The 57,671-nt window shown below is 36.4% G+C and carries 47 protein-coding genes (2 of these 47 only partly in view); 11 read left to right on the top strand and 36 right to left on the bottom strand.

Annotated features, from left to right (window positions below; genetic code table 11):
• The 9 genes from SH601_RS01055 to xylA form a co-directional block, all read right to left on the bottom strand.
• Window positions 1–415: the 5' end (the start) of an aldehyde dehydrogenase family protein gene (locus SH601_RS01055; protein ID WP_319956365.1), read on the bottom strand. The gene continues 1,013 nt to the left of window position 1, outside the view; only the first 415 of its 1,428 coding nucleotides appear in the window; it begins with the start codon at window positions 413–415; the stop codon falls past the left edge of the window.
• 155 nt (window positions 416–570) lie between these two features.
• Entirely contained in the window at window positions 571–1,911 is a 1,341-nt protein-coding gene (locus SH601_RS01050) for a DUF4340 domain-containing protein (RefSeq protein WP_319956364.1), read from the bottom strand.
• Between the two features lie 13 nt (window positions 1,912–1,924).
• A complete protein-coding gene (locus SH601_RS01045) occupies window positions 1,925–2,590 on the bottom strand; it encodes a YesL family protein (protein WP_319956363.1) in 666 nt (221 codons plus the stop codon).
• Window positions 2,591–2,602: 12 nt separating this feature from the next.
• Window positions 2,603–4,087 (bottom strand): response regulator transcription factor, encoded by a 1,485-nt coding sequence (locus tag SH601_RS01040; RefSeq protein ID WP_319956362.1) that lies wholly within the window; start codon window positions 4,085–4,087, stop codon window positions 2,603–2,605.
• Window positions 4,088–5,890 (bottom strand): sensor histidine kinase, encoded by a 1,803-nt coding sequence (locus SH601_RS01035; RefSeq protein WP_319956361.1) that lies wholly within the window; start codon window positions 5,888–5,890, stop codon window positions 4,088–4,090.
• A gap of 424 nt (window positions 5,891–6,314) precedes the next feature.
• Window positions 6,315–7,820 carry a glycoside hydrolase family 1 protein gene (locus SH601_RS01030; RefSeq protein WP_319956360.1) on the bottom strand — a complete coding sequence of 502 codons (1,506 nt, stop codon included), beginning with the start codon at window positions 7,818–7,820 and terminating at the stop codon, window positions 6,315–6,317.
• Window positions 7,810–10,089 (bottom strand): glycosyl hydrolase family 95 catalytic domain-containing protein, encoded by a 2,280-nt coding sequence (locus SH601_RS01025; RefSeq protein WP_319956359.1) that lies wholly within the window; start codon window positions 10,087–10,089, stop codon window positions 7,810–7,812. Before SH601_RS01025 ends, SH601_RS01030 begins: the two co-directional genes overlap by 11 nt.
• A 59-nt stretch (window positions 10,090–10,148) precedes the next feature.
• On the bottom strand, window positions 10,149–11,645 hold the full coding sequence (gene xylB, locus SH601_RS01020; RefSeq protein WP_319956358.1) for a xylulokinase: 1,497 nt from the start codon (window positions 11,643–11,645) through the stop codon (window positions 10,149–10,151).
• A gap of 20 nt (window positions 11,646–11,665) precedes the next feature.
• Window positions 11,666–12,985, bottom strand: coding sequence for a xylose isomerase (gene xylA / locus SH601_RS01015; protein ID WP_319956357.1), 1,320 nt, complete (start codon window positions 12,983–12,985; stop codon window positions 11,666–11,668).
• A 296-nt stretch (window positions 12,986–13,281) separates the two neighbouring features.
• Here xylA and SH601_RS01010 point away from each other — a divergent pair, with 296 nt between their 5' ends.
• Window positions 13,282–14,451, top strand: coding sequence for an ROK family transcriptional regulator (locus tag SH601_RS01010; RefSeq protein WP_319956356.1), 1,170 nt, complete (start codon window positions 13,282–13,284; stop codon window positions 14,449–14,451).
• A gap of 187 nt (window positions 14,452–14,638) precedes the next feature.
• On the opposite strand, the gene SH601_RS01005 is transcribed toward SH601_RS01010, so the two are convergent.
• Window positions 14,639–16,249, bottom strand: a complete 1,611-nt coding sequence (locus SH601_RS01005) for a glycoside hydrolase family 43 protein (RefSeq protein ID WP_319956355.1) — start codon at window positions 16,247–16,249, stop codon at window positions 14,639–14,641.
• 253 nt (window positions 16,250–16,502) lie between these two features.
• Between SH601_RS01005 and SH601_RS01000 the strand changes: the two genes are divergently transcribed.
• Window positions 16,503–17,339: a superoxide dismutase gene (locus SH601_RS01000; RefSeq protein ID WP_319956354.1), complete on the top strand. Its 837-nt coding sequence runs from the start codon at window positions 16,503–16,505 to the stop codon at window positions 17,337–17,339.
• A gap of 67 nt (window positions 17,340–17,406) precedes the next feature.
• On the opposite strand, the gene SH601_RS00995 is transcribed toward SH601_RS01000, so the two are convergent.
• The 7 genes from SH601_RS00995 to SH601_RS00965 form a co-directional block, all read right to left on the bottom strand.
• Complete coding sequence (locus SH601_RS00995) at window positions 17,407–17,895, bottom strand: hypothetical protein (RefSeq protein ID WP_319956353.1); 489 nt, start codon at window positions 17,893–17,895, stop codon at window positions 17,407–17,409.
• Window positions 17,896–18,360: 465 nt separating this feature from the next.
• Window positions 18,361–18,882: a DoxX family protein gene (locus SH601_RS00990; protein WP_319956351.1), complete on the bottom strand. Its 522-nt coding sequence runs from the start codon at window positions 18,880–18,882 to the stop codon at window positions 18,361–18,363.
• A 512-nt stretch (window positions 18,883–19,394) separates the two neighbouring features.
• Window positions 19,395–19,868, bottom strand: coding sequence for a hypothetical protein (locus tag SH601_RS00985; protein WP_319956350.1), 474 nt, complete (start codon window positions 19,866–19,868; stop codon window positions 19,395–19,397).
• A gap of 223 nt (window positions 19,869–20,091) precedes the next feature.
• Entirely contained in the window at window positions 20,092–20,913 is an 822-nt protein-coding gene (locus SH601_RS00980) for a sugar phosphate isomerase/epimerase family protein (RefSeq protein ID WP_319956349.1), read from the bottom strand.
• The gene (locus SH601_RS00975) at window positions 20,910–22,088 is read right to left on the bottom strand and encodes a dihydrodipicolinate synthase family protein (protein ID WP_319956348.1); all 1,179 of its coding nucleotides are present in this window, start codon (window positions 22,086–22,088) and stop codon (window positions 20,910–20,912) included. The genes SH601_RS00980 and SH601_RS00975 overlap by 4 nt, the downstream gene beginning before the upstream one ends.
• Window positions 22,089–22,100: 12 nt before the next feature.
• Window positions 22,101–23,252, bottom strand: a complete 1,152-nt coding sequence (locus SH601_RS00970) for a Gfo/Idh/MocA family protein (RefSeq protein WP_319956347.1) — start codon at window positions 23,250–23,252, stop codon at window positions 22,101–22,103.
• A 117-nt stretch (window positions 23,253–23,369) separates the two neighbouring features.
• Window positions 23,370–24,200, bottom strand: a complete 831-nt coding sequence (locus SH601_RS00965) for an AraC family transcriptional regulator (protein WP_319956346.1) — start codon at window positions 24,198–24,200, stop codon at window positions 23,370–23,372.
• Between the two features lie 129 nt (window positions 24,201–24,329).
• Between SH601_RS00965 and SH601_RS00960 the strand changes: the two genes are divergently transcribed.
• Window positions 24,330–25,508, top strand: a complete 1,179-nt coding sequence (locus SH601_RS00960; protein WP_319956345.1) for a Gfo/Idh/MocA family protein — start codon at window positions 24,330–24,332, stop codon at window positions 25,506–25,508.
• Between the two features lie 232 nt (window positions 25,509–25,740).
• Here SH601_RS00960 and dhaM read toward each other — a convergent pair whose 3' ends face one another.
• The 11 genes from dhaM to SH601_RS00905 all read right to left on the bottom strand — a co-directional run bounded on the left by dhaM (window position 25,741) and on the right by SH601_RS00905 (window position 38,197).
• Window positions 25,741–26,130, bottom strand: coding sequence for a dihydroxyacetone kinase phosphoryl donor subunit DhaM (dhaM, locus tag SH601_RS00955; RefSeq protein ID WP_319956344.1), 390 nt, complete (start codon window positions 26,128–26,130; stop codon window positions 25,741–25,743).
• A gap of 2 nt (window positions 26,131–26,132) precedes the next feature.
• A complete protein-coding gene (gene dhaL, locus SH601_RS00950) occupies window positions 26,133–26,753 on the bottom strand; it encodes a dihydroxyacetone kinase subunit DhaL (RefSeq protein ID WP_319956343.1) in 621 nt (206 codons plus the stop codon).
• Between the two features lie 12 nt (window positions 26,754–26,765).
• Entirely contained in the window at window positions 26,766–27,758 is a 993-nt protein-coding gene (dhaK, locus tag SH601_RS00945; RefSeq protein WP_319956342.1) for a dihydroxyacetone kinase subunit DhaK, read from the bottom strand.
• Between the two features lie 127 nt (window positions 27,759–27,885).
• Window positions 27,886–29,535, bottom strand: a complete 1,650-nt coding sequence (locus SH601_RS00940; protein WP_319956341.1) for a glycerol-3-phosphate dehydrogenase/oxidase — start codon at window positions 29,533–29,535, stop codon at window positions 27,886–27,888.
• Between the two features lie 27 nt (window positions 29,536–29,562).
• Window positions 29,563–31,053, bottom strand: a complete 1,491-nt coding sequence (gene glpK, locus SH601_RS00935; RefSeq protein ID WP_319956340.1) for a glycerol kinase GlpK — start codon at window positions 31,051–31,053, stop codon at window positions 29,563–29,565.
• A 26-nt stretch (window positions 31,054–31,079) separates the two neighbouring features.
• Window positions 31,080–31,913: an MIP/aquaporin family protein gene (locus tag SH601_RS00930; protein ID WP_319956339.1), complete on the bottom strand. Its 834-nt coding sequence runs from the start codon at window positions 31,911–31,913 to the stop codon at window positions 31,080–31,082.
• Window positions 31,914–32,136: 223 nt separating this feature from the next.
• Complete coding sequence (locus SH601_RS00925) at window positions 32,137–34,530, bottom strand: glycoside hydrolase family 31 protein (protein WP_319956338.1); 2,394 nt, start codon at window positions 34,528–34,530, stop codon at window positions 32,137–32,139.
• A gap of 22 nt (window positions 34,531–34,552) precedes the next feature.
• Complete coding sequence (locus SH601_RS00920) at window positions 34,553–35,857, bottom strand: TRAP transporter large permease (protein ID WP_319956337.1); 1,305 nt, start codon at window positions 35,855–35,857, stop codon at window positions 34,553–34,555.
• A gap of 1 nt (window position 35,858) precedes the next feature.
• Window positions 35,859–36,347: a TRAP transporter small permease gene (locus SH601_RS00915; protein WP_319956336.1), complete on the bottom strand. Its 489-nt coding sequence runs from the start codon at window positions 36,345–36,347 to the stop codon at window positions 35,859–35,861.
• Window positions 36,348–36,385: 38 nt separating this feature from the next.
• Window positions 36,386–37,408, bottom strand: a complete 1,023-nt coding sequence (locus tag SH601_RS00910; protein WP_319956335.1) for a TRAP transporter substrate-binding protein — start codon at window positions 37,406–37,408, stop codon at window positions 36,386–36,388.
• 246 nt (window positions 37,409–37,654) lie between these two features.
• Window positions 37,655–38,197 carry a glycerol-3-phosphate responsive antiterminator gene (locus SH601_RS00905; protein ID WP_319956334.1) on the bottom strand — a complete coding sequence of 181 codons (543 nt, stop codon included), beginning with the start codon at window positions 38,195–38,197 and terminating at the stop codon, window positions 37,655–37,657.
• 390 nt (window positions 38,198–38,587) lie between these two features.
• Between SH601_RS00905 and ppc the strand changes: the two genes are divergently transcribed.
• From ppc to SH601_RS00880, 5 genes are all read left to right on the top strand, one after another.
• On the top strand, window positions 38,588–41,341 hold the full coding sequence (gene ppc, locus SH601_RS00900; RefSeq protein WP_319956333.1) for a phosphoenolpyruvate carboxylase: 2,754 nt from the start codon (window positions 38,588–38,590) through the stop codon (window positions 41,339–41,341).
• A gap of 424 nt (window positions 41,342–41,765) precedes the next feature.
• Window positions 41,766–42,038: a spore morphogenesis/germination protein YwcE gene (locus SH601_RS00895; protein WP_319956332.1), complete on the top strand. Its 273-nt coding sequence runs from the start codon at window positions 41,766–41,768 to the stop codon at window positions 42,036–42,038.
• A gap of 211 nt (window positions 42,039–42,249) precedes the next feature.
• Complete coding sequence (locus tag SH601_RS00890) at window positions 42,250–43,380, top strand: glycerate kinase (RefSeq protein WP_319956331.1); 1,131 nt, start codon at window positions 42,250–42,252, stop codon at window positions 43,378–43,380.
• A gap of 139 nt (window positions 43,381–43,519) precedes the next feature.
• Window positions 43,520–44,461 (top strand): ribose-phosphate diphosphokinase, encoded by a 942-nt coding sequence (locus tag SH601_RS00885; protein ID WP_319956831.1) that lies wholly within the window; start codon window positions 43,520–43,522, stop codon window positions 44,459–44,461.
• 164 nt (window positions 44,462–44,625) lie between these two features.
• Entirely contained in the window at window positions 44,626–45,153 is a 528-nt protein-coding gene (locus SH601_RS00880; protein ID WP_319956330.1) for a nitroreductase family protein, read from the top strand.
• A 305-nt stretch (window positions 45,154–45,458) separates the two neighbouring features.
• On the opposite strand, the gene SH601_RS00875 is transcribed toward SH601_RS00880, so the two are convergent.
• The 7 genes from SH601_RS00875 to SH601_RS00845 form a co-directional block, all read right to left on the bottom strand.
• Window positions 45,459–47,171: a heparinase II/III family protein gene (locus SH601_RS00875; RefSeq protein WP_319956329.1), complete on the bottom strand. Its 1,713-nt coding sequence runs from the start codon at window positions 47,169–47,171 to the stop codon at window positions 45,459–45,461.
• Window positions 47,168–48,772, bottom strand: coding sequence for a response regulator transcription factor (locus SH601_RS00870; RefSeq protein WP_319956328.1), 1,605 nt, complete (start codon window positions 48,770–48,772; stop codon window positions 47,168–47,170). The genes SH601_RS00875 and SH601_RS00870 overlap by 4 nt, the downstream gene beginning before the upstream one ends.
• On the bottom strand, window positions 48,750–50,570 hold the full coding sequence (locus SH601_RS00865) for a sensor histidine kinase (protein ID WP_319956327.1): 1,821 nt from the start codon (window positions 50,568–50,570) through the stop codon (window positions 48,750–48,752). Before SH601_RS00865 ends, SH601_RS00870 begins: the two co-directional genes overlap by 23 nt.
• A gap of 96 nt (window positions 50,571–50,666) precedes the next feature.
• A complete protein-coding gene (locus SH601_RS00860) occupies window positions 50,667–52,070 on the bottom strand; it encodes an ABC transporter substrate-binding protein (RefSeq protein ID WP_319956326.1) in 1,404 nt (467 codons plus the stop codon).
• Between the two features lie 107 nt (window positions 52,071–52,177).
• Complete coding sequence (locus SH601_RS00855) at window positions 52,178–53,017, bottom strand: carbohydrate ABC transporter permease (RefSeq protein WP_319956325.1); 840 nt, start codon at window positions 53,015–53,017, stop codon at window positions 52,178–52,180.
• A gap of 16 nt (window positions 53,018–53,033) precedes the next feature.
• Entirely contained in the window at window positions 53,034–53,975 is a 942-nt protein-coding gene (locus tag SH601_RS00850) for a carbohydrate ABC transporter permease (RefSeq protein ID WP_319956324.1), read from the bottom strand.
• Complete coding sequence (locus SH601_RS00845; protein WP_319956322.1) at window positions 53,965–54,633, bottom strand: YesL family protein; 669 nt, start codon at window positions 54,631–54,633, stop codon at window positions 53,965–53,967. The genes SH601_RS00850 and SH601_RS00845 overlap by 11 nt, the downstream gene beginning before the upstream one ends.
• Before the next feature lie 324 nt (window positions 54,634–54,957).
• Here SH601_RS00845 and SH601_RS00840 point away from each other — a divergent pair, with 324 nt between their 5' ends.
• Window positions 54,958–55,320 carry a PadR family transcriptional regulator gene (locus SH601_RS00840; protein ID WP_319956321.1) on the top strand — a complete coding sequence of 121 codons (363 nt, stop codon included), beginning with the start codon at window positions 54,958–54,960 and terminating at the stop codon, window positions 55,318–55,320.
• Window positions 55,307–56,302 carry an HAAS signaling domain-containing protein gene (locus SH601_RS00835; RefSeq protein WP_319956320.1) on the top strand — a complete coding sequence of 332 codons (996 nt, stop codon included), beginning with the start codon at window positions 55,307–55,309 and terminating at the stop codon, window positions 56,300–56,302. The genes SH601_RS00840 and SH601_RS00835 overlap by 14 nt, the downstream gene beginning before the upstream one ends.
• Window positions 56,303–56,355: 53 nt before the next feature.
• Here the strand turns inward: SH601_RS00835 and SH601_RS00830 are convergent, their stop codons facing one another.
• The gene (locus tag SH601_RS00830) at window positions 56,356–57,561 is read right to left on the bottom strand and encodes an MFS transporter (RefSeq protein ID WP_319956319.1); all 1,206 of its coding nucleotides are present in this window, start codon (window positions 57,559–57,561) and stop codon (window positions 56,356–56,358) included.
• A gap of 96 nt (window positions 57,562–57,657) precedes the next feature.
• Between SH601_RS00830 and SH601_RS00825 the strand changes: the two genes are divergently transcribed.
• On the top strand, window positions 57,658–57,671 hold the 5' end (the start) of the coding sequence (locus SH601_RS00825; RefSeq protein WP_319956318.1) for a MerR family transcriptional regulator. 817 nt of this gene lie beyond the right edge of the window; 14 of the gene's 831 nt are visible here — the first part of the coding sequence; its start codon is at window positions 57,658–57,660; the stop codon falls past the right edge of the window.

The following is a 57,671-nucleotide window of genomic DNA, read 5'->3' as shown; positions in this document are numbered from 1 at the left end:
CACCGATCGCATCTTTTTGAATATAAGAATTCTCTCTTTCTTCCGAAAATGCAAAATTACGAAGAACTTCTGCTGTTGCTTTAAAATGGTTTAATCCCATTTGATATTGAACCTTTTCCGAAAAAGAGACGGGAGAACCAAGCTCTTCTGTGATAATTTTAATAAAATCATCTTTTCTTTTTTCATATTCGTTAGCTATTCTTTCCAGCAATTTAATACGTTCTTCTTTTGATGTTTGAGAAAAAGTAGGAAAGGCTGCTTTTGCTGCTTTGACTGCCATATCTAAATCTTCTTTTGTTCCGGAACTGATTTCACCAATTTTCTCCTCTGTGGCTGGATTGATAACATCAATTGTTTCACTTCCCGTTGATTCAACCCATTCACCATTAATATAGTGTTTTGTATAGTTGTACATTGTTTTCCCATCCTTTCTTTTATTTTGGGCGTCACAAAAACAATTCCCTTTATTTGGGTATATAAACATTTGAGAGAAGCGGATCTGTTCATCCTAGCAGCTTTATGCATTTGTTTGGTCACTAACTTAGATGCCTCTTCTCTTAATATCGATTTTTATCTTCGTAGCGCCCACTCTATCACTTGATCAAGCTTTTCTTTTTTCATGATAAAGTCTATTCTTTCGTTATTGTCTTTCCTAATCGCTACTTCCTTATCTGATATATTTAGAAAATCGATTTTATTTTCAATGGATTGGCCATTCTCGTCTGTTAGTTGATAGACAATCGATACTTCTGGCTCCTCTTCTACGATTTCTCCATCATATGTTCTGTCGAAGCTTAGTCCTGCGATTTTTTTATATTCATTACGAAAATTCTCTGTATCTTGTTTTTCTCCATCAAGAAAAACAGATGTCACTATTTCTTCACCATCGTCGTCATGCTTGAATGTATAGGTCACCTGGGTTTCTTTCGTTACAATGGTAAGTTGATCAACCACATCAAGGGAAAGAATATGAACAAAGTGATCGATCATCTCATAAGCACGGTGACTAAATGGATTTAGTCGTTCAGCAAGTATTTTATATATCTCTTCGCTATTCTCCAATTGCACATAATACATATTATTTACAGCAGGATCACCAATATTTAGCCTTTCTTCCCTTTCCCCATCTGAAAAGGTAATCGAAAAATCAACATTTTCTAAACCATAATCACCAGGCTCTTTCACCTGTTCTACTTGTTCGAGTTGATCAATCCCTAGTAGAATATCCTGTGCATGAGAAAAATTTACACTATAAGCAGAGCGGAAGGGCTGGTATACATACCAGCCACTAACATGCGCTAATGATTCTACTTCCGAGAACGGACTATCTTTACGTAACTGGATGATTTCCGTCCCATTATCAATCTCTATTTCTGTGATAGCAGATGATGGCATAGATAAAATGCTATTATCTACTAATGCATGAGATTGAAGCGGTATACTTTCAATAAAAGCACGATCAACGGCATATATTATTTCATTATCCTTATGTTCGACATAATAGTTCTCACCTTGTTGATCCATTGCTCCAATTGCAAGGCGTTGTACACTCCCATCCATATCGCTAAAAGAAACTACTACCTTCGGAAAATTCAGTTGTACATTCTTTTTTTCAACGGATACCTGATCACCAGTCATATCCTTCATGGCAGACAAGAAATGATTGATTTTGGTTGCATCTTCTGATCGATCTACACCTTCTACATGCCAGCCATCCTCTTGCTTCATTAAAGATACCTTTTCCTTTGCATTCACTTTAACGGAAGTGACAGTTTCAAAGTGTTCGATCACTGTTTCTACTTGGTCATCTTTTGCAACGGAATGTTGATTCAACTGAACAATCACCATTAAAAACGCGGATAGAATAACTACACTGCTAACGATATATATAACGTTTTTTTTATTCTTCATATTTTTCATCCCTTTATTTTTGAGCTAATTCTTCTTGCATTAATTCAAACGGTTTCTTCATATTAAACATAAGAAAAAAAGCAGCAGTACTCATACAAAACCAAATCGTAATACTTGGGGCAGCATAATAAATAATCGCTAAAGAAATAAGTGTTGTGATATGCAATAAAGTCGTTTTAAAGTAGCGAAATATTGCGTAAATCGATACGATAAATAGATTTTTCAGCTTTACTTCAAAGCGGCTCATAATAGGGAAAGCGTATAACAAAATAAACAAAGAAAAAATGAATAACAACAGAAACACAGGTGAGAGTATTGGTAAGAATTGATTAGCATAATATATATCAACAATTAAAACGGTGAGAATCGTCCATTGTATAAACCAATATTTCGTTGATAGACGAAAATTTTTCTTATAATAAGACCAAAAATCTTTTGTCGGGTTCAGATCACGCTCTCGAATCACTTTCCCCATCGTTGCATACAATGCTGCTAGCGATGGACCTGCTGGTAATAATGTAAGATAAAATAACAAGATATTCTGAACTGTCATCTCAACGAACACAAAAGCCACTAAAAATAAACTATTTGCTAACATAAAATGAATATTCGTTAGTAAAAAATAATAAACATATTGAATTGCTGTAAATAATGGTTTCTCCATTACTGTCTGAGCCATAGTAATCTCTCCTTATACGTGTTCTATCCGATTCTGCTTTTGAAATTCTTTTGGACTTACACCCGCATATTTTTTAAACTTTTTATAGAAATAATCGTTATTGGCATAACCGACTTTTTCAGAAACTTCATATACTTTCATCTTCTTCTCTATTAAAAAATACTGTGCTTTTTCCATCCTAACTTTATCTAAATAATGATGAAAATAATCACCAGTTTGCTTTTTAAATTTCTTTCCTAAATAAGAGCGATTGTAATTAAATAGTTCCGCAATAACTTTTAAATTCAAATCTTTATAATAGAATTGCTCAACAAACTCTATGATTTTCTCAATTGTGTTCTCTGGGTTACACGCAAACCCATTTAGCTCAGAAGATGTTTGGCGTAGCTGTTGTTCCACAGAAACAAGTAACTCTTGCAAAGTATGTGAGTTCAACAACATATCTGTCATTTGCTCAACCGATGGAACAGATACCTCTTGATGATTTTTAGATAATGCTAGATAAATATCTTTTGTTAATTCCACTAACTCTGTCACAACTCTTTCTCGTTGATAGTGGTTTTTCTGATAATAATGCTCTAACTCTTCCAAGTACGTATGGAGTTTATCCTGCTCATCAAATTCGATTACACGACACACGTTTGTTATCCAATCATCGGGTAATATTTGTCTTTCTATTCTCTGTTGTTTATTGGTGATCATCGTTTCATTACCATAAACAAAGTAGAGCTTCTGTAATTGTTTCAATTCATTTATTTTTTCAGGTAGTTGTTCAAAAGGGATGTCTTCTTCCAATAGTTGAAATTGATGTTGCTTACTAGTAAGCAACCTTGAAATAGATTGCAATTGCCTTTTCATAGCCGCTATATCTGTACCTGTAAATAACAAATACAGCACTTGATTGCTCCAAACATATTTAAATAAATGTTCTGTCGCTACATTCGACTCTAACCAACGTTTTTCAATTGGTTCAACAAATGTCACACTTGCAATCTGAAACATCGTATTTGTATATTGGTCTAGGACATAATGTTTTTTTCTTCTTTCCTCTAAATATATTTTCCACGCTTCATTTTCTGTCATCGTTTCATATTGGTCGAGTTGAGAATAAAGCAAGTTCTCCTCCGTACATTTCTCATGAAGATCTTGAATGAGAGAAACTAATTCATCTTCATCCACAGGCTTCAATAAATACGATTCAACGCCTAATCGAATTGACTCTTGTGCATAGGTAAAATTAGAGTAGCCTGATAACACCACAAACTTACACGAATATCCTTTCTCTTTCACTTGCTTTACCATCTCGATCCCGCTTAAACCTGGCATTCTGATATCAACAAATACAACATCCGGCCGTAGTTCTTTTATTTTTTCTAAACCTACTCGACCGTTATTAGCTGTTCCTACAACTTGGTATCCATAATATTGCCAATCAATAATCGAACGAAGGCCTTCTCTAATCAGCGGTTCATCATCGATAAGCATCACCTTTAACATTTAACCTACCTCCTTCTGTTCTCCTTTTATCTTAGGAATTGTTACAATCATTGTTGTACCCAAGCCTTCCATACTTTCTAAATCAAGTCCGTACTTTTCTCCATAATATAGTCTTAAGCGTTGATGTACATTGTGTAGGCCAATACGTTGACCATCTGAATGGTATTCGTCATCGTCTAATCGATATCTAATTTCGCGAACTGATTCTTTCGTCATACCAACACCATTATCTTTCACTTCTACTTGAATATGTTCGTCTTGCTCTTTCAAGAGAATTTTTATAAATCCTTTATCCTCTTTTGGCTCTAAGCCATGAATAATGGCATTCTCTACAATAGGCTGAATCAATAGCGGAAAAATATAATATTGTGTCACCATATCTTCTATCTCTAATTGATACCTAAATTTATCTCCAAACCGTAATTTTTGAATTTCTAAATAATGATTGATTAAATCTATCTCAACTGTTATTGGAACAGGACGATCTGTCCTTTCCAATGCCGATCGCATCATTTTACTTAATATTTTTACGATTTTTGCAACTTCACGATCCTCATTCAAAATCGCCTTCATTCTAATCATTTCTAATGTATTGTAAAGGAAATGTGGATTAATTTGACTTGCTAACATTTTAAAGTCCATTTCCTTTTGTTTGCGCTTCCATTTTTCTTCTTTAATTTTATGGATATATACTTCATTAATTATTTTCTGTATACTTTGCGAGGTTGTCATTAAATCTCGATATACTTCACTTATTTCATCATGTCCATGTATATCTTTTTGGATTTGAAAATCACCTTTTGCTACTTGATACATCGTTGTTCTTAGTTGCTGAATCCTTTTGTGAAAACTTCTAATAAAGACACCAATTAACATAATTGATACGGTTAATACACCAATAATTACGAGTAACCCTTGCGTGTAAATTTCATTTGGCTCCTTCATTACAGCTTCAACTGGGATAACAGTAGCTATTTGAAACCGATTGTCAAGTGATTGATCTGGTTGAAAATCATGAACATTGATTTTTACGTGTTCTTCCTCATATTCTGTATCTAAAATATAACTTTCACTTGCTTGCGATTCTTGAGACAAAAATGTTGTCTTTTTCCCGATAGATTTACTGTCCGTACTATATACAATTACGTCATTGTCAAGCGTTATAAATGCTGGATATGGTTCACCTTCTACAATAGATTTTAACATGTCATTAGATACATAAAGAGCTAAGACTCCCAGTAATTCATTGTTTTGACCATAAACAGCTCTTGTTAGGGCTAAGTAATCTTTTCCCGTCCAATAGTCTTCCATATACACCCATGATATACGACCATTTTTGGCTATAGCTTCTTGATACCACTTTTCTTGTTTAACGATGGAATCCGCATAGATGAAATGTGAATCCGTTATCATATCTTTATTCATAAAAAATTGAATCGTTTCAATTTCATCGTAGTATTGTAGGAAATCATTAAATACGGGATATTGATTATAGGCATTGTACATATCGAGAGTTGAAGCATATTCATCTTCTAATAGCTGTTTCATATTTTGGTTGATATAGACCATGTCTGCAATACTGATCACACGGTTAAAAGTGGTTTGCAAGCGCATCTCAAGCTTATCTACATTTGATTCTGCTTCACTTAATGAATGATTTAGCACAATATCTCTCGTACTATAATTCAAGTATGCCCCGACTAAAAGAACTGGGATTGCTGTGACAATCAGATAAATACCCAATAATTTATGTTTTACTTTTACTTGTTCTATTAAGGAAAGCCATAATGTCTTCAAAAACAAAGTGAATCCCTCCTGTCACAGCTAATCCATTCTATTTTAATAAGTTGTTGCTTAACCTTCACAGCCTAAAAGCGCAAGTATCAGATTATCCATTCGGAGAAATACACTCACTCATACTTTTAGGGAAAAGTGAATAATCACCGCTACAGCAGAATACTCCGTTTTTCTAGGGTACGGCTTCTGCCTTCGCTAGATTAAAACTCTTTATTTTTTGAGAAAGGAATACTCGTATCTCCTGTCCCCCATGCATTCTAGATTTAGTCAGTACAGTGATTTATATACACTACTAACAAAAATTATCACATAGCTAAATAACAATAATGAGCGTAGGCAAAATACATAGTTCCCATGGAAAAACGTATTTTGCCGAAGCAGTGGAAAGCACATATCATGAAAAGAATGGTAGAAAATTGATATCCATCACCTACTTATCAACCTGTATAGTAGTTTCGGTGTTTGCTAGTTCTTCTCCGTTTGTTTGGATTACGTTTTTATACCAATAATAGCTCTTTTTCGGGATTCGTTCTAGTCTCTTTTCGTCTTGTTCGTCCCGATCAATATAGACGAAACCATAACGTTTTTGGTAACCGTTAAGCCAGCTTAGTAAATCGGTGAAGGACCATGCACAATAACCGATTACTTCCACACCGTCTGTGATAGCTTTTTGTATTTCTTTAATGTGAGCGCTTAAATAATTGATACGATAATCGTCCTCTACTTTTTCATCTACCCCTAATTCGTCATATGCACCGAGACCATTTTCCGTAATCATCATTGGTAGATCGTAACGGTTTTGCAACCTTCTTAATGCAATTCTAATACCGATCGGATCAATTTCCCATCCCCAATCAGTTGTTTCCAGATGGGGATTAGATACATTAGTAAACATTCTCGTCTCTGGGCTTTGCGCTTGCTCTTCTTTCGGTTTCATTAAATACGGATCTGTCGCTTGAAAGTCTTTCTCTAAGTCTTGCTCATCTATTTGTAATGGATGTTCAATTTCGTTGGCACGTACCGTACCACCATGATAATAATTCACGCCTAGAAAATCTGGTTTTGCTGATTGAAGTAATTCCATATCACCATCTTTAATTGTTGGTGCTATTCCAAGTCTATTTAATTGTTTCAATGTAACTTTCGGATATTTACCATGGACATAAACATCTAACCACCAATGGTTTTGAAACTCTTCCCCATTTAATTCAGCAAGTATATTATCCGGTGCACAATCAAAACTGTACATTGGACCATACCCGAAACTTGGCCCAATCACACCATTTGGCACTAATTCATGAAAGCTATTTATTGCTTTTGCATTTGCTAGATTAATAATATGATTCGACTCAAACATTCGCTTTACATCCGATATGTTTGGTGGATGTGCTTGCCATCTGTAACCTAATGCAGTGAATACATTTTGCTCATTAAAGCTTACCCAATACTTAACTTTATCTTTAAATCTATCAAAAAGAATACGCGCATAATGATCAAAATCATCAATTGCCTGCCGTGATTCCCAGCCATTATATTTATCTTGCAGGCTTTGCGGAATGTCCCAATGATACAATGTTAACACAGGTTCAATATTATGTTTGATTAATTCATCGATTAAATCCTCGTAAAATTGCAGTCCTTTTTGATTAACAGAACCTATCCCCTCAGGTAATATTCGACTCCAAGCTACAGAAAAACGATAGGATTTCAATCCCATTTCTGCCATTAATGCAATATCTTCTTTGTAACGATGGTAGTGATCTACCGCTACATCTCCATTTGTGCCTTTAAACGTTTTACCAGGAATCTTTGTAAAGTGATCCCAGATAGATGGCCCTTTTCCATCTGCGTTCCAACCACCTTCAATTTGATATGCTGCTGATGCCGCTCCCCATAAGAAATGCTTTGGAAAAGCATCTAATTGATCATGATACATGATGACTCACTCCTTTTTTCAACGGAATAATTAATGAAATTTGTTCATTTTGCTTCATGTTAATTGTTTGCTTATTTTGTTTACTGCCTGCAAAAAGTGGCAAGTATAATTGAATTGATTGCTCCACTCTACTAACTATTTGCAGCTCCAACCTTTCTGCTTCTATATCCCAACTTAATTGCTGAACAGTTAATTGATTGGGCAAATGTACTCCTTTTATTTCTCCACAAGAAATAGTGTCTGGAAGTGCACCTAACAATGTCAGTCTTTGATGACTGAAATCAACTAACATTTCGTGTACAACCTGCGGTAATGCGCCATTACCATCTACATTAAAAACATTTTGTTCATTATAATGAGACATCATTAACGATGAATAAAAGCAATTATTATCTACTAATAAACGAAAAACTTCTTCTACTAATTCCGGCATATGAAATTGTGTAGCACAAAGCGCTGCGTGCATTCTTCCATGTGTAGATGACGTGTCTCCATCTTCATTTAACAACCATGCTTCTAATCGTTTAGCAAATGCTGTTTTCGCCGCTTGCCACATATAAGGTTCTGTTTCATTATTAAATTCCCTACTTTGGAACACAGGGTAAAGATGGGAAAAATGTCGGTGATTATAGTTTTCTCCTTTATCAGGTGTCAACCATTCCTTTAATGCACCATCTTCATTCACTTGATAAGCAGGCATTTTATTGTACATCACTTGGCATTTATCAAGCTTTTCCTCTGGATAACCTAGAATTTGATATGCCTCATACAAGTTAGACAAGACTTCTTTTGCTACTGCTATATCTTGTGTTGCATTATCTGCTGCTCCATTTTCTGCTGAATAAGAAGGTGTAAAACGATAGGTTCCGTCTTGATCTTCGATGAGAAAATCCTCATAGAACAAAACGATTTCCTCTAAAAACGGGATTACTTCGTGTTGCAAAAATAATCGATCACCAGTAAAACGATAATATTGATAATACCAATGCGCCAACCAACCAGCACCACATGTCCATAAATGTAATGGCCATTCCGCGTTCCAATGGAGATGCTTGCCACTGTTACTAGAATGGATCGCTGCCATCACACCTCGAGCGCCATAATACTTCTGTGCGTTTTCGCGGAAATCTGGCATTAATTCTTTTATTAAGCGAAAATACCCTTCCAATCCTTCTAGTAGATTACTAGAAAGTGCAGCGGCAATCGATAACTCGACATTTGTATCAAAGGTAAAATCGCCACTCCATGCTGGCTCAAACGTTCCCGTCCAAATCCCCTGTAAATTCGGTGTAAGCTCTCCAGCACAGCATATATACATATAGCGCCCTGCATCGTACATTTTTTCTAATAAAACAGGTGTCATTTTTCCTTGGCTTTTTGCCTGTTCGACCAAGGTCCAAATCGATTGTCTGCGCTTGTCCTCTGTTGCTAACGTTAGCTCTACTCTGTTAAACATTTCTTGATGGATGTTTACATGCTGATTAAATAGGCTCTTGTAATCTACCGGAGGTTTCTCTGTTTTTCTAATAACGCTACGTTCAGCATCTTCTTTGTATGGCATTATTTCCATACGGATGAGCATAGCTTTTTCACTTTCTATTTGCCACCCAGCTACCTGTTGGAGAGGTTGAATCTGTTTCGCATCCACATCTATCATTACATCATATCCGCCATCACCATAGAGATAATCAAACTGAGTATGCATCACCTTCCCATCTACCATACTTGTTTGTTTCATTTTCGGATAGTTATAGTCTGTTAACTTAATTGTGTAGCTACCTGGACTTAGATAATGAATAATCTGGTTACAATCTCGTGATACGAAGGTTTTTCTTATATATACTTGTTGTTCCACTTTATAAGAGACAACCAGCTCTCCCGTCTCATAATTTATGCTTCGCTTATAATCTGTATAATGGTGGTGTTCTGTTTCAATAGATAAATGGAGTCCTGGGTGTGAGGGGTCACTCATTGTTAAGCCTTGATAACCAAGTTCTGTTGCTTTTTGATAATAAAAGGAGATCGCTTGTTCATATCCTTCCTTTCGAATAATCGACCTCATTTTCTCTAAATATGGAGACATATCTGGCAAATAATCGCTATTTCCTTGTGGTAAATAGAGCCGACAATGGTTACCAATTATCGTATCACGAATCGGATCTCCAAATACCATAACACCATGACAACCATTACCACTTACGAGCGCATCCTCCCACTTTTTAGCAGGTTGATCTGTCCAAACACCTCTTGTTGGTATGGAATGTTGCATATTATTCACTCCTCATATACAGAAGGCCAAGGATAACTCTCCTCGGCCACATCTGATCATTATCTAAATTCCAGCAATCGTTCATTTAAAACTTTCGTTTGTTGATATATATCTTGATATACCTTAAACAATTGCTTATATTTTTCAACATGGTCTGGATTAGGTAGATAGGTTTCATCGTCTTCTAAAAAGGTCTCTGCACATTCTTGAAGAGAACGGAACCAGCCTGTTCCATAAGCCGCCAACATCGCAGCCCCCATACCTGGTCCTTGCTCACTCTTTAGCTTCACAATCTTCGCATTAAATATATCTGCTTGTATTTGTAACCACTCGGCACTTTTAGCACCACCACCGCTCGAATAGATCGTATCGATTTTCTTACCGTTCTCTCTAAAAATAGCGATTGATTCATTCAATGAAAAAGTGATCCCTTCTAATACTGCTCGTGTAAAATCTTTTAACGCATGCGAACTATCCATCCCAATAAAGCTACCCCGAATGTTAGCATCTGCATAGGGTGTCCGCTCACCTACAATATATGGCGTAAAAAGTAAGCCGTTAGCGCCAACAGGAACCTCTCCAACTTCTGCAAGTAAATCTTCAAAACTTTTTTCCGCCGCAAATGTTTCCCTAAACCAGTTCAGGCTATGCCCTGCAGCTAATGTAACACCCATAGAATAATAGGCATCCGCTTCACCATGATTAAAATAATGGACTTTACCTTGATAATCCTTCTCCCCAGTTGTTTCATAGGAAAGCACTACACCAGATGTCCCAATACTTGCGAACGTTTTTCCTTCTGATAGAATACCCGAGCCAATTGCCCCACAAGCATTGTCAGCACCACCAGCAAATACATCCGTACTTTCAGATAATCCTGTTTGTGTCACTATTTCAGAAGTGATGTTTCCAACATGCTCATGAGAATCTACTAATGGTGGACAAATCGAAACATCTATGCCTAGCAGAACACAAATTTCTTTACTCCACTCTTTTTTCGCAATATCTAACAAACTAGTACCTGCTGCATCAGAATAATCCATATGTACTTGGCCTGTTAAACGATAACGCACATAGTCTTTTGGTAAAACAAACGTTTTTACTTTAGCAAATAGTTCTGGTTCATGCTCTTTTACCCATAAAATTTTTGGTAAAGTAAACCCTTCTAATGCACGATTTTTTGTAATATGAATGAATGTTTTTTTGCCCACTTTTTGATAAATATCCGCGCATTGTGGTGTTGTTCGGGTATCATTCCAAAGAATGGCATTCCGTAATACCTCATTCTCCTCGTCCAATAACACTAATCCATGCATTTGACCAGAAAAGCTTATCCCTTCAATTGTAGAAGCATCTCCATCAAATGTCTGAACAAGCTCCTTCAACCCGCTAATTGTTTGCTCCACCCAGTCTTCTGGTCGTTGTTCTGCATATCCTATTCTCTCTTGTATCAAAGGATACTCACGCGTGACTTCCTTCACTACTTTACCAGTTTGATTAACAAGTAGCAGTTTAACTGCGCTTGTGCCAAGATCGACACCAATTACATAACTCACAATGAGCACCTCCACTCTCTTTAAGCATATGCATTTAGCAAATATTGATTAATGGTTGCTTTAATAACTTCTAGGCGACCTGATTTATTTTTAATTTCTTTGAGGTTTAATGCATGCTCTTCAAGCGAATGGAAGTTTGCCTTTCCTTCAACGATATCTTTACCAATACCTTCTTTAAAGCTTGCATAACGGTCATCGATGATCTTATCAAATACTTGATCTTCTATTAGCTTGCTAGCAACTTTGTAACCAACTGCAAAGTGATCCATACCAGCAATATGTGCATGGAAAAGGTCATTTTGTTCAAATGAACCACGGCGTACTTTCGCATCAAAGTTTAGACCACCTGAACCAAGTCCATCATTTTTAATCATTTCATACATTGCAAGTGTTGTAGAGTAGATATCGGCTGGAAACTCATCTGTATCCCAACCTAATAGTGGGTCACCTTGATTAGCATCTACAGAGCCTAACAATCCATTAACACGTGCATAACGAAGTTCATGTTCAAAAGTATGACCAGCAAGTGTTGCGTGATTTGCTTCAATATTTAATTTAAAATGGTCCACTAGCCCGTATTTTAATAAAAAGGCATGTGCAGATTGAGCATCGAAATCATATTGATGTGTTGTTGGTTCTTTTGGTTTCGGCTCGATCAAAAATTGTGCGTTAAAATCAATTTCTTTCGCATAGTCTACTGCCATATGGAAGAAACGACCAAGATTATCTTGCTCCAAGCCAAGATCTGTATTTAATAATGTTTCGTAACCTTCTCGACCACCCCAAAATACATAGTTTTCTCCACCAAGCTCTTTACCAATTTCTAATTGTTTCTTCACTTTTGCTGCTGCGTAGGCAAAAACATCAGCATTATTAGAAGATGCTGCCCCATGCACAAAGCGCGGATTAGTAAAATTGTTTGCTGTATTCCAGAGTAGCTTGACATCACTGTCCTTCATATGGCCTTTGATTAAAGCAACAATCGTATCTAAATTTTGATATGTTTCACGTAATGTTTCTCCCTCTGGAGCAATATCTACATCATGGAAACAGAAATAGTTCACACCTAACTTATCAAAAAATTCAAAAGCTGCTTCTACTCTTGCTTTTGCACGATCCATTCCATCGTATTTATCCCAATTACGGAGTGCTGTACCTGTTCCAAATGGGTCGGATAAATCTTCTGTAAACGTATGCCAGTACGCTACACCAAAGCGCAAAAATTCTTGCATTGATTTGCCATTAATCATTTCTTCAGGGTTATAAAATTTAAATGCTAGCGGATTAGTGGATGTTGGACCTTCATATTTTATTTTGTTAACGTTTTCAAACCATGACATAGTAATAGACCTCCAATTGTTTATTTTGACACAAGTATAGCAATATCAAATAACTTTGTCCAGTCGATAAACTAAGTTCATAGAATTATATGAATGGTTATGATAAAATGATACTTCAATCAGTGGGAGTTTTTGACTCCCACTGATTGTTAGCGAAACTTATCAGGGATTTAGCGTCCGTTTATCCCCACTTAGCTTCTTTGTTTTAACTTTAATCTTGAAGTGGAGATATTACGGACTCATACACCGTGATAAACTATGAATAATTTATCACGGTGCAGAACGGAGGAATTTGCTTGAGCCAAACATGGAATCAACAAGTCGTAAAAAAAGAAAATAAGGCACTTGTACTCACAACCATTAAAGAAAAGGCTCCTATTTCAAGAGCTACTATTGCCCAGTTAACAGGGCTAAATAAAGGAACGGTATCATCACTTGTAAGTGAATTATTAGCAGAAAAGCTAATAACTGAATCTGGAACAGGTAAATCAAGTGGTGGTAGACGTCCTGTCATGCTCCTTTTAAACGAAGTAGCCGGATTTACTATTTCTGTAGAGCTTGGTGTCAATAATATATTAGCAGTATTAACAAATCTTCGTGGTCAAATAGTATCAGAAAAAAATATTCATTTTTCCGAACAAAACCTTGATGATGTATTACCTAAACTATATCAAGTAATTGATCAACTACGAGTCGAAGCTCCTATCTCTCCATACGGGATTGTCGGAATTGGTGTTGGTGTACCAGGCGTTGTATCAACAATTGGTGAAGTATTACTCGCACCGAACTTGGGGTGGAAAAAAGTTCCGCTCAAGCAATTACTAGTTGATCACTATCAGATACCAGTCATCGTAGAAAATGAAGCAAATGCTGGTGCATATGGTGAAAAGGTATACGGAGCCGGTCAAGAAGCTAATGAAGTTGTCTATGCTAGTATTAGTACCGGGATTGGTGTTGGTTTAATTTTAGACGGAAAACTTTACAAAGGATTAAAAGGCTTCTCAGGAGAGCTAGGCCATATGACAATTGAAAAGGATGGATTAGATTGCCAGTGCGGTAACAAGGGATGCTGGGAGCTTTATGCCTCGGAAAATGCCTTATTGAAACAGGCTAAACTAGCAGGATTTGCCGATATAACAACAGAAAAACTAATCGAAGCAGCAGAGCAACAAGACCCTCAAGCTTTATCACTTTTTGACAAGCTTGGTGACTATATTGGAGTTGGTATCACCAATATTCTTCATATTTTCAACCCTGAACAAGTCATTATCGGAAATTCGATACAGCAAGCCGAACGATATATCCTCCCTGCTATTAAACAAAGAATCGAACAACATGCAATTGGTTTTAACAAAGGCGATGTACACATACAAACGTCTCAGTTACATAAGTATTCCACTACAATGGGAATGGCTGCTTTTACGATCGAAGAATTTTTTCAAAAAACTAACATTCACCTAAATTAGATTTTTTACTACGCCCTATGGAGGGATTCTCAAGGAATACGATTTTTTATGGTGTACATGTCCGTAACTATTCCACCTCAAGTATCAAGTGAGCATTAGAGAAGAGCTTCACCACCAATCAGAGGGAGTTTCAAACTCCCTATGATTGTAGTCTTACTTTATGCAAGGTTATCTATTAAACTCTTCTTTATTCTTCTGGACTATAAATGAAATAATCAAAGTCTGCATACGCTTGTTTACCTGATGTATCTTGACAGTGCATACCTACAAAAGCTCCTGTAAAAAAACCTCCACCTTTAATATAATCATCTGAAAGCTTATATGATTCGAAAACAACCGGAATCGTATTCCATGTCTCTCCATCAAATGAATACGCATAATAATAATTAGCTGTTTGCACATCTACACGCAAATATACATATTCTACATCTTTCGGTATTTCGATTTCATTGCCTTGCAACGGTTGCCCGAATTTAAAATGGTCACATGTCATCAGCTCTAGAATACGACCTTTGTCCTCATGCCAACTAATTTGCAAAGATGTCCAATTCTCTGTATTATAATAATTTACTAAACCAGCTGCCTGTTGAAAATCTTCAGGCTGGAATGCTATTTTTGTTTCTGCTTGAAAATTAAAATGTTGCCAGCGCCTTGCAATAAATGATTGTGTAAATAAAGAAGTAAGTGACTCTCTACCATATAATCGTAGGTGACTAGGGTTATCACTCAATGAAACGATATCTTCTCCTAAGGGAATACGTAAACTTTGAAAATGAAAGTTTAATTCTTGTGTATCAAAATCATCTTTTATTGGATAATCAGCCTCCCACTTTACCTCTTCGATAGCTGGACCTTCAATCTCTAAAGAAGGCTGGTTACCACCTACAACATATGGCCAGTCATCCTTCCATTCTATACGCTGAATTGCCGTTTCACGACCTAACGGACAATAACCACGTGGATCTAATAATGGTTGCTCATCTCGAGGTAAAACACGTCCAGTTAAATGAACCAGAAACCATTCATCCGTATGTGTTTGTACAATAGACGCATGGCCGGCTTTTTGTAATGGATTTCTCGGATATGGCCATGACGTAATAAGTGGATTTTCTGGATGGACTTCATATGGCCCATTAACTTCTTTGGCACGAGCAATCGTTGCACAATGATCAAATTTCGTACCGCCCTCCGCTGTTAATAAATAATAGTAGCCATTCCACTTATACAAATGTGGTGCCTCTGTTAATTTTATATCTGTTCCTTTGAAAATAACTCGCGGTTTACCAATAAGCTTCCGATGATTATGATCATATTCTTGTAAAACAATTCCATAGAAATGATGATGTCCAACACGATGATCCCACTTCATATTTACTAAATATTTTTTACCGTTAGATTCATGAAACAATGACGGATCAAAACCTGAACTATTTAAGTATATAGGATCTGACCACTCCCCATTAATCGTGTCACAACATACTAAGTAGTTGTGAGAATCCTTCCAGTTACCACTTACCACTTTTACATCTGTATAAATTAAATAAAATTGCCCATCATGATAAGATAACTGTGGTGCCCAGACACCACCAGAATTCGGGTTTCCTTTCATATTTAATTGACTAAGTCTGTTTAACGGTCTTGACACTAAACGCCAGTTCTTCAAATCTTTGGAATGATAGATACCTACGCCAGGAAACCATTCAAACGTTGATACTGCAATATAATAATCTTCTCCTACTCTACAGATGCTTGGGTCTGGATTAAACCCTGTTAAGATTGGATTTTTAATAATAACCATTATTCCCACCCTTTCTTGTAAACGCTTAATATCCGTTGTCAGTATAGCATAAAAACAAACATAGTATAATGAACAAACTAAGTTTTCGAGTGTTTTTTTGATAATATAAAAAAACTACTCGTGTCAGCTCAATCAAACCAAGCTACTCTCTGTAAACAAAAATAATTGAACGTTCGATCAAGCGGAAATAATAATCCGATTTTAAACATTCACCTCAGCTAGGCCCTTTACATATGCTACATGGGGTGATCGAATGAATACAGAATATCAACAATACTTGGAAGATTTATTTAATTGGGGGAAAAAACTAAAGACTACTATTGAAAAGAGTGATTTGTCTGAGCATGAAAAAGCTCATACGCTTGAACAAGTCGACAGTTGGATGGATCACATCCATCATTTATTAATCGATGCAGACGCAGGTCCAGAACAGTTAATCGATATTAGAGCTAAAGGAGAACAATTTCTCGACCAATTGAGAAAAAGTAGTGTTCCATATGGAAAACATCAACTTCCTGCCTTACCATATGCTTACAACGCATTAGAGCCATATATTAGTGAGCGGATTATGTATCTACATCACACGAAACACCATCAAGCATATGTAGATGGGTTAAACGAAGCGGAAAAAGCTTTGTATACCAACGAAAAAGGAAAAGAACCACTTAAACATTGGCTACGAGAACAAGCTTTTCACGGATCTGGTCATTATTTACACTCTATTTTTTGGGAAAACATGACACCTAATAGTAAGAAAAAACCTTCTGGCCAAATATTAAAACAAATAGAAAAAGACTTTGGATCATGGAACAACTTTAAACAACTATTTACAAGAGTAGCAGAATCAGTTGAAGGTGATGGTTGGGCTGTTTTGCTATGGTCTCCTATTAGCCAAAAGTTAGCTATTCAATCATTTGAGAAGCATCAATTATTCCAAATACCTAACACAATTCCTTTACTTGTATTAGATGTTTGGGAACATGCTTATTATTTGCAACATGAAAATGATAAAGCATCCTATATCGAAAACTGGTGGAATGTCGTCAATTGGGAAAATGTCAATGATCGGTTTAAGCAAGTAATGAAGTAGAAAACAGGGACTTAGGAGTAATTAGCTAAGATGTTGATTTCACTAATTACTCTTATCCCTCTTCGCTTTAATCCTTTTCATACTCCCATAAAATTCGCCATTCATTCTCTTCCTCTACCACTAGGACAGGCTGCTTTATTTCTAAATAGCCGTATTTACTTTGATAGACATACGTAACAACTAGTCGATATATTGGTTGATTATCTAAATAATCTACTTGGATTTGCTCTGATTTTACTTTTGTCGGTTCTGTTAACCAAAAATCAAAAGTATTTACGCCAAAATGATGGAAAAAAACATGTGCACGGTCTTGCATATAATCACTTTTATCAAATCTATTTTTCATCGAAGAGTGAAATAGCTCCCATGAATTAGAAAAATCACCATTACTCTCATATTCATAAAATCTTTCCACTACTTGCTCCACTTTACGTTCAGTTGAAAAAAAGGACGAAATAGCATTAATCAACAAGAAAAGTATAGCAATACTAAGTAATAGGAAGACAAGCAATACAACTTTACGATGCTTACGCAAATAATATCGGCGAATGCTCATTTAAATCACCCATTTAAATTGACTTAATAAATCATATTCAACTTTTTACTATTTAGAAGAAACATTCCTGAAACAAAATTAGTACAATATACCTATTGTAATCGGTTACCTAATTTTATATAATGAAATCGGTTACAATAATGGTTGTGTACATATACTGTTCATACCTCTTGTAGGTGTGGATACATGTACAGTATTTTGATTCAAAATAGATTGTCCCCCTTTGCATCCTATTCACGTAGGGTGCGTTTTTTTTATCTCATCTTGATCATTATAAAGTTAGACTTCAATCAGTGGGAGTTTTTCGACTCCCACTGATCGTTAGCGAAACTTATCAGGAAGTTTGCATCCGTTTATCCCTCACTTAGCTTCTTTGTTTTAACTCGAATCTTGAAGTGGGGTATTACGGACTCATGCACCGTAATAAAAGAGCTAACCTGTAATATAATAGGTTAGCTCCCTAAATCAATGCGCTTCTGCTGTTTTAATAAATTTCTCTGCCTTATTGCGGCTGAATAATTTTTCTTTCATAAACGGAAGAACAAACCTGTCTAAGCCTATTCTTCCCGCATTATATCCTGCAACTAAGATAAATATTGTTAGTAAGATTAGTTGAGCATTCGTACTGATCGTTCCACTGAATATGAAGGCGAAGTTCATTATAATACCCATTAATGCCGCAAAGTTTGTGAATACACCAAGGATAAGCGCTATACCGACTAGTAACTCTCCCCACATTACAAGGTAAGTGAATACATCTGCACCAGGTAACGCGACTGTTTCTAAAAAGGCTGCCCACCAACCTTGGACTGTTGGATTTTCGCCACTAGCTTGTGCGATGGCACCTTCAATAAATCCACGTGCACTAAATTCTCCACCAGTAATTTTTGCCCAACCATGTGTCACCCAATCATAACCCAAATACAATCTAAGCACCGTTAATATTACTGCCGCTACCTTATTATTTCTTAAAAAATTGATAAACATATTCATACACTCCTTTTATTGTTCAGCATTTCACATTAATAGTTATAATTAATACTCATCACTTCAATTGTGAACTACTAATTATTCTTCCGCTTAATAAATTTGTCATAATACATCATATAAGTGCGAAACCTTGATTATTTACTGATAAAATTAAATGTTTAACTACTAGAAGCCTAGCTAAAAACAAAGAAACTAATTATATAACGATGTGTTCTTAGCGATTCTAAGCACTTTTATCCTCCTTTTTAATTGTTCAATAATTCACATTTAATATTATCTTTAATACACTTTTATCATATCATTTCCTCAATTTTTCTCAACTAGATTGTTCAACTTTTCACATTTTATCCAAACTTTTTTGTCAATTTTGTGTCAGTAATGCTTTTGTACCTTCAAGAAGTTTTCTCATGGACATAACTTTCCTTTTTCACTGAGTTTTGTCTTCGAGACCGCTTCTCACGGACATAACTTTCTCTTTTTACTGAGTTTTGTCCGTGAGATAGCTGCTCTTAGTTACCATACACATCTGTTCGAACGGTATTTGTTTTACTATTACTACTGCTGTTTGAGTTAGAATACGACTTATTATTATTGCTTGTATTATTACTAGTACTTCTTCGCTTATAATAATAACTTGTCGTTGCTGCTTCTACTTGTTCTGTACTATCCGTTTGTCCGTCGGTCAACTCAGAATCCTCTACCATCAGCTCGTCCGATTCCAACTCTTCTTCCTCTTCCGATTCGTCATCCAATTCTTCTTCGGTTACAAGCCCTTGAGGTAAGTTAATTTCCATAGTATTTAAAGTTCTTGGTTGATTATAAGAATATGCATATTGTTGAATCGAATTATTATTAAAAACGGTTTTACCGTCAAGGTAACTTTTAACAAACCAACCTGCACCAATTAATACGGTGATACCTAGTGCAATCGTAATATAAAAGGCCATTGAGTCTTGTCTATTTCTCAGGGTTCTTCCCTCCACTCATCACATCGTTGTTAATACTAAATTACCATTGAATGAAGAAAAAGTAAATATATCCACACGAAACGACATCTATTATTTTAAAATAAATAAAGTTAGCATTCGTTTATCCTATACTTAGCTTCCTTGTTACACACTGGTAGTTTTCAAGAACTGTCACACCGTGATAAATAGTAATAGAAGTGCACCTGTAAAAAGGATACACTTCCACTATTAATCTCGCCTATACATACTTGGCAAAACTTTGCTTTACTTCTTGTAAAACATCATCTCCAGCACGGTCCCATAACGATTGATTAATAATTTCTACTTCAATCGGCCCATTGTATCCTGCTTGTTCTACTGCCTTTCTCATTCTATTAATCTCAATAACTCCATCACCCATCATAAAACGACCTTTAAACATATCAGCCATTGGCACTTTCCAATCTGAAACATGAAAGCCTAGTATTCTTCCTTTTGCACGCTCAATTTCTGCATAAAGATTAGGGTCCCACCAGACATGATAGACATCAACAATGACACCTACTTCATTTTGATTATAGTTCTCTGCAATAGTTGATGCTTGGTTCATTGTATTGATCACGGAGCGATCTGCCGCAAACATTGGATGTAGTGGTTCAATCGCTAGTTTCACACCATAGTCTTTCGCAAAAGGGACTAAACTGTCAATTCCTTCGGCAACTTGTGCCCTTGCTGTATCAATATCTTTATCTGCACTAGGGCCACAAACAAGTACTAACGTATCTGTATCTAATTCTGCCGCTTCTTCTACCGCTCTTTTGTTATCATCAAGCCTTTCCGCTCTCTCTTTTGCTGTTGCTGCAGGAAACATACCACCACGACAAATACTAGAGACTTGTAATCCAGCACCTTTAATCAGCCTACTTGCCTGTTTTAAGCCAACCTCTTCAATTTTATGACGCCAAACAGAAATCCTTGGTACATCATGACGAAGACATCCTTCCACCGCTTCTTGAAGGTTCCATTGCTCTGTTGTTATTTGGTTTAAACTAAGACGGCTCATTAATTGGTTATTCGTCATCGCACACCCTCCTGTTTCACACCGGCTAACTCTAAAGTTAAACGCATTCGCTCTGTTGCTAACGCTGGATCTCTTAATAGCCCTGCTTCGTCTGCCATCACAAATAAGTCAGCTAAGTGCACAATCGAACGTGCACTCTCTTTTCCACCAATCATTCGGAAATGGTCCTGATGCCCATTAAGGTATGCCATAAAGACTATTCCTGTTTTATAAGAAAATGTTGGTGTCTGGAAAATATGACGGGATAATGGAACTGTTTTCTCTAATAATTGATCATATTTTGCAAGATCACCTGCATCTAACGCATGCATGGCTGCTGCAGCGGCCGGAGCAATTGCATCAAAAATCCCTAATAAAGCATGACTATACCCTTGTTCATCACCTTTAATCAAATTCGGATAGTTAAAGTCATCACCAGTATACATGTTGACACTTTCAGGTAATTTGCGACGCATTGTTATTTCCTTGTGATCATCCAAAAGGGAAATTTTAATACCATCTACTTTCGCTTCATTGTCTCGAATAATTTGTAAACATACTTCCATCGCTTTATCTACATCTTCATATCCCCAGTATCCTTTTAACGCCGGATCAAACATATCACCTAACCAGTGTAAAATAACTGGCTCAGAAACACCTTGTAAAATCTTATTATACACACGCTGATAATCTTCTGGTCCTTTCGCACAAGCAGCAAGCGCTCTGCTCGCCATTAAAATAACCTTTCCGCCTTCTGCTTCGACAAAAGATACTTGTTCTTCATATGCTTTTTCAACCTGTTCTAAAGTAACAGAGGGAGAGGGAGACAAATGATCTGTTCCAACGCCACTTGCCATATTCCCACCGACAGATTTTGCTTCTTTAATCGAGCGTGAGATTAACTCTTTTGCCCCTTCCCAGCTCAATCCCATCCCTCGTTGCGCCGTATCCATCGCTTCTGCTACGGATAAGCCAAGTGACCACAAATAATGACGATATTCCATTGTTTTATCCCAATCAATTCGCGCATCAAGGGTTGGATCAGCATCTGCTAGCGGATCGGCTACCACATGAGCAGCCGAGAACGCTATTCTTTTTTCAAAAGGTTTATCTGTTGGAATATCAAACGATGTATAAGGACTTGCTTCATACGTATATAACACACGATCGTTATTCGGTAAAATGAGCTTTGACATTTGTCTACCTCCTTACAGTCTTATTTCCGGTACTTCTACCCAACGTCGTTCTTGCCATGATTGTAAACCAAGGTCTGAAAGCTGTGTTCCCTTTGCTCCTTCAAGTAGATCCCAAGGGAATTCCTCACCCGCAAATACATGTTTTAAAAATAATTCCCACTGTACTTTGAATCCATTATCATACACATCATTCGTCGGTACATCTTGCCATTGTGATTGGAAATCAAATGGGTTCTCGATATCTGGGTTCCAAGTTGGCTTCGGTGTATTCACGCGATGTTGTACTTTACAATCACGTAAACCAGCTACCGCACTACCTTCCGTACCATCCACTTGTATCGTTAATAAATCATCACGATTTACTCGAACTGCCCAAGATGAATTTGCTTGAACGATTACACCGTTTTCTAATTCAAATGTTCCATATGCTGCATCATCTGCTGTCGCCTTGTATCTTTCTCCACTTTCATCGATACGCTCTGGAATATGTGTAGCTCCTAAGCATGATACCGCCTTCACATTACCAAACAAGTTATCAATCACATAACGCCAGTGTGCAAACATGTCTACAATAATACCACCACCATCTTCTTTTCGGTAATTCCAAGATGGTCGTTGAGCTTCTTGCCAATCACCTTCAAACACCCAGTAGCCAAATTCCATTCTGACTGATAACATTTGGCCAAAGAATCCGGAATCAATAAGTCGTTTTAACTTTAATAAACCTGGTAAAAATAGTTTATCTTGTACAACACCATTTTTTATGCCTGCTTCTTTTGCTAACTTAGCTAATTCAATTGACCCTTCCAAATTAGTTGCGGTTGGTTTTTCACAATAAATATGTTTCCCAGCTGCGATTGCTTGCTTAATACTATCGGCGCGTCTAACTGTTGTTTGTGAATCAAAATAAATTTCATTATAATCATCTACAAGTGCTGCTTCTAAATCTGTCGAATATCGTTCTATTCCATGAGCTTCTGCTAACGTTTTTAATTTCTTTTCATTTCTTCCAATTAAAATAGGATCGGGCATTAATGTATCTTCATTTTTTAATAAAACGCCGCCTTGTTCCCTAATTGCTTTAATGGAACGAATTAAATGTTGATTCGTTCCCATCCTTCCAGTAACACCATTCATAATAACCCCGATTGTATGCTGAGCCATTTTATTTTCCCCTTTCCATTGCTATGTTGCATATAGTGTAACGCAATAAAAAAAATCCGTCTTATTAATCTAAGAACGGATTTCTTAAAATCGGAAATAAAATGTTACGTTTTACTATCAACTTCGCTCTGTCTCCTCTAACTTGTGGAACTGCTGCTTTGTCCGATATTTATGAGGAGACAGTTCTGTTATATTTTTAAAAGTACGGTAAAATGTCGATATTGATTCAAATCCTACTTCAAAACAAATGGAAGCAATATCCTTATCGGTGTCTGCCAACATTTTTTTCGCTAAACGTACTCGTACTTCTGTTAAGTATTGAATAGGTGTTACATTATATGTATCTTTAAAAATAGTATTCATATATCTAGTACTAATCCCGAGTCTTGAGGCTAAGTCCTCTGCTTGAATCCACTCAAAATAATGTGAATCAATGTATTCCTTCAATCGTTCCGCACGAATTGTATTAGCATCTGTCTGTTCGTTTGTATTACTACCTCGAGCAATTAATAAAAGAAGTTGTGATAAATATGTTCGAAGTGCGATCTGTTGATAAAGACTTTGATGTGCTTGTTCATAAAGCATCGTTCGTAGAAGCTGACGAATTTCACTACTATTGAAAGGATTTAATTCAATAAATTTTGATTCATATAATGTTTCAAATAACGCTTTGTTGGAACTATCAATAATGCGCCGATCAAAAGCAAGTACTAACATGGTTAATTTATTGTCAGAAGAAATAGCATGTGTCGTTAGTGGTGTAATAAATGTGACACGATCTTGTTCAAGCGAATATTCTTTACCATCTAACAAAATCTTCCCCGTACCTTCTAAGGTATAAAGAAGCTGGTATATTTGATGATGATGCTCTTCAATTCGTTCGCCTGGACGATGCTTACTTTCATATAATTGTATCCCAAACGGTTCAATCCGTATCTCCTTATACATGAAACTTCCTCCACTATTCAAATATTTTAGATAATCCTTTAACATTCACTGCGAAAATCAGGAAGTTATGATATATTGCTATTATAAGGTAAAGCCTTTTCAAAAAGCAAAAAGCGAGGGGATTTGTAAATGAGTAATGAAATTTCCATTGTATTAATTGGAATAGGTGGATATGGTAACGTCTATTTAAGAAAGCTTTTCCAAGACAATGATGTAAACGCATACGTTACAGGTGTCGTTGATATTGCACCTGATCGTTCTGATTTTTTCCAAGCAATAAAAGATAAGAAGATCCCGTTCTTTGACACGCTAGAGCAGTTTTATCAAACACACCAAGCAGATCTAGCAATTATCTCTACCCCTATTCACCTACATAAAGCACAAGCATGTCTAGCGATGGAACATGGTAGTCATGTACTTTGTGAAAAACCAGCAACTGCTAACAGAGAGCATCTAAAAGAAATGATCGAAACGAGAAACAGAACAAATAAACAATTAGCGATTGGCTTTAACTGGTCCTTTACGGATTCTGTGCAAGCGTTAAAAAAAGATATTTTATCTGGGACATTCGGTCGACCACTTCGAATGAAAAGTCTTGTGCTTTGGCCGAGAAATGCTGATTACTTCAACCGATCTAGCTGGGCTGGAAAGAAATATAGCCCAGATGGACAAATGATATTCGATAGTGTAGCAAATAATGCAACTGCTCATTTCCTACATCACCTGCTTTATTTATGTGGTGATTCCATCGAAACGAGTACGGAAATAGATCAAATTGCCGCTGAGCTATATAGGGCTAATCCAATTGAAACGTTTGATACGTGCGCCATTCATTTACATACCAAAAACGATGTGGAGATGATTTACCTTGCCTCACATGCAGTAGAAAACGAACATCGTCCGAAATACACATTAGAATTTGAAGAAGCAACGATCACTTATCATCCAGAAGCTAATAATAGTGATATTGTAGCAAAATGGCATGATGGCCGTGAGAAAAGATATGAAGACCCAGAAAAAAATCATCTAGCTAAATTAGGGGTGACAATTCAAGCCATTCATGATCAAAAGCAAAGTATATTGTGTGGACCTGAAGCCGCTAGCGCACATGTTCATGCTATATATGGCATCCATCAATCAGTACCTAATGCACCAACGTTTCCAAAACGCTGGTTACATTATGATGAAGAAAGACAGTTAACAACCGTTCACGGATTAGAGGAAACATTAACAGAATGCTATCAACAATTTTGCTTACCAAATGATTTAGGCGTTGAATGGAGTGAATCCGGGAAAATTATAAAGTGAGACTTCAATCAGTGGGAGTTTTGAACTCCTACTGATTGTTAGAAAAACTTATCAGGGAGCTAGCTTCCTTATTTTAACCCGAGACTTGAAGCGGGGGTTTTACGGACGTTTACAACGTGATAAAACTATAATGCGAGAAAAATGGAAGATTTGTTTTAAGACAACTTCTTAAGCGACAGGTCTTCTGCCTTTCTTTACGTTTTGTCGCCTGAGAAGATCCCTACTTCTGTTATTACATACTCTCTACCTTCCACTTTTCCAAACTAGTCATTATTTCTTCTAATGATTTTCCAATATTTGATTCGACAGCTGCGACATATGCGCCTTCTACAATCGGTACTCCGGCTGCTATTTGTAAATGGGAGATACCTGCTAATTCTATCGCTATTTCGGCATTCATTTTTGCACTACCTAAATCATAGAAAATAATCGCTCCGTTAGCACCAGTAGCTTGATCGATTGCTGTTTGTATTTTTTCAATACTAGTTCCAATCTCATTGTCCTCCGTACCACAAGCAAGAGCAAGTGGCACATCGTCCATTACTTGGTCAATAAGTGCTTTGACACCCTCTCCAATTTGGTAGCTGTGAGAAATGATAATAATTCCTACCTTTTCAGCCATTGTTATTCCTCCCAATCAATCACTTCTACCAGCGCTTCAAATATATAAAATGATGACATAGAACCTGGATCAACATGTCCCTTTGACCGTTCCTTCAAGTATGATGCACGACCTTTTGTTGCGACTAATTCACGAGTATCTTCGATCGTTGCTTGACAAACCTCCAGTAATCCTTGCCATTCTGCCACTTCTTCTAATTCTAGAAAATCGGCTACCTGCTTCCAAACATCATATAACGTTTTCTCACCAAATTCCGCTTTTCCTCTAGTATGAATTCCGTCAACAGCATCTTTCATTGCTTGGCAAAACACCTCTTCATTTACTTCTTTCCCTTGCATCGCCATCGACATTTTCAGAAAAGCTGTACCATATAAAGGGCCTGATGCACCACCAACCTTTGCCATTAACGTCATTGCAGCACTTTTTAACACATCAGAAACAGAGTCATACGTAACATGATTAATCTTAGCCACTACTTCATGAAAACCACGTGCCATATTAATCCCATGATCCCCATCACCAATCGCTTGATCAAACTCCGTTAACTGATCTTTATGTTCCAACATTCTTTTTTCGATTTCTTCCATCCATCTTTTTGTATGTTCAATTGTCAGTACTATCATCCAATTCTCCTTTTATACATGAAATGCTACCGTCTTCACATCTTCAACTAATAGCTCCATCAATCCCTCATTTAATGATAAAATGGTGATTGAAAAACCTGCCATATCTAATGATGTCATATACTCACCAACCCACGTTCGATACACGTTCATTCCTTTATCACGTAAAACTTCAGCCACTTTTTTATTCACAATGTGTAATTCCATTTCTGGCGTAGAACCTAAACCGTTTACCATTACAGCGACATCGCTACTCTCCTCATCAATCTCAGCTAGAATCTTATTTAATAGAATTGTTGTAATCTCATCAGCCGATACCAAAGCTACACGTTCGATACCAGGCTCACCATGAATCCCTATGCCAATCTCCATTTCATTCTCTGCTAATGTAAAGCTCGGCTTACCTGCAGCGGGAAGTGTACAGGAGGATAGAGCCACCCCCATAGAGCGGACACTTGCAATTGTCTGGTTTGCTACTGCTTTGACTTCCTCTAATGTAGCACCTGCTTCTGCTTTAGCACCAGCTACTTTATGGACAAAAACGGTACCCGCAATTCCTCTTCTTCCGATAGTAAAGGTACTATCTTCCACTGCTACATCATCGTTCACTACAACACTTGCTACCTGAATCCCTTCCATTTCAGCCATTTCTTGTGCCATTTCAAAATTCATAACATCCCCAGTGTAGTTTTTGATCACTAATAACACACCTGCACCACCATCAACAGCCTTTATTGCCTCTAAAATTTGATCAGGTGTGGGTGATGTAAATACTTCGCCTGCAACAGCTGCGTCTAGCATACCTCTCCCTACAAAACCTGCATGTGCAGGCTCATGACCACTTCCGCCACCACTTACAATGCCCACTTTTCCTTTAATAGGCGCATCCTTTCTTATAATAACAGTAGTGTCCGGAAGCCTTTTTAATTCATCAGGATGCGCAGACACTAAACCATCTAACATTTGATCAACTACATGCTCAGCATTATTTATCACTTTCTTCATACAGCGATCACCTCTATTTTGTTTAATTGTATTTTACCTTTCAATAGATAATATTTCCACTTCCAAATACTTGTATATAGCAATGGACTCAGCAACATTCGAGCCGAGTCCATTATTTATTACAGATTTACTTTGTCGGGTGTACTGCTTCATATAATAATTGGTCAAGTTCTTTAGTATATGCTTCTTTCACTTGGTCAGTCCAACCGAAAATTTGTTGCATTTCGTTAATAACCGCTTCTTTCTCTTGTTTCACCCAATTAATATCGAAGAACAATGCCCCTGTTCGACGGATGAAAAAGTCGACCGGTTTACAAGTTGCTTCATGTTCAATACCATACTGAAGCATTGCAGATGTAACAGGAGATAAAGTACTTTCTTGTTCTTTTGTTTCTTTATAATATTCATAAACAAACGGAACATTAGAACCATAACGTTGCACAAGTAATGCTGCCACTTCTTCTGTTAATCCTAATTCTACACCTTTTGCAATTTGTTCTTTCTTATATTCTTTAAATCCTTTGGAACCACCTACGTCACCACCTGAGATTGGTAGGTGCTTCGTATCACTTGGATAAAAGACTTTTTGTTCTGCTTTCACCATTTTATCACGAATAACATTTACCACATCTTCTGCCATTTTTCGATAACCAGTTAATTTCCCACCAGCAATCGAAATAAGCCCTGAATCAGATTCAAAGATTTCATCTTTACGAGAAATTTCAGATGGGTCTTTGCCTTCTTCATGAATTAATGGACGCAACCCTGCCCAGCTTGATTCCACATCATCTGCTGTAATCCCTAGATTAGGGAACATAAAATGAATGGCTTCAATAACATAATCACGGTCTGCTTCCGTCATCGTTGGATGTGCGATATCCCCTTGATAAACGGTATCTGTCGTTCCTACATATGCTTTACCTTCACGTGGAACAGCAAAGACCATCCGTCCATCAGGTGTATCAAAGTATATCGCCTGTTTTAACGGGAAAGTCGATTGGTCAAATACAAGATGAATCCCTTTCGTTAATTGTAATGTTTTCCCTTTTTTCGAATGATCTTTTTCACGGATGGTATCAACCCATGGACCAGCTGCGTTTACAATATATTTTGCTTTTATTTCATGCACTTCATCTGTCAACTGATCGATTACTTCAACACCGGTAACACGTCCATTATCATAAAGCAGATTCGAAACTTTTGCATAGTTCAAGGAAAGTGCACCTTTTTCTACTGCTTTTTTCATTACTTCCATTGTTAATCTTGCATCATCTGTACGATATTCTACGTAATAACCAGCGCCTTTTAAACCATCATCTTTTAATAATGGTTCACGTCTCACCGCTTCTTGTCTATTAAACATTTTTCTTCGCTCCGATTTTTTAACCCCTGCAAGAAAATCATAGACGCGCAAACCAACATTTGTTGTAAAAGGACCAAATGTACCTTTTTGGTAAAACGGTAGCATCATCCATTCAGGTGTTGTTACATGTGGACCATTCTCATAAACGATTTCTCGTTCTTTTCCGACTTCTGCTACCATCTTCACTTCAAACTGCTTCAAATATCGCAAACCACCATGAACAAGCTTTGTCGATCTACTTGATGTACCTGCAGCGAAATCCTGCATCTCTACTACTGCCACTTTTAAACCTCTTAGTGCGGCATCAAGCGCTATTCCAGCACCCGTGATACCACCACCAATTACAAGCATATCTAATTCATTTTGTTTCATCTCTTGGTATGTTTGTGCACGTTGTTTACTTGAAAATGTCATAGATCTGTCCCCCAGTAATGTGTTTATTTATTTAAATACTCTTGTTGCTTCTACTGCTTTCTTCCAGCCACCATATAGTTCTGTTCGTTCATGTTCATCCATCTTACTCTCAAAACGTTTATTTACTTTCCAGCGTTTCGTTATCTCTTCTTTACTGTCCCAGAATCCAACAGCGAGTCCTGCTAAATATGCTGCTCCTGATGCTGTTGTTTCAATTACTTCAGGTCTTTCTACCGGAACATCTACTAAATCACTCTGGAATTGCATTAAGAAATCATTTGCTACTGCTCCACCATCTACTCTTAATGATTTCACATCGATACCAGAATCTTCAATCATTGCACCTAACACATCTGTTGTTTGATAGGCAATTGATTCTAATGTTGCTCTAATAAAATGTTCTTTCGTTGTACCACGTGTAAGTCCAAATACTGCCCCACGTGCATCACTGTCCCAATACGGTGTCCCAAGCCCAACAAAGGCAGGAACTAAATAAACACCATCAGCAGACTCTACTCGCTGTGCATATTCTTCAGATTTACTAGCCTTTTGGAACATTCTTAAACCATCACGCAACCATTGAATCGCTGAACCAGCAACAAAAATACTACCTTCAAGCGCATATTCAACTTTGCCATTTACTCCACAAGCTAATGTTGTCAATAAGCCATGGTCTGACTTAACAGGTGCTTCACCCGTATGCATGAGCATAAAGCATCCCGTACCATATGTGTTTTTCACCATACCTTTTTCGAAGCATGCCTGACCGAACAACGCGGATTGTTGGTCTCCTGCCGCTCCTGCAATTGGTACATTTTGGCCGAAGAAATGATAATCAACCGTCTCCCCGTATACCTCTGATGAAGATTTCACTTCTGGTAACATACTAGCTGGTACACCTAAAATATCTAGTAATTCTTCATCCCATTTTAGATCATAAATGTTATACATCAGTGTTCGTGATGCATTGGAATAATCTGTCACGTGAACGTTACCACCTGTTAACTTGTAAATGAGCCACGAATCAATCGTACCGAACAATAATTCATCTTGATCCGCCTTTTCACGTGCACCTTCCACATTATCCAAAATCCATTTTACTTTTGTACCTGAGAAATAAGCATCTATTAATAACCCTGTTTTATTGCGAAATGTATCTTTATAGCCTGCTTCCCTAAGTTCTCGGCAAATATCTTCTGTCTGTCTTGACTGCCAAACAATCGCTTTGTAGATTGGTTTTCCTGTTTCTTTGTCCCAAACCACTGCTGTTTCACGTTGATTCGTTATACCGATACCTGCAATTTGAGCTGGTGAGATATCAGACTTTCTTAGCACTTCTGCAATACAAGCTAAGACAGAAGTCCATATTTCATTAGCATCATGCTCCACCCAACCAGGCTGCGGGAAAAATTGTTCAAATTCTCGTTGTGCGACCTCCACAATTTCGCCTTCTTGATTAAAAATAATTGCCCTTGAGCTTGTAGTCCCTTGATCTATTGATAAAATATACTTTTTCATGATACTTCCTCCCCCAATTTATTTCATTAAACCGCTTCTGTTTGCGATGTGCTATTCGATGGTTGCTGTTGTTTTTTTAATTCGCCAACTAAGGCAATTACTAATATTATACCTACTACAGCTGACATAATCCAAAACAATCCTGTCATCTCACCTATGAAAAACGCGTGATAGAAAACGGCTCCATAAATGCCTCCAATAACTGGACCTAATACTGGTACCCATGCGTAAGCCCAATTGGAATCCCCTTTTCCAATGATAGGTAGAAACGCGTGAGCAATACGCGGCCCTAAATCTCTTGCCGGGTTAATCGCATAACCCGTTGTTCCACCTAGCGACATACCAATCGCTACTATTAAAAGTCCAACTATAGCTGGATTTAAACCTTCTGTAAATTCATTAGCACCGATAAATAAAAGCCCTAAAACTAATACAAACGTACCGATCATTTCGCTTACAAGGTTAGCTGGTGTACTCTTAATCGCTGGATCTGTTGCAAACACGCCCAACTTAGCTGCTTTATCTTCTGTTTGACGCCAATGAGGTAAATATTGAAAAAAGACAATTACTGCTCCAATAATAGCTCCAATGATTTGAGCTGCAATATAAACAGGTACTTTCTCCCAAGGGAATTCACCAATAGCTGCAAATCCTAATGTTACTGCTGGGTTAAGGTGTGCGTCAGAAAACTGACCAACCGCAAAAACCCCCATCGTTACAGCAAGCCCCCAACCGATCGTAACAACAATCCAACCGGCTCCTTCTGCTTTTGTTTTTTTCAATACTACACCACCGACAACACCACCACCTAAGATAACCAGTATCATTGTTCCGATTAACTCAGCTACAAATTCTGACATCTTTCTCACCCCTTATGCACGTATTATGTTCTGTTTTTCAACAAGAGATGCACGCGTGCTGCCTAAAACAAAAAATCCACACAGTTCTGCCACATACCTCTTCCTAGGAAGGTACGCATCAAACTGTGTGGACTCCTCGTCTCCGACACTATCCTTAACTTGTTAACTCAAATTCTACACTAAAAATAAAGCGCTGTCAACGTTTTCTCTTAGTTGCAATTATTTATCTCCCTTTCACTTTTGCAACAAAAGTGTGATTATTAATACCCTCCTGCCCATTAACTTTCACTTTTCTGTGTTCTTCCTTTGGCAAATAGAAAGTTACTTTATCATACGGTAATAGATAATCACCATCCACCTCTGTTGTAATGTCGATCCATTCATCGCTACAGTTCATCTTCACCTTGAGGTATGTGTAATCTCCATCTTTATATTTATTTGTATAGCCATCATCTTCGTAAATGAACTCTTCTGCAACCCCACTCTGCTGATACGGAAACAGGAGCACTCCTCTTTCTTCCTCTTTATTACTGAATGTAATCTCTCCATCTCGAATCGGAATAATTGCTCCAGCTTGCGCATACATAGGAATAACCTCTAATGGGGCATCCGCTGTTATATTTGTTCCTGCTTCATAATATTTGTCCGTATTTACATCATACCAACCATGTTTATTATCTGGTAAGTATACATCACGCGAACGAGCACCTTGCTCTACAACATTTGCTATCAATAATTGATCACCAACAAGGAAGTCATCGTTTTCTTCAAATGTGTTTGCATCATGATCAAAATGATACAATGTCGGAGTCAAGATCGGCTTATAATCTTTATGTGCTTTATGCATAGCATTATAGATAAACGGAATCCATTTCACACGTTTTTTCATCAATTCTCGTATAAGTTCTAAATATTCCGGATACATCCATGGCACATTGACGGTTTTATCGTCATTCCAAGAATGAATTGTAAAACGAGGATGGAAAATACCATTCTGAATCCAACGAACGAACAATTCTGGATCAGGAGCTTTACCTGAGAAACCACCTACATCATGGCCAAAATTATACACTCCACTCATACTAAGGCTGAGACCCATCTTAATGTTATAACGGATCGTCTTCCATTCCGTGAAATTATCTCCTGACCATGTTTGTACATATTTCTGCATTCCGGCAGCTCCAGAACGAGAAATCAGATATGGCCGCACATTAGGATAAAATTCTCGCTGTGCTTCATATGATGCTTTCATCATTAACATCGTTTGAATTGGCTTAATATAACTCACCGAAAGCATATCACCAAAACCGTTAGCTTGAGCATTTTCATCCCAAATCTCATATTCGTTATTGTCATTCCAAGTAGAATCTATCCCATAGGATAATAATTGTTCTTTCACTTTATTTTTCCACCAATCGAACGTATCAGCGTTCGTGAAATCAAGATATGAACCTATATCATCCCAGAATTGAGATATTTCTGGTTCATTCAAATCTTTTGACAGGATAAAATAATTATTTGCCGCTAACTCTTCATAAAGTGGATGATCCTTTAATAACGCAGGCTTAATGTTAGCGCACAATCTAATACCATTCTCTTGAAAATTATTAATCATTTCTTCAGGAGACGGAATTTTGGAATAATCCCAATTAAAGACATAGCGTTTGTCACCTATACTTGTATATCCTGACGATAATTGGAAAGAATCGCATGGAATGTCATACTCTTTGCATAATTCCACGAACTTTTTCAATTGATCTTGTGCATCTGGTGCATCTGTATATGTCATTGTAGAACCTGAATAACCTAAACTCCACTTAGGCGGCATAATGGTTTGACCTGTAAGCTGTGAAAATGTTTCTACTACATCTTTAATACGAGGTCCTAACATAAAATAATAATCTAAGTTTCCTTTACTTGCTTGATAGTAACGATAGTATCCATGATAATTATCCAATTCGTTACCTAGATCAAAAATAGCATCACTATAATTATCATAATATAACCCATACGCTATCTTGTTATCATGGTTATATGTTATATAATATGGAATGTGCTTGTACAATGGATCAGTATGTTCTGCATCATATCCCATTGCATCAATGGTTTGCATTCGGTAACGTTTACCAGCTTTGTTTAGTGGACCACCTTTCTCACCAAGACCGTAATATGACTCATTGCGGTCTCGCTCCATGTAATGATAGACACCTTCTCCTAAGCTTTTATGAAAATTATAATTTTGTGTCTTACGATCATTCGCCACATGGATCCATTCGTTGTTTATTTTTGCATACCAGTGAAATTTTAGTCCATCTAACTCTACAACTGCTTTTAACTTTTCAGTAAAAATCTCTACTTCATTTGCTGTTTCTTTCAACTCAAATGTTGGTAAATCGAATGGAGATAAATCGTCTTTATCTCTTCCTTCTTTTGCAACATCTTCTGCTCCTGGTGTGATTGTCCATGTTTTGTTTAACAACGGATGTTGTTCTTCAGGGAAATATACCCTAAACACATCTTCCTCTAATACATATAAATGGGCTATTACATCATCACTACGAAACGTAATTGTATTATTTCTTGATTTTTCCAATTGAAAACGAATATTTTTTATCATATGTAAATCTCTCCTCCAATCTTTACATTAAACCTAACAATCTAGGAATCAATAAGCTTATCCACTCAAAATAAGTAACTAATAGTAGTGTAATAACCATTGGAATGTACAATTTAAATAATGGTTTAGTAACAGACTCTATTGGAACGTTTGCAATACTACTACCTACAAACAATGCACTACCTACAGGTGGTGTTGTTATACCAATACATAGATTTAAAATTAAAATTACACCAAAATGTACTGGATCAATTCCGATATTTGTTGCGATCGGTAAAAGAATCGGTGTAAAAATCAAAATAGCAGGAGTAATATCCATAAAGATACCTACTGCCAACAATATAACGTTCATTAACAGTAACAATATAATTGGATTTTCCGATACAGATAATAAAAGGTCTGTAATTTGCTGCGGAATACTACCATAAGCCATTACCCATGACATGATGGAAGAGGCTCCAACAAGGAATAAAACAATTCCTGTCATGACAATCGTTTCTTTTAAAATAGCTGGAATATCTGAAAGCTTTATTTGACGATAGAACGCAGCTAAAATCGCAGAATATAATACAGCAACTGCTGCCCCCTCTGTTGCAGTAAATATCCCCATAACAATCCCACCGATAACAACAACGATTAGTGATAGACTTGGGAGAGCATCTAAAACAACACGTATCGCCTGTTTAAAGGTTACTTTATTCGCAACAGGATATTTTTCTTTTTTCGCAATAAAGTATGCCATCATTATAATTGATAAACCTAGTAATATCCCTGGTAAATAACCTGCCATAAATAGTGCTGAAATCGATGTTCCACCACTGACTAACGAATAAACAATGAACGCAGTAGTCGGAGGAATTAATAGTCCAGCTGGTGCTGAAGCAATATTAACCGCTGCTGAGAATGCTGGATCATATTTTTCTTTTTTCTGTAGTGGATTCATGACGCTACCGATAGCTGCAGCTGATGCAACAGCAGAACCAGAAATAGAACCGAATAACATGTTACCGACAACATTAGTATGTGCCAATGAACCTGGCATCCGTCCAACAAATAACTTAGCTAAATTGATCAATCTAAGCGCTATCCCACCATTATTCATAATGCTTCCTGACAACATAAAGAAAATAATTGCTAATAGTGTAAAACTATTTATTCCTGAAAACAATTTTTGAGTTGCTGTAAATGTAATCATATCTAAAGGGACTAACGTCAGTGCAGCTAATAAGGAAGCTAAACCAATACCGATAGATATCGGCACACCAATCAGTAATAACACAACAAATGAACCAAATAAGACAATTGTAGCTAACAAACTTGGATCCATTTTACTCACACTCCTTCTTGATGATTGCCCGATAATTTTTCATATCAAGAAGCTTATACAAAATAATAAGGACACCACTAATTGGCATAATCAAATATACAATCCCTTTTGGAATACCTAATATAGGCGTATTTTGCATCATCGTAATTTGCACAGCATCTATTCCACCTTTTAATAAAATGACTACAGCAAACAAGATAATAATCAAGTCATTTAGAATAGTAATAATAAGTTTTCTTGATTTGGTTAATTTCTTCATCATAAATGTTAATGCTAAATGCTTATTTTCACCAAAAGCATATGTTGCACCTAACAAAGAGGTCCATACTAACAAAAAACCTAACAATTCATTCGTAAATGTACTTGGACTTTGTAAAATGTAGCGGGTGAACACTTGCCATAAAGCACCTATTACCAAAATGACAAGTAATATCGAAGCTACAAAGATAATACTACGATCTAATACTCGTTTTATTTTATCTATCATCATTAGATAACTTCTCCTTTTATCTTTCGAAATTATTCTAGTTATGCGTTTTCATCATTGTCTAATGCTTTTATATTGTTAATAATTGTCGTTACTTCTTCATTTTTCATCGCTTTCTCATGCATTGGCTGTACTAATTCAATGAATGGCTCCTTGTCTACTTCATTAAAAGTTACACCCATCTCTTCCGCTTCATGAACTGCCTCTTCAATTGCTTGTTCCCACAACTGTGTATGTTCTTCTCTTGCTTCACTTGCCGCTTCTTTGATAATAGGTTTTTCTTCATCTGATAGGCTATTCCACACATCACTGTTCATCACGATGATGTCTGGAATGTTTGTATGTTCTGTATAAGAAAAGTACTTCGCAACCTCCCCATGTTTACCGTTTGTTAATGCTGTTGGATTACTTTCTGCACCGTCGATCATCCCTTGTTGCAGAGCGGTGTATATTTCATTGTAGCTTAACGGTGTCGGTGTTCCACCAAAAATATTAGTCATATCAATCGCTGTCCGACTATCCATTACCCGAAAGCTTAGTCCACTTAAATCTTCCGGAGTTTCTACAGGTTTATCTATTGTATAAAAACTTCTTGCCCCAGAATCAAAATAGGATAAACCAACAAACCCTTTCTCTTCCGTTGAAAAATAAATATCATCTACAACGTCAGATTCCATAACATTTCGATAATGTGTGTCACTTGTAAAAATAAATGGTAACGAAAACACAGAGTACTCTTCAGAAAACGACTCTAGAGCACCAGCACTCACTTTCGTAATGTCAACGCTACCATTTTGCACCTGTTCTACTACTTCTGTCTCACTACCGAGCACTCCATTTGGCAAGATCTCAAATGTAATTTCACCATTTGTTTTTTCTGTAACGCTTTCAACAAACGTCATTAAAGCTTGATGAATCGGGTGACTTTCATTCATGTTATGTGCTAATTTTAATACCCTTGCTTCTTTATGTGAGGAAGATAGATTAGCATTAGATTCAACGTGAGCACAAGCCCCCAGAATTAATAATACAATCAACCCTATCCCAATTTTTAATAACTTCATTACTTGCTCCCCCCTAAACTTTCATCCCCAAACTTAATTAAATGGTTTAACAAACTAATTATTGATTGCAATAATTTCATGTACAAAAATCGTCTGTCCAACAGAAAAAGACCCACGACTAAAGAAAGTACGCGTTTTCATTTTTTAAAACGTATACTTACATAGCTTGGGTCTCCTTTTCTCCACAATTAGTCTATTAACTTATGGATAATGTTAAACGAATATTAAAACGCTGTCAATAATATATTAAAGTACGAAAAGCTCTTTATTAGATGTTGTTATCGCCACAGCACCACTTTCTAAAGCATTTTGAATATCCTTTTCTGTTTTGATTAAGCCTCCAGCTATTACCTTAATACCTGTTAATTCTATTATTTCACTAATAACGTTCGGCACAATCCCTGGTAGCACTTCAATATAATCTGGCTGTGTTTTCTTAATTAATTCAATATTTTTTTCAATTGCCGAACTATCAATTGCAAATAAGCGCTGAATAGCAACAATATTACTCTTTTTCGCCATTGAGATCACATTTGCTCTCGTTGATATAATGCCATCAACCTTCACATGTCTTACTAAAAACTCCATCCCATATTGATCTACCTTCAAACCATTTATCAAATCTGCATGAACAAACACTTTTTTATTATATTTCTTCGCATATTGCACAATTTGTGGTAATTGCGCAATCCTTGTCTCTAACACAATAAACGTGTCATGTTCACTCTTTAAAATATATTCAAAATCCTTCATTTTCCGGACAGCCGGTAATACTCCCTCAAGTTTCATCAAAAGTATCTCCTCTTTTATCGTTATTTGCGCTTTCATCCTTTTTAGCATAAACTGAACATGTGGTTTAACTCAACTATTTGCATGTTAATTATATGATTGATTATGAACATATAATTTCAGACAATTGCGACAACATTGAACGAAACAATATTCAAAATTTTAATTTCATGTTATTATATTAAAAGTGTCACTTTTATTTTATGTCGCTTTTTCATTCATAAACGATTCAGTGCATTGTGGAATCATTTATCTAAATTACGTCCTCTAACCAATTCCAACCAACTATCTATTGCAAGCTATTCAATGCAAGACACTATTACATGCCATGCATATATAAAAATTCAAACACCTTATTTGGATTAAAAACTTGAAAGGAAGTGGGACAATATGGTTACAGCATCAGAGGAAAAATCAAAAGTTTCATTGTGGAAAGATGCAGAATATTTAACAAAAATATTAGATGATGTGTTATTAAACGAAGGCGGCGACACACTTTTAAATACGGTTAAAGAAATTCGCACACTATCCACTGAATTCAGAGAGACTCAAGATAGAGCGACACAAGATAAAATGAAAGACCGCATTAATGAGTTGGAGCCAAGACTGCGCAGAAACGTCATTCGTGCCTTCTCCATTCATCTGCACTTATTAAATATTGCAGAGCAAAACTATCGTACTAGAAGACGTCGTGAATACCAAGCACAAGATGCAAATAGTATTCAACCAGGTTCATTGGAAGCAGGGGTAAACACACTGATTAATAACGATGTCACACCAGATCAGATTTCGGAATTACTTGGTAAACTATCGATTGAGTTAATTATGACTGCACACCCAACTGAGGCTACAAGAAGAACTATTTTACAAATTCATAAACGAATTGCGCGTTTATTAACAAATTGGGATTATTCATATACAAGATATGAGAAGAAAATGATTAAAGAACGGATCTCAAATGAAATTACGTTCCTATGGCAAACAGAAGAAATTCGTCAGAAAAAGCCTTCAGTTATGAAAGAAGTTTCGAACGGTTTATATTATTTTGACCGAGTATTATTTGATGTCTTACCAAAAATTCACGATGATTTAGAAGACATACTATATCAAAAATATAAAAAACGATGGACCATTCCATCTTTCCTTCGTTTTGGCTCTTGGATCGGTGGTGACCGTGACGGTAATCCGAATGTAAAAGCTACAACGACATATGATACACTGAAGAAACACCGCGAACTAGTGTTACGAAAATACAAAGAATCACTAGAAACATTGATGGATCGACTTAGCCATACTAGTTCAATGGTTACAGTAAGCGAAGAATTAACAGATTCAATCCGTAAAGATCGTAAAGACTTAGATTATAACGGTTGGCATAAAGATGATGAAGTTTATCGTGTAAAACTATCATTAATGCTCAAGAAAATTGAATACACTGTCAAAGATGATAAACGTGGTTATGGCAAGTCTGAAGAACTACTTGCAGATTTACAATTAATTCGTAAAAGTATGAAACTGCACCATCCCGTACATAAGCCCGTGAAGTTGTTACGCAAAGTAATTCGTCAAGTTGATTTATTTGGCTTCCACCTTGCTTCATTAGATATTCGAAACCATAGTGGAGAGCATGAATCAGCATTAACAGAGGTATTAAATAAAGTGGGGATCGTTGATAAATATACGGAGCTAGGTGAAGATAAAAAAGTAGAAACACTTACTTCTGTCTTAGAAAATCCACGTCCACTTATTTCCATTTATGATGAGTTCAGTACAGAGACATTAGAAGTAATTAATACATTCCGTATGATCAAGCGTGCTCAAGATACATTCGGTTTACGCGCAATTGAAGTGTACTTAATCAGTATGACAGACAATGTTAGTGATCTACTAGAAGTATTAGTATTAGCAAAAGAAGCAGGATTATACCGTGTATATCCAGACGGAAAGGTAATGAGCCGTCTCCATGTGGCACCGTTACTTGAAACGATTGAAGACCTGAAAAATGGGCCAGAAATGGTGAAAAAATTATTTAACATCCCATTGTATCGTAAACACCTTGAAGCACGTGGTGACTTACAAGAAATCATGCTCGGTTATTCAGATAGTAGTAAAGACGGAGGAAATATTACGGCAAACTGGGAACTGTACCAAGCACAACAAGAAATCCATGATATTGCTGCTAGCTATGGTATTAAGCTTAAGTACTTCCATGGTCGTGGTGGATCACTCGGTCGTGGTGGTGGACCATTATATGCTAGCTTATTATCACAACCTGCTGTTACATTAGGCGATGGCGTGAAAATTACGGAACAAGGTGAAGTGTTATCCTCACGTTATTTACTAGAAGGCATTGCATACCGAAGTTTGGAGCAAGCTCTTTCTACATTATTAACAGGTATTATGGGGCTTAATGATGATAATACAAGTATGGAACCATCTCAAGAAGAAGTTGATGCAATGAGTTCTATTTCTGATTTTGCTTTAGAAAAATACCAATCTTTAGTATTTGAAGATCCTGGTTTCCTTCAATACTTTAATCAAGCAACTCCTTTACATGAATTAGGTGACTTAAATATCGGTTCCAGACCAATGAAACGTAAAGGTAGTGATCGATTTGAAGACCTCCGAGCAATTCCTTGGGTATTTGCTTGGACACAGAGTCGCCAATTACTACCAGCTTGGTACGCAACAGGAACTGGTATTAAAAAATACCTTGAGCAAACTGGTAATCTTGAATTGTTACAGAAAATGTATCGCAATTGGCCATTCTTCACGGCAACGATTAATAACTTGCAAATGGCATTAACGAAAGCAGACATTCAAACAGCACAGGAATATGCCAATATGATGCAAGACACAGAAATTAGTACTCGTATTTTCCAAGCTATTAAAGATGAGTATGACGTAACAAAAGAAGTTATTTTACAAATTTCTGGTCAAAATGAATTACTAGACAACCGTCAAAATATTAAAGACTCTGTTAGACTACGAAATCCTTTAGTAGATCCACTGAACCTACTACAAATTCAGCTTGTATCGAAACTACGTAATCAAGAAGAGGATAGTGCAGAGTATAACGAATTATTAATGGAAGCACTTCTTACCATTAATGGTGTCGCTGCAGGACTTCGTAATACAGGTTGATAATTATATTGAAAGGGGCTGCCGGTACAATCAGATACTTGATTGTGCTAGCAGCCCCTTTTTCGTAGTCTTAAAGCGAGAGTCTACGTTGCTCTATGTTGGATAATCGATGAAATGCGCTCACTCATTTTGATTGATGGATAGTGGATAACTCATCGCTACGTCAGAATACTCCGTTTGTGCCCAGAGGGTGAAAGCGGAATGATTTGCCAGCACTCATCATCAATAGAATGGAAGAAAACACACCTAAGCAGAGATTCTCGCTTTTAGTCTGCATAAGTTAATGTATAGTATTCCTGCTGTTCATTTTTCATTTTAAAATTTGTGTCCGAATTGTGAATAAAATGTTACATCTTTTTGAACGTTTGTGTTATACTATAATTGTAAACACTTACAAAAAATTTTACAAATGAGGTGACTCAGTATGAATATTATATTAATTTTCTTGCTGATTTTTAGCTTCACCCCTTTTCTACTTTGGGCAGATAACTGGAAGAAAACTGCAATTGGGCAAATTCCTTTCGTTATTGGTGCATGGTTTACTTTTGTAAAATATGTAGCTGTTGGTATAGGACCTAATGAACAATATTTATGGTTACTATTCAATGCCAACCTCGTTTACGGTCACATCGCATTTACGATCATTCTACTTGAAATGCGTAAATCGATGAAACTTCGTCGACCATACGTACAATAATAACTACGATGGTGCGCCTTGCACCATCTATTTTTTTGCTTTTAATTGAATGTAAACGTTATCTATTTTATACTACAGTTATGAATGAATATTTTTACAAAATCATACATAGATAAACGATCTGACGTTTTCTATTATTTTATGTATGACGAGTTACTACATATTATTAATTAAATTGCATAATTAGTGTAGATGAAAACGGAGGGGAAATATGAAAATTATTGTTGCGCCCGACTCTTTTAAAGGTAGTTTAACCGCTACTGAAGTAGCTTATACAATAAAGGATGCTCTTTTACAAAGTGGTGAGCATCAAGTTATAACGAAACCGATGGCTGACGGTGGTGAAGGTACTATTGAGGCTATTTTATCAGCAACTGACGGAGAGCGTGTCCAGATCCGTACACTCGGACCTCTCGGTAATGGGATCCATACTAGTTATGCTATTATTCATGAAACGACCGCTGTCATCGAAACAGCGATGCATGCTGGACTATATCAAGTTCCTGCTGAACAGAGAAATCCTGATAATGTGACTACATATGGTATCGGACAAGCTATTTTACATGCTTTAGACAAAGGTTGTCGTCAATTCATTATTGGTCTTGGAGGTAGCGCTACCAATGATGGTGGTCTTGGGATGTTACAAGCACTTGGCTTAAAAGCATTTGATCATAGTGGAAATACTCTTGATAAGTTCGGAAAAGATTTACTACATATGGACTCCATTCAATTAGAACAGTTAGATCCTAGACTTAGCCAAGCGACATTTCGAATCGCTTGTGATGTAGATAATCCTCTATGCGGACAACTTGGGGCAAGTAATGTTTATGGTCCACAAAAAGGAGCAACGCCAGAACAAATCCCTCTATATGATCAAGCACTACACCATTTTGCAAACTTAATAGAAGCACAACTAACTGACAACTATCAGGATATTGCAGGTAGTGGTGCTGCAGGCGGCTTAGGATTCGCCTTTCTTGCTCTAGGAGGGAAATTACAATCTGGATCTGGTTTAATTGCTGATATTATTTCTCTTGAACAAAGTATCAAAACAGCAGATCTGGTCTTCACTGGTGAAGGACAAAGTGATGAGCAAACATTATATGGTAAAGCTCCTGGATTCGTTGCTAAAGTTGCTAATAAATATCAAGTACCAGTCATTTTATTATCAGGTAGTTTAGGGAATAATATCGACAAATTAAGTAATCATTTTGCAGGATGTTTTTCAATTGTCAATAAACCACTAAGTCTAGCTGAATGCATGACGAACAGCAAATCCCTTTTAAGAGAGCAATCTCAACAAATCATCCATCTAATTGATGTACTATTAAAAGCAAGATAACTTGTTTCCTTCGTCGCTTTTTGCGATAATAATAAAAGGCTTCCATCAGTTTTATTGTCGCTGGTGGTAAATGACACGCTAAAAGTAAACATACTAACTAAGAAAACCATACAAGGAGGTCTTTTGTTTGACTGAATCAATGTACAATAATACCAAATTAAAAGTATTTTCTTTAAGCTCTAACGTGGCACTTGCTGAAGAAATTGCACAACACATTGGTATTGAACTAGGTAAATCCTCTGTTAAAAGATTTAGTGACGGAGAAATTCAGATTAATATCGAAGAAAGTATTAGAGGATGTGATGTATTCGTCATTCAATCTACTTATGATCCTGTTGAGGACCATATGATGGAACTGCTCATTATGATTGATGCTTTAAAAAGAGCTTCCGCTAATTCAGTCAACGTCGTAGTGCCATACTACGGTTACGCTCGTCAAGATCGAAAATCTCGCGCACGAGAACCCATTACAGCAAAGCTAATAGCAGACCTAATGCAGACAGCTGGGGCAACAAGAATCATTTCCATTGATCTGCATGCCCCACAAGCACAAGGATTCTTTAATATTCCTGTTGATCCAATTACATCAGTACCTATCATCGGTAGCTACTTGCAAGCGAAGCAATTAGAAGATGTGGTCGTCGTAGCCCCAGACCATAGCAGTGTTTCACGCGCTAGACAGTTAGCTGATCAATTAAAAGCACCTATCGCTATTGTTGATCGTCGAGGAGCTCAAGACAGTGCTTCTACCATAAATATTGTCGGAGAAGTACAAAATAAAACAGCCATTATTATTGATGATATTATTGATACAGGTAGACGAATTGCTACAAGTACGGAAGCTCTAAAAAATCACGGCACAACCGAAGTATATGCGTGTACAACACACCCAGTACTTTCTGGTATTGCCGTAAATAAAATTCAAGAGTCAGATATAAAAGAGCTGATTGTTACCAATACCATTCCATTAAATGAAGAAAAACAAGTGGATAAAATCACTCAATTAACAGTCGGTCCTGTTGTAGCAGACGCAATTATTCGTTTATATGAACAACAATCTGTTAGCTCCTTGTTCAACTAAAAAATCATTTTCTTTAAGCAACCAGTTATCTGCCAAATAACTGGTTGCTTTTTCATCTATTTTCTCTTTTATTTTATAGATACACATGGTTATTATTGTTAAAATGAAGTAAGTCTTCCTTTTATTAGAAGACTTAACTTTCACACTAAAATAGGAGGGTACATATGGATGTATTAAAAGCGATTAAAAGTAGAAGAGAAATAACAAAATATCTTGACCAAAAAATCGAAACCGATGTATTAGAAGCAGTTGTAGATGCTACTTATTACGCACCTACAGGCAATAACTTACCGTCGAAAGATATTATCGTTGTGACAGATCACCAAAAATTGATTGCTCTAAAAGACACAACCCCTTTCATGCCTTGGATCGAACAGGCAAAAGCGGCAATTGCTATCACTGGACGACCAGACGTCAGCAAATATTGGCTACAGGATAGTTCGATAGCAGCAGGTTATTGCTGGTTAGAGGCAGTGGAACAAGGATTAGTTGGTGCATTCGGTGCTATTTATCATGCGGAAGATCAAGAAGAATCTGAAAAACGTGAAAAACATGCTCGCACAATCTTGTCTATCCCAGAAGATCGGCGTGTAGTAGCCATTATCGGACTCGGATATCCTGCTGAGACAAAACCACCGAAAGAACATATTGCGAGAGAAAAGATTGTACATTATGAAGGATTTCAACAATAGATTACTAGATTTGTGTCTTTCACCAAGTACGATGAAAGACACTTTTTAATTTAAATTATATTTCTTTTATTTTTATATTCCCTACAAGTAAAACTAGCCCCTTTCATCCAATAGTTCCCTCAAGCTCCACTCCCTCCCTTCTAAATAAATCCTATCTCCTTCCATTCTCGGTTTTTCATCCTTCCTTTGTATTGGATCTCCATAAAAAGCGTGAACTAATAGATGCCTTCCCTTATTTAAAGACTATGTATCTAGTAACAACCTTTCTACATCTTGTTTTGTTTGTAATTGGTTTCGTTTCATGATCACCCTCCTAGGAAATTAAACGCAAATCGAATCGTCATGTTTTTTTCTAGATCTATTGCGTCAAATAAAATATGTAGATAATATTCTTGTTCACCTTGATGATTACGAAAACTTTTCCTCTTCACGTTAGGTATGACTTTCGTTTGCTCATATGAGATTTGTAGCGTTTCTTTTTTCCCTTTTAAATAAATCGTCTGATCCTGTATATCATATGGAAAATCGTCGGCAATAAATGATTCCGTCAAAGAAGAAGGTTGCTCGTCAAATGTAAAACAATCCGTAACTATTAGCTGCGGCTTATCTGATTTATACCAATCGAACTGACGGAAAAATCTTAATGGCTCTTCATATGCACTACTTATATCTAATTTTATGCTCTCATGGGTATTACTTTCATGATGTTTTTTCATTGTGCCGAAAAAATGGGCACCTTCTCGTTGATATAGACCATTGATGACAGGGATGGAATGACCTTCAGCACTATTACAGACAAATTGGTACCTTTTATCGTTAAAATAATCTTTATGGTACTCACCAGATCCTAAATCACGTAAAAACACATCCCCTCTTCCATAAAGGATAAACTGGCCAATATCATTGTGATTATGTGGCTCATCATTGTGACCAGCTTTTGCCGCAAAGGCATATGCATCCATACGAGATAAATAAATAGAGGAATGTTCCATCAAATGGTCCTCATTTGGCCATTCACTTCCTTTTAATCGTTCATCATACCACCATAATTCACGAATCGCTGGCGCCCACCTTCCACAATCGTCAACAATATTCGTCTTCCTCATGCTCTCTCGTGGTACATGTACTTCAGGGAATTTCTTATGCAAAAAATGAGTAAAGCCAAGCATCGGTTCTGCTGTCGGTTCCGCATCAGAGAAATGAACGACATAGTGATTTGCCAAGAAAACTTTTTGCTGAAATAAAGCAACCGCTCTCACTTTTTCCTTACCGAATAAGTCAATCTGTCGATATCGTTGTAAAAGATCCGCAAAATAGACAAAGTAACCAAATCCATATTGCCAATAGCTATAACCTTCTGTACAAGCTCCATCTTCTTCAAATCCTTGCAAATAATAATCCAACGTGTGCATAACTCTATTAATTATCTCTTCTTGTCGCCCGTCTCCTTCTAATAAATAGAAGGCAGCCACTCCGATTGACCCTGCACAAACTGATGCCCAATTATGTGTTGCCTTTTCCCAATGAAAAGAGCGTTCTAAAAATGGCTCAAAAACGCGGCGGTCTATTTCTATTTTTACTTTCTCGACAAGAAAATCGTCTAATTGATTGTGAAAAAGATGGACAAGTTCCGCTAAAGTAAATGCTGTCTCCGCAGCAAAAAGGTCAACTGTAAATAACAACTGATTGGTTTGTTTATACGTCTGATAGTCTTGTTCTTCCAAACTAGTATCGATGTGTGCAGGTAAGCACCAAGTGAATTCATTACATACATGCCATATTTCGTTTTCTAATGCTTCGATATACTGTTGGTCTCCTGGATAAAGAAAAGCTAATAAACCAAATGTCGTTAATTTTTTCCGCCGATAGAAATACACCGACTCATAGTTCTTGCGATTACCAGTAACCATAAATTCTCTGTAAGTTTTAAAATCTAACTTTCCATGAGCGGTATGGAGAAATCGTTCTACGTCCTGTTTCAATTGACTAATAATGTTTTTGCTCCCATTGTTTATCATTTTACTTTTACTCCGTTCCATATACGACCTCGATATTCAAGTGGTGTACACCCAACTTGCTTTTTAAAAATTTTGATAAAATAGCTTTGATTATCATACCCAAGCTGTTCACATATTTGTCCAACTGAATCATCGCTGACTTCCAGCAGTTCTTTAGCACGATCTATCTTTCTTTGTTTCACATATTCAACGAATGTAATCTGCATTTCTTTTTTAAACAGTCGACTAAAATAACTAGCATTCAAATATAAATATGCTGCTACTTCGTCTAAAGAAAGTTTTTTCTCCATATTTTCTGCCACATAATAACATGCATTCACTACATCTTTATGATAATGATCTTTTAATCGCTTACTGGTCTCGTGTAACCATTTCTCCATATAGTTTATTAGCCAGCCTTTCATTTCATAGATCGTATCTAGTTGAAACACTTCTTCTTGTATAGATTCCACACGATATCCAGATTGAAAATAGGGAATCGTCCGTAATTGCATGTTTACATCTACTATGATTTTTAGAAATCCTTCTTTCACAATTTTGGGTGAATATTGCTTCGATAGGCAAATATCTATCCATGCAGACAATTTTTTCTTAAATACTAAAATATCTCCTTGAAACAATGCTTTTTTCAAATCATTTGCCGCATCCTGATAATAGTGAAAAATCTCTTGTCTATCATTCGAAGAAGTGACTTCTAACGGAACAATCGAATTATTAGGAGTGAAAAACATTTGTTGTTCACTGTTTAATAACGTTATTATTTCTTGCTTTATGGCGGGAACAGTACACTTGTCACCAATCAAGAAACTGACCTGAATCATCAAATAATGATTCAAAGCCTGTTGTAATTCTTGTAGTAAATCACGTAACGATCCGAAACTATCATATTTAATGGATAATTGATGAGGATAAAAAAGAAATCCCTTGTTTTGTTTATAATGAACAATTAAAACATTGTTTGGAAACGTCCTTTCAATTACTTCTTTCATCACATTATAAATTGCAAATTGTAAGGTATCGTCAGAGTGATAGTTTTTCTTCATTTGATAATAGTCATTCACCAAAAAATACACGGGAATATATGATGCACTCGCATCAAAGTTTTCTAATATTTTATTTGATGACCCTTGAACAAGCTGGCCCAATAGCTGTTGATTTTCCATATCTATATTCATTTTTACTTTATGACGCAGTTGCTTTACCTCTACTACTTGCAAGCTATCATTCTCCAATCTTTTCTTTGAGGTGATTAGAACTTCCTCCATATCTTCTGGATTTAATGATTCCTTTAATAGATAATCCTTCACCCCTAATTTAATTGCTTGTTGTGCATAGGAGAATTCATTATGGCAAGAAATAAGTGCTACTTGTAAATTTGGCCTTCGTTTTTTTAACGCTTTAATAAGCTCGAGCCCGTTCATTTTAGGCATACCTATATCGGTGATTAATATATCTGGCATTTTCTTTTTCGCAAAGTGATAAGCTTGTAACCCATTCTCATGCGTGCTCAACAGTTCCAAACCTAATTTTCCCCAATTGATTTCTTTAGCTAAAAATTCAACTGTCGGATAATCATCATCAACTAACATGACTTTGTACATTACCTTCACCACCTAAAGGAATCTTGATCATTATCGTTGTACCAACATGTAGTTTACTGTCTATCTTCATTTCAGGTTTTATTTGATAGGAAAGCTGTAACCGCTCATAAACATTCGTCAAGCCAATGCTAGAAAACCCTTTATTAGAACGCTTAGCCACTTTTGATGAACATAGTGATTGATTTAACTGAGCCAATTGCTTTTCACTTATTCCTTCTCCATTATCATGTATATGAATATATAATACTTTTTCTTTCACATTTGCTTCGATCTTTATGACACCTGGTCCCTGATTAAGTCCATGAATGATAGCATTTTCAATTAGTGGTTGTAGTAAAAACCTTGGCACTAATTGTTGCTCAGCCTCTGATGCAACAACTACTTCTAACACTACCTTATTTTTTTGCCGCATATTCATGAGATAAACATAATCCTGCATTAATTTGATTTCATCAAATAAGGTGATTTGATCTTCCTTATGATCAATAGTCCATCGTAATAATGTAGAAAGTGACTGAATCATACCAGCACTTTCTTTATCACCAAATGTATAAACTTTCATCCTTATAGAATTCAGTACATTAAATAAAAAATGTGGGTTAATCTGTGCTTGAAGCATTGCTAGTTCCGCTTTTCTTTTTCTTTTATGTGTTTGGTTAACTTCCTCAATCATTCCATTTACCTGATCAAGCATATGATTGAATGATTGTGAAAACTGCCCAATTTCATCTGTGGAATCAACAGTTGCTCTCACCGTTAAATCGCCTTTTTGTACTTTTTCCACCACTCTATCCAAATGCCGTAACGGTTTAGTGATTCTGTTCATTAAATATGCTAATAGGATAAAAAATATGGCAAAAGAAATAGCTAAGAATAGAAATACTTTCGAAAAAATAGCATTAATATTAGAAGTAGCTACTTTATATGGAATAATAGAAACTAGCTTCCAGTCATTAAAAGTTAAATCTTTGTTCGTAACGACATACTTTTGATCATTCGATTCCACGACCTGTGAGTTTTCTATCAAATGAATATCTGTTAACATCGCAGCTTTTTGACCAATCATCGCCGGGTCTTTATGTGATAAAATTTGATCATCACTATCTACCAACATAATTTCTTCCAACCGATTTTGATTTTGCAAAATATGACGGATTTTTGTTTCAAGTAACGTCACAATTACATAGCCGTAAATCCCTTTATTGCTATCACGTAATGTTCTTGCAACAGAAAGTTGATATGGATTCTGAATACGTTCATATGTCAACATAGTCGGTTCTACACCAGACCAGTAAGACTCAAAGCCATTAAAATCGTCCAATTCCTTTAACCATTGCTGTTGATAAAACGAAAGCGGATCAAATTGACCTGTTGAATAATTAGTATAGTATTGGCCATTTTTCAATAAAATCGTTACATACGATTTTTCTCCTAACAACGTAATATTTTCAATTGTTTTCCGCACTTGACGGTCTTCTAAATAATCCTTATAGCTTTGAGCATCTATCTCATCTAATGTCATGTTAGATTTATTTTTCAATATCGTATTTAATTCAGAATCAATTTGAACGAAATTAGAAGCATTCATCACATCATCCATTACTCTTGATACATTTTCTTCAATCAAATCTAGCTCTTTTGTCGCATTCATCATCGCTTGTTCTTCCACAGCATCCCTTGTTAAATAACTATATATCAATAATGTCATTAATACCGGGATTCCTATACAAATAAAAGATGCGAGAAAAACCTTAGAACGAAAAGAAGGAGACGTTAATCTCCGGAATTCAGTCCACATAGTCATCCTCCTCTATTACAAGAATGTCAGGGGACAACGGAATTAACGTCCCTTATATGAATTGTAAACGCTTTAATACAACCAATTCAACCTTTACTATTGATTATTCTCCATAATATCTTGTGCTTGCTCATGCATGGCATTAATCGTTTCTTCAATATTTTGTTCTTCATAAATTAATTTCTCGTATTCATCATTTGCCATCTGATAAATTTCTGCCTGATATGGAGCTGGTGGAATTAGTTTAGATGCTTTGGAGTTTTGCAATACGGAAATAAGCGCTTCTTTATCTACTTTTTCCGGATTATTCGTATCATCTAATATAAGATCGACAATGTTTTCTAATTCTTCGTCACCTACACCATTCCAAGAAGGGATATTTTTCCCCTGAACAATTTGACCTTCCGTTGTATACCAACGAATAAACTCGTAAGCTGCTTCCTTATGTTCCGAATTAGAAGCAACTGCCATATAATCTGTCGTAACCGGGGTATAACCGCCATCGTCATCTGCATTATTTTTCGGATATGGTGCTATCCCCACATTAAAATCTAGTGGAAATTGATCTGTACCACCAAGTTCTGTATTCATCCAGCTTCCGATTGTAACAAGGCTGGCATCTTGGTTAAAGAAGGTATCACGATAATGTAGTTGTTGGGACATAATATCGGTATATGGTGTAGCAGATTGATCTTCTTTCTCCATTTGCCAGCGAAGCTCTAATGTCTTCTTAAACATTGGGTCCTCAAAGTTAGAACTTCCATCTGCCTTTAGTAATTCTGTTTCTTCAGGTTTACTTGCGAGAGCTAATTTTAAATATTCCATCCAGCCACCGTTTTGCGGACCATGGAAGAAGGTTCCATAGTGATCATCGGTTGTTAGTTGATTGGCATAGTCAGCAAATTCATCCCAAGTCCAATCTGTAGGCATTTCTAAGCCTGCTTCATCTAAATGATCTTGATTGACCAGTACATACCAAGGATTAAATTTGCCTGGAAGAGCATAATATTGGTCATCCAATTGTGTATTTACTTTATACTCCTCTGTTACGTCATACCCTTCTTCTTCAATAAATTCATCAATCGGTGCAACCATACCTAAATCAACCCGTTGAGCATAAGAAGCAGGATCACTAAACATCAATACATCTAATTGTTCACCAGATGATGCTGCAAGGTCTAATTTCTGCAATGCTTCATTTGTATCCCCTTTTTCACTTAATATAACTAATTCTACTTCAATATTCGGATATTCTTCTTCAAATGCTGGAATCGTTTCTGACCAGTTATAAGATGCTTCATTTCCATGTGTGTGAAACATAATTTTCACTGGTTCATCAGAACTCGCTTCCTCATCTTCCTTATCACTTTCTTGTTGTTCAGTATTATCTTCATCTGTGTCAGAACTTGTAGCTGGTTCGTCATCACTACTACTGCAAGCTGCTAAAATGCCGAGGAATAATGTTATACTTAATAAAAAGAGCAATAACTTACTTTTCATTTTTATACCCCCTACGCCTTTTTGTAAACCCTTACAATATTAATGCTACCAAAACATCTTCACACATACATAGCACTATTTTTACTTTTGACAACACTTTTTTTACTTTAGCCTTTCACACCTCCTAAAGCAATACCATCAATGACATGTTTTTGTCCTAAGATAAAGACAATTAAGAGTGGTAAAATAGCTGATACGGCTGCTGCCATAATTAAAGTATAAAAACTACCATTAATGGTTGTAAATTTTTGCATCGCTAATTGAATCGTATACAATGCATCAGTACGTAAGAAGATTAATGGATTTTGGTAATCATTCCACGTCCAGATAAAACGGAGAATAGCATATGTCGCGACTGCTGGTTTTACGATTGGCAAAGCGATTCGCCAAAAAATTCGCCAATGTCCTGCACCATCAATTTTTGCTGCATCGATAAAGTCATGATGAATACCGATAAAAAACTGACGAAGCATAAAGGTTCCTAACACACTGAAGCTACCTAATAAGATTAAACCAATATGTGTATCAAACATCCCTAAATAACGATACAAAATAAATTGAGGCACCAAACTTGCTTGTGGTGGCACCATATATGTTGCCAATACAATAATAAATAACCATGATGCTGCACGAAATCTTACCTTTGAAAAACCATATGCAGCTAAAGACGACACAACGACCGACACAAAGGTAGTACAGACAGCTACTTTAATCGAATTCCAGTAATATAAATAAAATGGATGATCTCCAAACCAGACTTCCTGATAGTTATTTACGGCATTCCATCTTGACGGAATCCATTCTATTGGATATTTAAAAACATCTGCTTCAATTTTTAATGACGTTGATAACATCCATATAAACGGTAATAAGAAGGCTATACTACAAAAGAATAAAATGATCGTACTGATTATTTTTTTAGCATTCCACTTTGTTTGCTTTTGCATCCAAACACATCCTTTTTTAATAATTCACCCACTTCTTCTGTCCAATCCATTGGATAATCGTGATTGAAAATACAAACAGAAACAATACAACAGCAATCGCAGAAGCGTAACCAACATCTAAATCAAGAAACGCTCTTTCATATAAATGCCATACAAGCATTGTCGTCGAATTTAGCGGTCCACCTTCTGTTAGTACAGCAATTAAATCAAATACTTTAAAAGAAGCAATGATACCCGTAATTAACAAGAAGAATGATGTTGGCGATATTAAAGGAAATGTTATATTTCTAAATTTGTACCAGCTATTGGCGCCATCGATATCAGCAGCTTCATACAATTCTTTTGGTATCGACTGTAACCCTGCAATATAGACAATCAGACTAAATCCGATCGAAATCCAAATATGAATAATCATTAACGAAATAAGGGCAAAATTAGGATCAGAAATCCAAGTTGGCGGATTCTCCATTCCGAGGGTCATTAATACTTGGTTAATCGGCCCTTGAGATGGATGAAAAAGCACTTGCCATACAACAGCAATTGCAACTACACTAGAGATGTATGGCATAAAGAAGGCTACCTTAAAATAACTTTTCAAATAAACATTCTTATCAATAATAATGGCAAAAAAAAGCGCGCATAGCATTGTAATTGGTACAGTGAATATAAAGATAGCATTATTGATAACCGATTTGATAAATTTCTCATCATTTACTAAAGCTACAAAATTATCAAATCCAATCCACTTTAACTGATCGATCCCGGTGACAAACTTCCAATCTGCAAATGCCAAAATAAATGTGGCGACAATCGGAAATAGAACAATAACAGATATTCCTATTAACATTGGTGAAACAAAGAATAACCCAACAAGATTTTCACTTTTTTCGATTTTTGATTTTCTTGTTTTTCTCGATTGTTGTGGTTTCTCCGTTGTCGAAACTGAATTACTCGCCATATAGGACACCTCTTTCTTCTAAATTTGTCTTGTGGAATTGCTGCATGTTATGTTTGTCTAATCTTTTCAGAGCAAAGTGGCTAAAATAAGTGGCGATAAACGTTAAACCACTTCCCAAAAACAAGAATGAAAAGCCTGGTATCACCCAACAAATAAAAAGGAAACTAACTAATGACAGCCCCATCCAAATCGTTTGCAACGGAAATAGTGTACTCATCTGTATCGCCCTTCTTATTTGTTTCATCAATCCTCTGTCAGGAAATGTAATCATGAAACTAAAGACATACAATAGAACAATAACACTCAACACTAATACTGTTGTACTACTGCTAAGAATTACATAATATAGCATTCCACTAAAGTTCTGGACAAGTGCAAAATCAATATATAAGGCTATCGTCGTGACTAGTATAAGACCTCCAAGTACATTACTTTGCACGAAGTGTTTCTTATATGCTTGCCAAAATTCTTTGATGACAGGGAACTCTTCCGCTTGAATCCACTTATTATTTAACGCGAACATAGCAGTGATTGCCGGGAAAACACCGAGTACCCCCCCCCCTAATAAGGTAAACACTATAGCTAATATATTTAGCAATGCAAGACGATATAGCCACTCACAAATTTTGAATATACCACTTGATGTATCAAACTGCATCTGGTCTCCTCCTTTCCTCATCCAAATTATAAACGCTTTCAAACTTGTAAAAATAGCACTATTTTTACTTTGGCCGATAGATATTTGACTTTTTTCAATTTGAATTGTAAAAGTATGGAGATTCAAGTATGAACAATAGAAGTCCAATTAATGCTCCTACTTGAATACATACTTTTACCCAAGGTAAGGAGGGCGTCACTATCTAATCCGATGAGTGACGCACCGGGTTTCTTCATTCCAAAATTGTTATCTTTTTATCCTTTAACAATATACGCTTTACAATATTGTGCAACGTACAGTATGATAAAATCAGGAGTTGATAAAATGAGTAATACAAAGGAACACATCGATAAATTAATGCAAGAATTGCGGCGCGGAACAATTACTATTGGTGTATTAAGCCAGTTATCAGAACCTCAATATGGCTATTCACTTGTAACCAGCCTAGATGCACAAGGGATTCATGTCGAACCAGGAACACTGTATCCATTATTAAGGCGTTTAGAAAAACAAGGATTACTTGATAGCAAGTGGGACACAAATGAATCTAGACCACGAAAATATTACTTATTAAGTGAGACCGGAAAAGAGGTATATGACTTGTTAGTCGTTGAATGGCAACAAATTGTTCAAAACTTAGGAAATGTTATAGACATTAAAGGAGGGGAAAAAAATGGAGATGATTGATCGGTATATTTATGCTGTCACACAGAAGCTACCTCTAGCACAAAGGGATGATATCGCTGAGGAACTTCGGGGGTTAATAGAAGATATGTTAGAGGAGCGAGTACAAGAAAAAGAAATAACCAATCATGATATAGAAGCTGTACTAACGGAACTAGGCGATCCAAGGAAATTAGCACACAAGTATAGCGGAACAAATAACTATATAATTGGACCAGAACTATTTGATTCCTATATGCTTATTTTAAAGATTATCTTATCTGTAACATTTGTGAGTATCACGTTAAGTTTCGTTATACAAAGTATATTAAATCCTATTAACATTTTAGACCATTTCATTGAATTTATTGTTGGTATAGTCATTGCACTGCCACAGGTCATTGGTTGGACAACATTAGGATTTGGCTTAGCTGAATACTTTGGCAAAGTTAAAGAAAAAGATCTGCAATCCGAGTGGAAGCCGGCTGATTTAGCGCCCATTCCTGACGAGAAAAAGCAGATCAAACGTTATGAACCTATTATCGGGATTATCTTCTCGCTTTTACTATTAATCCTTTTTGTTTTTTCACAAGATTATCTAGGTATTTGGATATTCGATGATGGTTTTACTGGTATCGTACCGTTCTTCCATGACGAAACGTATCACACATCATTACTTTTCCTTCTCCTTATTGTTGGACTTGGAATTACGAAAGAATCGTTAAAATTTGTCTATGGTAAATGGACCAATCGATTAGCTATCTTCACAACTATTATCAATGCGCTATCTGTTGCTACGATAATGGTGATGGTAAGTCGAGATACGTTTTGGAATCCTCATTTTCTACAGGAGCTAATAGAAATCGGGTTACTTACCGAAAATAGTGATGCATATAACGTCTTTAGCACTATTTGGAATCAATCCACCTTATGGATTTTCCTCCTACTAATTATTGGGTTGATTTGGGAATTGATTGACGGATTGATTAAGGCGAATAGAAAATAAAGAAACAAAGAAAGTCCTTTTTTGGATTTTCTTTGTTTCTTTTATCTTCCCTATTAATACCCTCGAACAAAAGATTTTCCTTTAATCCAAATCAGTATCGCGATCACTAGTCCGATCACTCCAGAAGTGAATAAAATCACTTGAATAGGAATACCAGCTGATGCTAGTGCACTGACCGCTCCATAAGCAATCGGATCAAACCCATTCATCGCTAAAAAGATAATACTCATTACTCGCCCCATAATGCGGTTATCGGTATTTTCTTGTGCTGCTGTAAAGAATGGAACAAATACAAAAGCAATCGAAAAGCCAATAAATAACAGCATCAACGTCAAAAACCATAGATTTGTTACTAAACTAAAGATAATAAAAAACAACAGTGCAGCGAAAAGCCCCATTAATGACGTAAATCCTTTCCGCCTTATCTTCACAAAGCTCATAATCATCGTACCTAGTACCATACCTACTCCTAAACTAACTTCCATATAACTTAAATTGATTGGTGTTCCACCAAGTAACTCAACTAACAGCGGCATCGCTATTTGTAATCCACCAAAGATAAAGAAATTCAGTGTAATCAAGACAAAAATTCCAATTAACAAAAACTTAGAAGATTTTAAATAAGCGAAGCCTTCACGAAAATCTTCTAATATACTCAAACTTTCCTTCTGCTCAACTGGTCCTTCCTTAATTAACGGAGGAAAGACAAAAACAGCAGATAATAACACTAGAATCGTCGCTACCAGATAACTGGTTTGCACATTACTTATTTCCATCATTACGCCAGCAAGGATTGGCCCAATAATAAAAGATATTTGGTCTACACCTTGAAAATAGGCATTTGCTTGCTGTAATTGTGATTTATCTACAACTTTCGGTATCAATGAAGAGCTTGCTGGTCCAAAGAAAGCATCCAACATTCCGAATAATCCAACAGCCACAAACAATAATGCTACGGTCATCGTATCGCTTGCAATAAACCAATAAATTGAAAACAATACAATTGCCTGAAGCAAATTCGTACCAAACATAATCGTCGTTTTTTTATATCTATCTGCTAGCACTCCACCAAATGTAATTAAAATTAACCTTGGAACTGTTGCAATAATCAATGCGACTCCTAATATACCAGGAGATTGTAACGTGTTGATAATATACCAAGACGTTGTCGTTAAAAACATACTAAAACCTACTATTGCTAAAATACCAGCAACTAACAACAACATATATGTTCTATTTCTAAAAATAGATGTTTTCATTTGTATTTCTCCTTCTTTTATCCTTAACATTCATTTTGCACTTTATTAGCTTATGGTATATAGTAACTATATAGTCAAGAGTGGAGTGAATAAAAAATGACTGAAAATAA

Source organism: Gracilibacillus pellucidus, from assembly GCF_033949965.1.
GTDB lineage: Bacteria > Bacillota > Bacilli > Bacillales > Amphibacillaceae > Gracilibacillus > Gracilibacillus pellucidus.
Note: the sequence above shows the minus strand (reverse complement) of the source record. Positions and strands in the feature narration are given on the sequence as shown.

Bases quoted from the DNA above. Each gene is read 5' to 3' on its own strand.
- SH601_RS01050 (WP_319956364.1), bottom strand. From the start codon at position 1,911: ATGAAGAATAAAAAAAACGTTATATATATCGTTAGCAGTGTAGTTATT.
- SH601_RS01045 (WP_319956363.1), bottom strand. From the start codon at position 2,590: ATGGCTCAGACAGTAATGGAGAAACCATTATTTACAGCAATTCAATAT.
- SH601_RS01040 (WP_319956362.1), bottom strand. From the start codon at position 4,087: ATGTTAAAGGTGATGCTTATCGATGATGAACCGCTGATTAGAGAAGGC.
- SH601_RS01030 (WP_319956360.1), bottom strand. From the start codon at position 7,820: ATGTATCATGATCAATTAGATGCTTTTCCAAAGCATTTCTTATGGGGA.
- SH601_RS01025 (WP_319956359.1), bottom strand. From the start codon at position 10,089: ATGCAACATTCCATACCAACAAGAGGTGTTTGGACAGATCAACCTGCT.
- xylA (WP_319956357.1), bottom strand. From the start codon at position 12,985: ATGTCATGGTTTGAAAACGTTAACAAAATAAAATATGAAGGTCCAACA.
- SH601_RS01005 (WP_319956355.1), bottom strand. From the start codon at position 16,249: ATGGTTATTATTAAAAATCCAATCTTAACAGGGTTTAATCCAGACCCA.
- SH601_RS01000 (WP_319956354.1), top strand. From the start codon at position 16,503: ATGAATACAGAATATCAACAATACTTGGAAGATTTATTTAATTGGGGG.
- SH601_RS00995 (WP_319956353.1), bottom strand. From the start codon at position 17,895: ATGAGCATTCGCCGATATTATTTGCGTAAGCATCGTAAAGTTGTATTG.
- SH601_RS00990 (WP_319956351.1), bottom strand. From the start codon at position 18,882: ATGTTTATCAATTTTTTAAGAAATAATAAGGTAGCGGCAGTAATATTA.
- SH601_RS00980 (WP_319956349.1), bottom strand. From the start codon at position 20,913: ATGACGAATAACCAATTAATGAGCCGTCTTAGTTTAAACCAAATAACA.
- SH601_RS00975 (WP_319956348.1), bottom strand. From the start codon at position 22,088: ATGTCAAAGCTCATTTTACCGAATAACGATCGTGTGTTATATACGTAT.
- SH601_RS00970 (WP_319956347.1), bottom strand. From the start codon at position 23,252: ATGGCTCAGCATACAATCGGGGTTATTATGAATGGTGTTACTGGAAGG.
- SH601_RS00965 (WP_319956346.1), bottom strand. From the start codon at position 24,200: ATGTATAAGGAGATACGGATTGAACCGTTTGGGATACAATTATATGAA.
- SH601_RS00960 (WP_319956345.1), top strand. From the start codon at position 24,330: ATGAGTAATGAAATTTCCATTGTATTAATTGGAATAGGTGGATATGGT.
- dhaM (WP_319956344.1), bottom strand. From the start codon at position 26,130: ATGGCTGAAAAGGTAGGAATTATTATCATTTCTCACAGCTACCAAATT.
- dhaL (WP_319956343.1), bottom strand. From the start codon at position 26,753: ATGATAGTACTGACAATTGAACATACAAAAAGATGGATGGAAGAAATC.
- dhaK (WP_319956342.1), bottom strand. From the start codon at position 27,758: ATGAAGAAAGTGATAAATAATGCTGAGCATGTAGTTGATCAAATGTTA.
- SH601_RS00940 (WP_319956341.1), bottom strand. From the start codon at position 29,535: ATGACATTTTCAAGTAAACAACGTGCACAAACATACCAAGAGATGAAA.
- glpK (WP_319956340.1), bottom strand. From the start codon at position 31,053: ATGAAAAAGTATATTTTATCAATAGATCAAGGGACTACAAGCTCAAGG.
- SH601_RS00930 (WP_319956339.1), bottom strand. From the start codon at position 31,913: ATGTCAGAATTTGTAGCTGAGTTAATCGGAACAATGATACTGGTTATC.
- SH601_RS00925 (WP_319956338.1), bottom strand. From the start codon at position 34,530: ATGATAAAAAATATTCGTTTTCAATTGGAAAAATCAAGAAATAATACA.
- SH601_RS00920 (WP_319956337.1), bottom strand. From the start codon at position 35,857: ATGGATCCAAGTTTGTTAGCTACAATTGTCTTATTTGGTTCATTTGTT.
- SH601_RS00915 (WP_319956336.1), bottom strand. From the start codon at position 36,347: ATGATGATAGATAAAATAAAACGAGTATTAGATCGTAGTATTATCTTT.
- SH601_RS00910 (WP_319956335.1), bottom strand. From the start codon at position 37,408: ATGAAGTTATTAAAAATTGGGATAGGGTTGATTGTATTATTAATTCTG.
- SH601_RS00905 (WP_319956334.1), bottom strand. From the start codon at position 38,197: ATGAAACTTGAGGGAGTATTACCGGCTGTCCGGAAAATGAAGGATTTT.
- ppc (WP_319956333.1), top strand. From the start codon at position 38,588: ATGGTTACAGCATCAGAGGAAAAATCAAAAGTTTCATTGTGGAAAGAT.
- SH601_RS00895 (WP_319956332.1), top strand. From the start codon at position 41,766: ATGAATATTATATTAATTTTCTTGCTGATTTTTAGCTTCACCCCTTTT.
- SH601_RS00890 (WP_319956331.1), top strand. From the start codon at position 42,250: ATGAAAATTATTGTTGCGCCCGACTCTTTTAAAGGTAGTTTAACCGCT.
- SH601_RS00885 (WP_319956831.1), top strand. From the start codon at position 43,520: ATGTACAATAATACCAAATTAAAAGTATTTTCTTTAAGCTCTAACGTG.
- SH601_RS00880 (WP_319956330.1), top strand. From the start codon at position 44,626: ATGGATGTATTAAAAGCGATTAAAAGTAGAAGAGAAATAACAAAATAT.
- SH601_RS00875 (WP_319956329.1), bottom strand. From the start codon at position 47,171: ATGATAAACAATGGGAGCAAAAACATTATTAGTCAATTGAAACAGGAC.
- SH601_RS00870 (WP_319956328.1), bottom strand. From the start codon at position 48,772: ATGTACAAAGTCATGTTAGTTGATGATGATTATCCGACAGTTGAATTT.
- SH601_RS00865 (WP_319956327.1), bottom strand. From the start codon at position 50,570: ATGTGGACTGAATTCCGGAGATTAACGTCTCCTTCTTTTCGTTCTAAG.
- SH601_RS00860 (WP_319956326.1), bottom strand. From the start codon at position 52,070: ATGAAAAGTAAGTTATTGCTCTTTTTATTAAGTATAACATTATTCCTC.
- SH601_RS00855 (WP_319956325.1), bottom strand. From the start codon at position 53,017: ATGCAAAAGCAAACAAAGTGGAATGCTAAAAAAATAATCAGTACGATC.
- SH601_RS00850 (WP_319956324.1), bottom strand. From the start codon at position 53,975: ATGGCGAGTAATTCAGTTTCGACAACGGAGAAACCACAACAATCGAGA.
- SH601_RS00845 (WP_319956322.1), bottom strand. From the start codon at position 54,633: ATGCAGTTTGATACATCAAGTGGTATATTCAAAATTTGTGAGTGGCTA.
- SH601_RS00840 (WP_319956321.1), top strand. From the start codon at position 54,958: ATGAGTAATACAAAGGAACACATCGATAAATTAATGCAAGAATTGCGG.
- SH601_RS00835 (WP_319956320.1), top strand. From the start codon at position 55,307: ATGGAGATGATTGATCGGTATATTTATGCTGTCACACAGAAGCTACCT.
- SH601_RS00830 (WP_319956319.1), bottom strand. From the start codon at position 57,561: ATGAAAACATCTATTTTTAGAAATAGAACATATATGTTGTTGTTAGTT.